The sequence below is a fragment of the Chromobacterium alkanivorans genome (assembly GCF_016937655.1).
Taxonomy (GTDB): domain Bacteria; phylum Pseudomonadota; class Gammaproteobacteria; order Burkholderiales; family Chromobacteriaceae; genus Chromobacterium; species Chromobacterium alkanivorans.
Genome location: NZ_JAFHKL010000005.1, coordinates 1 through 57,671, shown reverse-complemented (window position 1 = coordinate 57,671; position 57,671 = coordinate 1). Strand labels below are relative to the sequence as shown.

35 protein-coding genes and 1 pseudogene (1 of these 36 running past the window's edge) are annotated in these 57,671 nt (G+C 66.0%); 14 read left to right on the top strand and 22 right to left on the bottom strand.

Translation table 11 applies throughout. From position 1 onward, the window contains the following. Positions 1-598: the 3' portion of a LysR family transcriptional regulator gene (locus JW897_RS10290; protein WP_240352161.1), read on the top strand. 335 nt of this gene lie to the left of the window's left edge; the window shows 598 of its 933 coding nt (coding positions 336-933); its start codon lies off the left edge, out of view; its stop codon occupies positions 596-598. Positions 599-600: 2 nt separating this feature from the next. Here the strand turns inward: JW897_RS10290 and JW897_RS10285 are convergent, their stop codons facing one another. The 10 genes from JW897_RS10285 to JW897_RS10240 all read right to left on the bottom strand — a co-directional run bounded on the left by JW897_RS10285 (position 601) and on the right by JW897_RS10240 (position 23,518). Then, positions 601-2,766, bottom strand: a complete 2,166-nt coding sequence (locus JW897_RS10285) for a penicillin acylase family protein (protein ID WP_205466013.1) — start codon at positions 2,764-2,766, stop codon at positions 601-603. Between the two features lie 445 nt (positions 2,767-3,211). Continuing rightward, positions 3,212-4,321: an ABC transporter permease gene (locus tag JW897_RS10280; protein WP_205466012.1), complete on the bottom strand. Its 1,110-nt coding sequence runs from the start codon at positions 4,319-4,321 to the stop codon at positions 3,212-3,214. Next, the gene (locus JW897_RS10275) at positions 4,314-5,261 is read right to left on the bottom strand and encodes an ABC transporter ATP-binding protein (RefSeq protein ID WP_019102765.1); all 948 of its coding nucleotides are present in this window, start codon (positions 5,259-5,261) and stop codon (positions 4,314-4,316) included. The genes JW897_RS10280 and JW897_RS10275 overlap by 8 nt, the downstream gene beginning before the upstream one ends. Before the next feature lie 94 nt (positions 5,262-5,355). Then, positions 5,356-6,135: an amidohydrolase gene (locus JW897_RS10270; protein WP_205466011.1), complete on the bottom strand. Its 780-nt coding sequence runs from the start codon at positions 6,133-6,135 to the stop codon at positions 5,356-5,358. Beyond that, positions 6,117-6,749: a hypothetical protein gene (locus JW897_RS10265; protein ID WP_048412078.1), complete on the bottom strand. Its 633-nt coding sequence runs from the start codon at positions 6,747-6,749 to the stop codon at positions 6,117-6,119. The genes JW897_RS10270 and JW897_RS10265 overlap by 19 nt, the downstream gene beginning before the upstream one ends. 211 nt (positions 6,750-6,960) lie before the next feature. Then, positions 6,961-8,217, bottom strand: coding sequence for an SDR family oxidoreductase (locus tag JW897_RS10260; RefSeq protein WP_048412079.1), 1,257 nt, complete (start codon positions 8,215-8,217; stop codon positions 6,961-6,963). Between the two features lie 163 nt (positions 8,218-8,380). Then, positions 8,381-9,145 carry an SDR family NAD(P)-dependent oxidoreductase gene (locus JW897_RS10255; protein WP_048412080.1) on the bottom strand — a complete coding sequence of 255 codons (765 nt, stop codon included), beginning with the start codon at positions 9,143-9,145 and terminating at the stop codon, positions 8,381-8,383. After that, complete coding sequence (locus JW897_RS10250) at positions 9,142-12,234, bottom strand: PfaD family polyunsaturated fatty acid/polyketide biosynthesis protein (protein ID WP_205466010.1); 3,093 nt, start codon at positions 12,232-12,234, stop codon at positions 9,142-9,144. Before JW897_RS10250 ends, JW897_RS10255 begins: the two co-directional genes overlap by 4 nt. Continuing rightward, complete coding sequence (locus tag JW897_RS10245; RefSeq protein WP_205466009.1) at positions 12,235-16,563, bottom strand: hotdog fold thioesterase; 4,329 nt, start codon at positions 16,561-16,563, stop codon at positions 12,235-12,237. 241 nt (positions 16,564-16,804) lie between these two features. Further along, positions 16,805-23,518, bottom strand: a complete 6,714-nt coding sequence (locus JW897_RS10240; protein WP_205466008.1) for a type I polyketide synthase — start codon at positions 23,516-23,518, stop codon at positions 16,805-16,807. Between the two features lie 829 nt (positions 23,519-24,347). Here JW897_RS10240 and JW897_RS10235 point away from each other — a divergent pair. The 4 genes and pseudogenes from JW897_RS10235 to JW897_RS10220 all read left to right on the top strand — a co-directional run bounded on the left by JW897_RS10235 (position 24,348) and on the right by JW897_RS10220 (position 28,528). Then, positions 24,348-25,475: an ABC transporter permease gene (locus JW897_RS10235; RefSeq protein WP_048412083.1), complete on the top strand. Its 1,128-nt coding sequence runs from the start codon at positions 24,348-24,350 to the stop codon at positions 25,473-25,475. Between the two features lie 97 nt (positions 25,476-25,572). Continuing rightward, a pseudogene (locus JW897_RS10230) lies at positions 25,573-26,205 on the top strand (ABC transporter ATP-binding protein); the annotation flags it as partial. Then, on the top strand, positions 26,202-27,122 hold the full coding sequence (locus JW897_RS10225; protein WP_205466007.1) for an HlyD family secretion protein: 921 nt from the start codon (positions 26,202-26,204) through the stop codon (positions 27,120-27,122). The pseudogene JW897_RS10230 and the gene JW897_RS10225, both read left to right, overlap by 4 nt. An 8-nt stretch (positions 27,123-27,130) precedes the next feature. Further along, complete coding sequence (locus tag JW897_RS10220; RefSeq protein WP_205466006.1) at positions 27,131-28,528, top strand: efflux transporter outer membrane subunit; 1,398 nt, start codon at positions 27,131-27,133, stop codon at positions 28,526-28,528. 83 nt (positions 28,529-28,611) lie between these two features. Here the strand turns inward: JW897_RS10220 and JW897_RS10215 are convergent, their stop codons facing one another. From JW897_RS10215 to JW897_RS10185, 7 genes are all read right to left on the bottom strand, one after another. Next, positions 28,612-30,018: an ATP-binding protein gene (locus JW897_RS10215; protein ID WP_048412087.1), complete on the bottom strand. Its 1,407-nt coding sequence runs from the start codon at positions 30,016-30,018 to the stop codon at positions 28,612-28,614. Beyond that, entirely contained in the window at positions 30,015-30,665 is a 651-nt protein-coding gene (locus tag JW897_RS10210; RefSeq protein ID WP_205466005.1) for a response regulator, read from the bottom strand. Before JW897_RS10210 ends, JW897_RS10215 begins: the two co-directional genes overlap by 4 nt. A gap of 71 nt (positions 30,666-30,736) precedes the next feature. Beyond that, positions 30,737-31,165, bottom strand: a complete 429-nt coding sequence (locus JW897_RS10205; RefSeq protein WP_205466004.1) for a MarR family transcriptional regulator — start codon at positions 31,163-31,165, stop codon at positions 30,737-30,739. 19 nt (positions 31,166-31,184) lie between these two features. Then, the gene (locus JW897_RS10200) at positions 31,185-31,607 is read right to left on the bottom strand and encodes a DUF488 domain-containing protein (RefSeq protein WP_053077148.1); all 423 of its coding nucleotides are present in this window, start codon (positions 31,605-31,607) and stop codon (positions 31,185-31,187) included. Positions 31,608-31,744: 137 nt separating this feature from the next. Further along, a complete protein-coding gene (gene yiaY / locus JW897_RS10195; protein WP_048412090.1) occupies positions 31,745-32,875 on the bottom strand; it encodes an L-threonine dehydrogenase in 1,131 nt (376 codons plus the stop codon). A 98-nt stretch (positions 32,876-32,973) separates the two neighbouring features. Beyond that, a complete protein-coding gene (locus JW897_RS10190) occupies positions 32,974-33,675 on the bottom strand; it encodes a MarC family protein (RefSeq protein ID WP_043641629.1) in 702 nt (233 codons plus the stop codon). 258 nt (positions 33,676-33,933) lie between these two features. Next, positions 33,934-35,460 carry an amino acid permease gene (locus tag JW897_RS10185; RefSeq protein ID WP_048412091.1) on the bottom strand — a complete coding sequence of 509 codons (1,527 nt, stop codon included), beginning with the start codon at positions 35,458-35,460 and terminating at the stop codon, positions 33,934-33,936. An 802-nt stretch (positions 35,461-36,262) separates the two neighbouring features. On the opposite strand from JW897_RS10185, the gene JW897_RS10180 reads away from it, so the two are divergent. From JW897_RS10180 to JW897_RS10150, 7 genes are all read left to right on the top strand, one after another. Continuing rightward, complete coding sequence (locus JW897_RS10180) at positions 36,263-37,243, top strand: isocyanide synthase family protein (protein WP_048412092.1); 981 nt, start codon at positions 36,263-36,265, stop codon at positions 37,241-37,243. Between the two features lie 35 nt (positions 37,244-37,278). Next, a complete protein-coding gene (locus JW897_RS10175) occupies positions 37,279-39,015 on the top strand; it encodes an L-tyrosine/L-tryptophan isonitrile synthase family protein (protein ID WP_205466003.1) in 1,737 nt (578 codons plus the stop codon). Positions 39,016-39,222: 207 nt separating this feature from the next. Further along, the gene (locus JW897_RS10170) at positions 39,223-40,476 is read left to right on the top strand and encodes a glycosyltransferase (RefSeq protein WP_205466002.1); all 1,254 of its coding nucleotides are present in this window, start codon (positions 39,223-39,225) and stop codon (positions 40,474-40,476) included. A 115-nt stretch (positions 40,477-40,591) separates the two neighbouring features. Continuing rightward, on the top strand, positions 40,592-41,845 hold the full coding sequence (locus JW897_RS10165; protein WP_338030564.1) for an MdtA/MuxA family multidrug efflux RND transporter periplasmic adaptor subunit: 1,254 nt from the start codon (positions 40,592-40,594) through the stop codon (positions 41,843-41,845). Between the two features lie 15 nt (positions 41,846-41,860). Beyond that, complete coding sequence (locus JW897_RS10160; protein WP_205466000.1) at positions 41,861-44,962, top strand: MdtB/MuxB family multidrug efflux RND transporter permease subunit; 3,102 nt, start codon at positions 41,861-41,863, stop codon at positions 44,960-44,962. Next, on the top strand, positions 44,959-48,057 hold the full coding sequence (locus JW897_RS10155) for a multidrug efflux RND transporter permease subunit (RefSeq protein WP_205465999.1): 3,099 nt from the start codon (positions 44,959-44,961) through the stop codon (positions 48,055-48,057). Before JW897_RS10160 ends, JW897_RS10155 begins: the two co-directional genes overlap by 4 nt. A gap of 5 nt (positions 48,058-48,062) precedes the next feature. Further along, positions 48,063-49,454, top strand: a complete 1,392-nt coding sequence (locus JW897_RS10150) for an efflux transporter outer membrane subunit (RefSeq protein WP_240352160.1) — start codon at positions 48,063-48,065, stop codon at positions 49,452-49,454. Between the two features lie 577 nt (positions 49,455-50,031). Here JW897_RS10150 and JW897_RS10145 read toward each other — a convergent pair. The 3 genes from JW897_RS10145 to JW897_RS10135 all read right to left on the bottom strand — a co-directional run bounded on the left by JW897_RS10145 (position 50,032) and on the right by JW897_RS10135 (position 52,527). Then, the gene (locus JW897_RS10145; protein WP_048412098.1) at positions 50,032-50,292 is read right to left on the bottom strand and encodes a hypothetical protein; all 261 of its coding nucleotides are present in this window, start codon (positions 50,290-50,292) and stop codon (positions 50,032-50,034) included. A 791-nt stretch (positions 50,293-51,083) separates the two neighbouring features. Further along, positions 51,084-52,091: a protein kinase family protein gene (locus JW897_RS10140; RefSeq protein WP_205465997.1), complete on the bottom strand. Its 1,008-nt coding sequence runs from the start codon at positions 52,089-52,091 to the stop codon at positions 51,084-51,086. A gap of 28 nt (positions 52,092-52,119) precedes the next feature. Further along, a complete protein-coding gene (locus JW897_RS10135) occupies positions 52,120-52,527 on the bottom strand; it encodes a CesT family type III secretion system chaperone (RefSeq protein WP_205465996.1) in 408 nt (135 codons plus the stop codon). Between the two features lie 273 nt (positions 52,528-52,800). On the opposite strand from JW897_RS10135, the gene blaCRH reads away from it, so the two are divergent. Continuing rightward, positions 52,801-53,673 carry a CRH family carbapenem-hydrolyzing class A beta-lactamase gene (gene blaCRH, locus JW897_RS10130; protein WP_205465995.1) on the top strand — a complete coding sequence of 291 codons (873 nt, stop codon included), beginning with the start codon at positions 52,801-52,803 and terminating at the stop codon, positions 53,671-53,673. Positions 53,674-53,952: 279 nt separating this feature from the next. On the opposite strand, the gene JW897_RS10125 is transcribed toward blaCRH, so the two are convergent. Beyond that, complete coding sequence (locus JW897_RS10125) at positions 53,953-54,426, bottom strand: hypothetical protein (RefSeq protein ID WP_205465994.1); 474 nt, start codon at positions 54,424-54,426, stop codon at positions 53,953-53,955. 23 nt (positions 54,427-54,449) lie between these two features. Between JW897_RS10125 and JW897_RS10120 the strand changes: the two genes are divergently transcribed. Beyond that, complete coding sequence (locus JW897_RS10120) at positions 54,450-54,674, top strand: hypothetical protein (RefSeq protein ID WP_205465993.1); 225 nt, start codon at positions 54,450-54,452, stop codon at positions 54,672-54,674. A 456-nt stretch (positions 54,675-55,130) separates the two neighbouring features. Here JW897_RS10120 and JW897_RS10115 read toward each other — a convergent pair. Next, positions 55,131-57,671: LysM peptidoglycan-binding domain-containing protein (locus JW897_RS10115; RefSeq protein WP_205465992.1), on the bottom strand; the 2,541-nt coding region annotated here is incomplete at its 5' end.

The window sequence follows — 57,671 nt, the reverse complement described above, 5'->3', positions numbered from 1 at the left end:
GGTGCTGAGCGCCTTTCTGCTCAGTCACCCGGACGTGAACACCGATCTGCGCGAGCGGCTGAGCCACGACATCGTGCGCGCGGTCAACGAAGGCACCGCCGACATCGGCATCGTCGCCGACAGCGTGGACACCGCCGGCCTGCAGGCCATGCCCTACCGTCAGGACCGGCTGGTGCTGGCGGCTTCGGCGCGCCATCCGCTGGCGCGCAAGCGCGCGCTGGATTTCGCCGCCACGCTGGACTACGACTACGTCGCGCTGCACGAGGGCAGCGCGATCCACTCCTTCCTGGCGCAGGCGGCCGCCCGGCTGCGCCGGCCGCTGAAAATCCGCACCCAGGTCAGCAGCTTCGAGGCGGTGTGCCGGATGATAGCCGCCGACGTAGGCATCGGCATCCTGCCGGAGTCCGCCGCGCGGCGGCACGCGGCCAGCCTGGACATCCGCCTGGTGCGGCTGAGCAATGACTGGGCCGCCCGCAATCTGCTGATCTGCGTGCGCGAGCTGGACAGCCTGCCGCTATTCGCCCGCCACCTGATCGCGATGCTGGAGGCGGACGGCCACGGCGAGGCTTCGCCGCCTCGAGCGCGGCCGCAACGCTAGCGCTAGTAACGGAACCACTCGCGCTTGGCCAGCGCCGCCTCCACCTGCTCGCGCTTGAGCAAGGCGTCGCGCATCTCGTTCCGCGACGCCAGCGCCATCTGGTCGCCGTAGTAAGGCGATTGCGGCTGGCTGCTGTTGCCGTAGGTGTTGATCACCTTGGCGCTCAGCGGCCGGCCGAACTCCACCAGGGCGGTGAAGGTGTCGCCGAAGATGGCGCGCTGGCGGCCGTCGCCGTCGCCGATATAGCTGAAGGTGCGGAAGGCGCCCAGGCCCTCGGCGCCGCCGCTGGCCGGCTGATCCAAGCGCGCCGCGCCGCCGGCGGGGCCGCGCCGCAGCCGGTAGACCTCGCCGAAGGCGACGTCCAGCGGCACGCCGGCCTGTTGCAGCCCCTGGGCCGCCGCGCCCAGCTTGCTCAGCGCGAAGCCGGCGTCGCGCAGGCCGGCCGGCGTGCTGTAGGGCTGCGCCGCGTCCGCTTCCCGGCGATAAGGCAAGGCCTCTTCGCCGCCGGAGGCCGCCACCCAGGCGGCGAACAGCACCGCGCCCTTGCTGGCGGCGTCGCTGCGCCGGTCCCATTGGGCCAGCACTTGCGCCGCGGCGATCAGGCCGGCGTCGCCGGAGGCGCGCGCATAGGCGATCAAATCGTCCAGCACTCGGTCCGCCAGCAGCAGCCGGGTGTCGTGCTTGGCGCGCAGCAGCGTGTCCAGGGTGAAGGCCGGCGTCTGCTCGATCAGCTCGATGCCGCGCTGTTCGCGCAGCAGCGGCGACGCCCGCGGCGACAGATAAGCGGCGTAGGCGGCCGGGTCCAGCGCCGGCTTGCTCATATACCAGGGCACGCTGTTGGAGTTCTGCACCCAGCCGCTGGCCGGGTTGGTCGCCTGCGGCAATTCGTCCAGCCGCAGCGCCTGGCGCCAGATCAGATCGCTGCGGCTGCCGTCCACCGGCTGCGCCCAGAAGGCGGCGTCGCCGCCGGCGCGGCGCGGGGTTAGGCCGCCGAAGGCCGCCCAGATATTGCGCTGGGCGTCGGCGTAGATGATGTTGTGGTAGGGGTTGCGCAAGCGCGCCACGGTGTTGCGGAAGGCCTGGAAATTGGGCGCCTGCGCCATGTCCCACCATTGCTCCAGCACGCCGGGAGTCTGCAGCTGGTCGACGCCGACGATGCGCAGCGCGTAGCTCTGGCCGCCCTTGTCGAACACCGGGCCCTGCTCGGCGCGGCGCAGCGTCAGCTGTTCGGCTTGCAGGCTGCCGTCCGGCTGGCGGATGTACATGGTTTCGCGCCTGGTTTCGAAATCGCGCGCCACGCCGTCCAGCAGGTATTGCTTGCCGCTGAGCTTGAGTTGGTACAGGTCGCAGCCGTCCTGGGTGTTGACGGTGTGCACCCAGCCCAGCCGCTGGTTGAAGCCGATGCGCATCACCGGCAGGCCCACCAGGGTGGCGCCGTAAATATCGTATTCCGGGCTCTTGAACTGGGCTTCGAACCAGGTGTGGCTGCCGCCCCACAACAGATGCGGGTTGGCCAGCAGCATGGCGTTGCCGGAGCGGCTCTTGGCCGGCCCCAGCGCCCAGCCGTTGGAGCCGCCGATCAGATTGATGGGCGTGGTCACCGCGTCCGGGTAGATCAGCGAGCAATTGGCCGCGCCGGTGGCGGTGGAGCCGCTCAGATAACCGAAGAAGATGCGCAGGGTGTGGCCCAGCACGTCCTCGCTGCGCACCGGCAACACCTCGCGCGCCGCCGGGCTCAGGCTTCCGCTGGCGGCGGCCTGGTCGTTGATCCCGGCGACGAAGGCGTCCAGGTAGGCGCGCATGCGCGGGCTTTGCTGTTGCAGCCATTGTTTGGAGCGTTCGGGGAAGCCCATCGCGCGCACCAGGCGGTCCACTTCCGCCATATTGCTGGGAAAGGGTTCGCCGGCCTCGAACACCGCGCCGTAGTATTCGGCCCCGCGGCCGCGGCCCTGGGCGTACAGCCGCAGCAGCAGCTCCGGATGCGCCTGCATCTGGGCGCGGCCGAAGGCGTAGGCCAGGCTGTCGGCGCGCGCAGCGTAGATGTGCGGCACGCCGCTGCGGTCCCACAGCACCTGGCTGCCGCGCGGCTTGCCGTCTTCGTCCAGTTCGCAGGCCGTCAGCAAGGACAGCATGGCGATGCCCAATAGGGCGAGGATCAAGCGTTTCACTACCCTTTCTCCTTTCGCGCCGCTCACGGCCACTGTTGCGCATGGTTTCCCTGCGTCAACCGGCGGGTGAACGGCTTGCTAATGCATCGCAAACCGGTGCGCTTAACGCTTGCGCCCGATCTGGTGTTGAATCCGCTGCGCGGATTGATGATTTACATTGCCGGGGCTGCCCGGCGGGCAGGAAGGGGAATTTGCGCGGCCAAATTCCCCTTCACCCCAAAGGCCGCCCTGCAAGCCTGGCCTACGGCTTCCCGCCGGTTCCCGTCAGGCCCGAGGCGCGGCTGAACTCGCGATTTGCTAGCGTCAAATCGCTCAAACAGGGCAGCCGCTTAAGACCTCGGGCCTGCCACCCGTCGGCAGGCTTGAAGGGACCAGGGGCGCATCGGAAACGCGCTTCTCGCCCCACCAGCTTGGCTAAACTCCAACGTCAGTACCCTACTCCCCCCTAGTACCAGCGGAACACCCGCGCGCCGCTGACGAAGCCGGCGATGCCGATCAACGTGAGCACCGCCGCCGAGCGCGCGATTTCCAACACCCCGGCGCCCTCGACGAAAATCATGCGCATGCCGTCGGCCAGTATCGTCAGCGGCAACACCTCGATCACCGCCACCATCCAGTCCGGGAAGTGCTTGTAGCTGAAGAAGATGCCGGAGAAGATCACCAGGAACAGAATGGTCATTTCCAGCAGGCCGTTGGCGGTCTGCGCCTTGGTGGCGCGCGAGGCGGCCAGGATGGCGATGCCGGCGAAGCAGACATTGCCGGCCAGCAGCAGCACGATGAAGGGCAGCGCCCCGCCCTGGGCGTGCACGTCGAAATAACTGCTGGCGAACAGGTATAGCACCAGGGTCTCCAGCAGGCTGAACACCAGGCAGGCCAGCACGTGGGCCAGCAGGAAGTCGGTCTTGCGCATCGGGGTGATGCGCATCTGCCGGGTGACGCGGGTGGCGCGTTTTTCGATCAGCGACCAGCCGACGGCGATCAGGCAGGTCTCCATCACCGCCATCGCCACCAGGCCGGGCACGAGGAAGTCGATATAGCGCAGGCCGGGGCTGTCCAGCACCGACATATTCTTGTCCACCGCCCGGCTCAGCGCCTCCGGATCGTCGCCGAGGAAGAAGTAAGTCAGCAGCGCCTCGTTGTTTTGCGGGTCCAGGTAGTAGATGCGCTTGCCGCTGTCGGCGCTGGGCTCCATGAACACTTGCACGTCGCCGCGCTTGAGGCCGCGCAGCACCGATTCGCGGTCCGGGTAGTACTGAAAGCGGTATTTCATCCGGATCAGGTGGTCGCGCTTGATTTCGTCGGCGTTGATGACGCTGGACAGCGGCTGGTTGCGGGCCTCCACCTTGCTGATCCAGGCCTTGACCGCGGCCTGTTCCTGCAGGCTGGGCGGCAGCACCACGCCTATGGTCCGTTCCTTGATTTCACCGCCGGAGAAGGACACGCCCAGCAGCCACACCAGCAGCAGCGGGAAGCCGAAGGACCAGAACAGGATTTGCGGCTCGCGCAGGTATTGGCGGAATTGAGTGATGATCAGATTGAGCAGGGCGTTATTCATGGAAACCTCGGCCGGCCAGTGACAGGAATAAATCGTCCAGCGTTTTCTTGCGCACGATGATTTCGTCGATGTCGATTTGTTGTTCGCGGATGAACTCGGACAGGCGGAACAGGAAGGCCGAGCCGTTGCGCACCAGCAGCCGCGCCTTGGCGGACGCTTGGTCGTAGCTGTAGCTGATGATGTTGTCCTTGTGTTTGGGCTCGGCGCCGCCGGCGCCGCTCTTGACCCGGTATTCCACCACTTCGCCCGGCTCGTGCGCCGCCAGCAGTTCGTCCAGCGTGCCCTGGGTCAGGATGCGGCCCTGGTGCATGATGCAGATGCGGTCGCACAGGTATTCGGCTTCTTCCATGTAGTGGGTGGTCAGCAACATGGTGGAGCCCAGCTCCTTGTTGAGCTTGCGCAGGATGTCCCAGGTGCCGCGCCGCACTTGCGGGTCCAGGCCGGTGGTGGGTTCGTCCAGGATCAGGATTTCCGGCTGGTTGAGGATGGAGATGGCCAGGGCCAGCCGCTGGCGCTGGCCGCCGGACAGCCCTTCCACCATCACCTTGCGCTTGGGGATCAGTTCCACCAGCTCCAGCACCTCGTCGGCGCGGCTGCGCGGCCTGCCGTAGAAGCTGGCGAACAGGTTGACGGTTTCGTCCACCCGCAGCTTGTTGATGAACAGCGACTCCTGCAACACCCCGGCCAGCCGGTGGCGCAGATAGCTTTCGTCTTTCTGCCAGCTGCGCCCCAGGATGCGTATCGTGCCGGCCTCCGGCTGTTTCAGTCCCTCCAGCATTTCCACCAGCGTGGTCTTGCCGGCGCCGTTGGGCCCCAGCAGGGCGACGAATTCGCCGCGGTGGATGTCCAGCGAAACGTCGTTGACCGCGGTGTAGTCGTTGAAGCGCTTGGTCACCGACTGGAATTCGATGACTTTTTCTCTTGTTGTGGCTTGGTGCATTTCACTTTCCGTAGAAGCCGAAGGAGAACCGAAACAGCGGAAAACTCCGCGCAGCCGCAGGAGTCGTCCGCCTCTTTCCATTGCCGTGGCGCTGTCAAACGAGTTGATAACGGTCCGCGTCCTTCAGGAAAGGAAACTGGGCGCGCACATCGTCCAGCTGCGCGCGCGACAGCCGGGCCTGATACACGCTTTCCAGCTGGCGGCCGTGGTACAGGGTGTCGCCCAGCGGGTCTATCAGCATGGAGTCGCCGCTGTAGCGGATGTCGTTGCCGTCCACGCCCACGCGGTTGACGCCGATGACGAAGGCCTGGTTTTCGATCGCCCGCGCCGGCAGCAGCGTCTGCCAGTGCTTGGCGCGGCGCTCCGGCCAACTGGCGATGTAGAGCGCCAGGTCGTACTGGCTGTTGTTGTTGCGCGACCAGACCGGGAAACGCAGGTCGTAGCAGACGAAGGCGGCCACCGACCAGCCGTCCACCTTGACGATCAGCGGCGCGTCGCCGGCGGTGTAGTGCTCGTGCTCGCCGGCGAAGCTGAACAGATGCTTCTTGTCGTAGCTGAACAGGCTGCCGTCGGCCTTGGCCCACAACAGGCGGTTGTAGTAGCGGCCCTGGTCTTCTATCGCCACGCTGCCCACCAGATCGGCGCGCTTGGCGCGCGCGGTGTCGCGCAGCCATTGCACCGCCTTGCCGTCCATGGTTTCGGCGATTTTTTCCGGCCGCATGCTGAAGCCGGTGGTGAACATTTCCGGCAGCACGATCAGCTGGCTGTCGTTCACCGCGCTCAGGTGGCGCTCCATCCGCTGCAGGTTCTGATCCACCGATTCCCAGGCGATGTCGCTTTGCACCAGGGTGACGGCTAAGTCTTGATTTGGCATGGTTTGCTTTCCCAATCGGTCAATATCACTTCGTTGTGGTCGCCGCGCTCGCGGCTGCTCTGGCGCACCAGCACTTCGCCGCCGTCGTCGGACAGATACCAGCCGGTGCCGCTGATCTTGCGCCGCTTTGATTGATAGGCCACCACCCTCGTCTGCCGCGGCTGGCCCAATAGGTCCAGCGTTTCATCCGGCAGCCGCTGGTAGCGGACTTCGTCGATGTCGAAGTGCTCAAGGTCCAGCACCCGCAGCGTGGCCTCGGCCTGGCCGCCGGCGAGGAAGCGTTCGGCGGCGTCTTCGCTGCTGGCGTCGAAATCCCCCAGCTTGAAGCGGCGCACTTCCAGCTGGCCGTCGTGCAGACGCAGGGTCAGCACGCCCTGGCGCAGCCGGCCCTTGATCACGGTCTTGTCGCCGTCCTCGTCGGAGACGCCGGCGTAGCGGCACAGGCCGTCGGCGCCGAAGTCCATGCTCTCGTCCGATTGCAGCGAGTAGTCGAACCACAGGCCGCTGCAGCGCAGGTCCATCCGGTTGCTGACCTGCAGCACCGGCAGGTCGTCCAGCCAGCCGCGGCGGCGCTCGGTGCGCAGCCGGCCTATCGGCTCGCCGTTGCTCAGCACCTGGTAGTCCAGCAGCAGTTCCGCGACCGGTGGGGACCTCGAAAAACCTGCTGCGCCGTCCGATAGCTGCGTTGCTCCGTGCTCGCTCCCTCGCTGTACTCCTTGTACTATCTCGGTCGCTGCGCGCGGTGCGTCTTGCTCTCGAACCGCTCGCGACGGTTTTTCGAGCTCCCCCGGCGCTTCGATCAGCGCTTCCTCGTCGGCCAGCATCTCAGCGCACCGCCGCCGCGTCGCTCAGGTCGGCGTCGTACAGGCTCTCCATATAGCCGCCGGCCATGCTGGTGTGACGCTTGATTTCCGCCAGCGGGGACTGCGCCGCCGGGGCGTTCAGGAAGCCGACCTTGCACGCGTAGTCCAGATAGCGGCCGAACAGCGCCTGGTCGGAATCCGGGCAGCGGATGTCGGTGTTGGCCAGCAGCTCCTGGATTTCGCTGGTGTCGTACTTGGCGTGTTCCTTGCAATCGCTGCCGTCGTAGAAGATGGCCATCAGATCGGTGAAGGTGGAGCGGTAGCCGGCGCCGCCGCGGTGCATGCGGCCTTCCTGCAGCGCTTCGAAGTAGTCCTTGGACGGCACGTCGCGCAGGGTGTAGCCGTAGCCGCGCAGGCGGGCGACGATGCCGTCGTAGTTGATTGGGCGCGGATTGGTCAGGTTGTAGGTGCGGCGATTGCTGGATTGCAGATTCATCGCCGCGAACAGCGTGGCCTGGGCCACATAGTCCACCGGCGAGATGTCGAAGGCTTCGTCCGAGGCGAAGGTGAGCCCGGTTTCCACCAGCGACTTGATCATTTCGTAGTAGATGCCCTTGACCTTGGTCTGCTTCAGCGGGTAGCAGCCGGTCTGGCTGTCGCCCCAGATATTGCCCGGGCGCACGATGACCCAGTCCAGGCCGCGCTCGCCGGCCTCGTGCACCATGCGCTCGGCGGTGAACTTGGAGCGTTCGTAGTCCATGTTGACGAAGCCCTGGCCCACGTCCAGATCGGTCTCGCGCAGCACGAAGTCCGGCTGGTACAGCTTGTCGCCCACCATGCTGAAGCTGGAGGTGAACAGCAGCGGTGCCTTGCCGGCCAGGCACAGTTCGATCAGATTGGCGGTGCCGCCCACGTTGACCGGGGCGATCTTGTTGTAGGAAGCCACCAGGCTGACGTTGGCCGCGCAGTGCAGCACCAGGTCCGCCAAGTGAGCCAGGTCGCGGTAGGCGCTGGCGTCCAGGCCCAGCATCGGCTGGCTGATGTCGCCCAGCACCGGGATGATGCGCCAGGTTTCGGTGGCCAGCTTGCGGCCCTCGTCGTAGCAATACAGCACGTCCTCGATGCGGGCGCGCGCGGCGTCCTTGTTCTCGGCCCGCACCACGCAATAGACGTTGGCGTCGGTGGTGGCCAGTATTTCCTGCAGCAAACGGCCGCCCAGCACGCCGGTGGGACCGGTCAGCACGATGTTCTTGACGCTGGTCTTGGCTCGGTAATCCATGACTTCACCTTATGATTTGGGTTGATTCCAGTCGGGGGCCGGCGCGGCCGGCCCCCGATTCTGCGTCTCGCGATATTGCAGAACCTGATCCAAGTCTCTCGAGCTAGAGCGAAACCGGTTTCAACTCCGTGTCGCCGAAGCGCAGCAGGCCTTGGACAGGTTCTTACAGGGTGCCTACCCTCATGCCTCCATCCAGCGGAATCACGGTGGCGTTCAGATAGTTGGTCTTGCAGGTGGCCAGGAAGGTGACCACTTCGGCGATGTCCTCCGGCAGCCCCCAGCGCCCCACCGGCACGATGGACTTGACGATGGCGTCGTCGGACTGCTCCACCATCTGGCGGTCGACGAACTGGTTGAGCATCTTGGTCTTGCAGATGCCCGGCGCGATCGCGGTGACGCTGATGTTCAGCGGCCCCAGCTCCCGCGCCCAGGACTCCGACGCCTTGATCAAGCCGGCCTTGGACGCCGCATACGCCGACCCGCCGGCCGCGCCCCAGATCCCGGCCACCGAGGCGATGTTGATGATGCGGCCGTACTTCAGCCGCGCCATGTGGCGGGAGAACACCGCGGTGGCGTTGAAGGCGCCGTTGAGGTTGACGTCGAACACCCGCCGCGCCAGCTCGCCGCTTTTCTCCGCCATGCAGTAGCCGCGGCCGATGACGCCGGCGTTGTTGACCAGCACCGTGATGCTGGCCCCCATCCGTTCGACGATGGCGGCGCTGGCGGCGTCCACGCTGTCGGGGTCGGTCACGTCCATCACGAAGCCGCGCAGGCTGTCCGGGCAATCCAGCTCCCGGCCCAGCTGCTCCAGCGCGGCGGCGTCCAGATCGGTGGCCGCCACCGCGTAGCCCACTTCCAGCAGCGACTTGACGATGGCGCTGCCGAAGCCGCCGGCCGCGCCGGTGACGACGGCGACTTGCCGGGTCACGCCACCTCTCCTTCCTTGAAGGCGATGTCGATCACTTTGCGGGCGTTGGCCATGGCGTCGAAGATGCGTTCTTCGAAGAAGCGCACGTCGTCCTGGTTCATCAGCAGGTTGGAGTAGATCCGCGACAGCGGCGAGAACTGAATGCCGTAGCGCTTGGAGATCTCGCGGATGATGATGTCGCAGAACTTGACCTTGTCGCTGTAGCCCTCGGAGCGGTCCACCATGGTGTCCTGCGAGTGGTAGACCAGCGCGGTGGGCATGCCCTGCACCACCAGCGGCAGATCATTGGCGTGAGCGGCCTTGATGAAGGTGTCGGAGATCTGCTCGGTGAAGCGGCCCATGCGCTCGTAGCAGCCCGGGTCCTGTTCGATCAGCTCGAAAGTGCTCTTGATCGCAGCCAGGCCCAGCGGGTAGCCGTTGAAGGTGCCGGCGTGGATCACCTTGCCGCGGGTATAGAGATCCATGATGTCGCGACGACCGGCGATGGCGGAGATCGGCATGGAACCGCCGCCCAGCGCCTTGCCGAAGGTGGACAAGTGCGGGGTGACGCCGAGGATGCCCTGGGCGCCGGACAGGCCCAGACGCACGCCGGTGATGATCTCGTCGAAGATCAGCACGATGTTGTACTTCTCGCAGATCTCCTTGGCGCGCTCCAGATAGCCTTCGCGCGGGAAGATGCCGCCGCCGTTGACGCAGATCGGCTCCATCAGCACCGCGGCGATTTCATTGTGGTAGCGCTCGATGGTGGCTTCCAGCACCTGGATGTCGTTCCACGGCAGCATGAAGGACTGGTCTTCCAGCGCGCCGTCGGCGCGGCCCAGGGTGTCCAGCAGGTCGCCCTTGAAGGTTTCCGGCACCGGGAAGCTCAGGTCCTGGCGCTTGCGGCCGCCCATGATGTTGTCGGCGTTGCCGTGGTAGTGGCCGTGGAAGCGGATGAAGCGCTGCTTGCCGGTGAAGCCGCGCGCCAGGCGCAGCGCGTTCTGCACCGCCTCGGTGCCGCTCAGGCAGAAGCGGATCATCTCGGCGCAAGGGATGTGCTTGACCATCAGTTCGCAGACTTCGACCTCCAGGTCGCAAGTGTCCACCGAGGTCACTTTCTGCATGTAGCGGATCAGCGCTTCGTTATAGGCCTCGTTGTGGTGGCCGACGAAGAGCGCGCCGAATTTGCAGAACAGGTCCAGGTGCTCGTTGCCGTCCAGGTCCCAGACCCGGGAATTGCGGCCGCGATTGAACGGCACCACCAGCGGCCGCTCCGGGTCGCCGAAGTTGTAATGGGTGCCGCCCGGCAGCAGCTCCCAGCATTGCTTGTAAAAATCCTTGGACTTGATCAGCGACAGCTTGGTATTGCCTTCCATATTCCTGCTCTCCTCTTGCTTGCCCTGTGATGCTGCGGTTGGTGCTACGGTTGATGACGGGATGTCATTCAATTCGGGTTCGGGTCCGATGTCGTCTTCGTCCAGCGCCGCCATGCGGGCGCTGAGCGGGCGGTAACGCTCCAGCCGCTGCGGCGTCAACACGCCCAGCTGGCGCAAAGCCGCCACGCGGCTCAGATAGGCGGCGCCGGCCATCAGCTCCACCGCGATGTCGGCCACCTTGCGCTTGGCCACCGGCGCCAGCTCGCTGCCTTGCAGCCACTCGTTGGCCGCGCCCATCGCCGCGCCGCACCAGATCTGGTAATCGACGGCGCGCTCGGCCGCGCCGGAAATCGCCCAGCGCGAGGACTGGCCCAGATACCACTGGAACAGCAGCGCCATCTTTTTCTTGGGGTTGGCGTTGGCGGCGTCTATCAGCGCCTGATTGCCGCGGCCGGCGAAGAAGGCCTCGGTGTCGGCCCATACCTGGGCCAGCGGCTGGCGGAACACCTGCTGTTCCAGGCTGGCCACCTCGGCGGCCGGGATCTGCTCCAGGCCGGGGTACTGCTTGTACAGGCCGTGCAGCTTCTGCGCGCGCACCGCGTACATGCTGCCGCCCTTGAGCACTTGCACCTTGGCGCCCAGCTCGAACATGTCGGCCGACGGCGCCATCGCCATGTCGGCGATCTTGGCCTTGCCCAGCAGCTGCTTGACCGGGTCCGAGGTGCCGGCTTCGACGCAGGCCTGGTTGATGGAGCCGGTGACCACGTAGGCGGCGCCCAGCGAGAACGCCGCCAGCGTGGCGTGCGGGCTGCCGATGCCGCCGGCGGCGCCGACGCGCACGGTGAACGGGTAGTTCTGGCTGGCGGCGATGTCGTCGCGCAGCTCCGCGATGGAGCGGAAGATGCAGCTGAGCAGGCCGTTGTCGGTGTGGCCGCCGGAATCCGCTTCCACGGTGATGTCGTCGGCCATCGGCACTTTCTTGGCCAGCTCCGCCTGGCGCTCGCTGATCAGGCCGTCGGCCAGCAGCTTGCGCACGATCTTCTCCGGCGCCGGGCTGAGGAAGTGCTGCGCCACTTCGCGGCGCGACACCTTGGCGATCACGCGGTTGCGGCGGATCACCGCGCCCTTGTCGCCGGCTTCCAGGCCCTTGACCCGGTAGTAGACGATGGCGGCGGACAGGTTGACGTAGGCCGAGGCCTCCACCACCTTGACGTCCTGTTCGATGAACAGCTTGACGCAGTTCATTTCCCAGTCCGGCTGGCTGGGGTTGTGCAGCAGATTGATCGCGTACGGCCCGTTGGGCAGCGCCTGCTTGATGCGGCGGATGGCGCTGCCGATACGCTCCAGCGTCAGGCCGCCGGCGCCGAAGGCGCTGAGGATGCGGCGCGAACCCAGCGCGATCACCATCTCCTCGGAGTTGATGCCGCCGGCCATGGCCCCGGCGTAATAGGCGAAGCGCACGCCGTAATCACGCAGGAAGGACGGATCGCCGAAGTATTCCGGCAACATCGCCGGCACCATGCCCAGGCAATCCACCTGGCCGTTGCCGGCCAGGCCGCCGGCCGGCTCCAGCAGCACCGCGTCCTGCTGGCGCAGCACGTGCAGCGGCCGCGCCAGCTCCAGCAGCTGGGCCTGAGCCTGTTCCGGCGTCTGCTGGAATTTGCCGGCATGGCCCTGCCATTTGTACACCGGGGCCGCGAAACGCGGCGCCACGCAAAGCTTGTCTTGGTTCATTCATGCCTCTATCGCTGTCAGCGCCGGCGCCGAAGCGTCCGCCGCTGCCGGCGCGCGGCTGAAGCCGGCGCCTAGGTTGTCGCACATGCCGATGACGTTGCCGCGGTAAATGATCTCCGCGAGGAAGACCAGCGCCATCCGCTCCAGCTGGCCGTCGGCCTGGTAGTCGCAGTGGATGGACTTGCAAGTGAGCCGGTAACTCAGGGTGTCGGCCTCGCACTTCACTTCGCCGCGGAACTTGGCGCTGTAGCTGTGCGGGCTGAGCGCGTGCGGCACCATGCCCGGCAGCGAATACAGCCCCAGGTAGCACAGGTAGAACTTGACCAGTTGCTCGCAGCCTTCCACCAGGAAGGTGCCGGGCATCACCGGGTCGTTCTTGAAGTGGGCGCGGAACACCCAGTGGCTGGGGTCGATGTCGCGTTCGGCCACCGCCTCGCCCAGGCCGAAGGCGCCGCCGTCGGCGGAGATGGACACCACCCGGTCCAGCATCTTGGCCGCCGGCGCGTACAAGCGCGGCGCGCGCGGCGCGGCGTAGGCGGCGTCGCCGAAGCAGGCGGTGAAATCGCCGCGCTGCAAGGCCTCGATATGGCTGTTGTCGAAGGACTTGCGCTCGCAGCGCAGCGGCGGCTGGAACGGCTCCGCCGGCTGGCCGGCCTTCAGATAGGGCGCGGTGTTGACCCCCTTGGATTTCTCGATGTCCTTGGGCAGGAAGAAGCCGGAATTGGCCTCCAGCTTGAAGCTCAGCCTATCGCCGACGTAGCACAGGTACTCGTAGGCGATCAGCACGTTCTTGCCCACCTTGAGGAAGGACTTGATGTTGACGCGGCCGCGCAACACCTCGCCGGCCTTGGGCAACGGGCCGTAGACCGTGGTCTGGCTGTCCACCGCCCGGTAGCGCAACTGGCCCTTGAACAACTGGTCGCAGCCGATGTAGGTGAAGGCCACGATCATCGCGTGCGAGGCTTCCAGCGACACGAAGGCCGGCACCAGGCCGTCGGACACGTACCAGGCGTCGGGGTGCAGATCGTATTCCCACTCGATGAAGCACGGCTCCAGCTTGCCCGGCTGCGCCGACAGCGCGGTGATGCGCGAGGCGAACATATACGGCGGCGACGGCATGCGGGTGCGGATCGGGTAGCTGTCGGCCTCGGCGTAATCCGGGCCCAGCACCTTGGCGATGGAGCCGTCGGTCAGCTCCACCAGCTGCGCCTCGTCGAACAAGGGGCGCGGACGCGCCGGCGCCGCGGCCTTGGGCTTGGCCGCGCGGCGCGGACCGGCCGGCGCGCCTGCGCCCAGCAATTGCGCGATGCGCTGGTAGAAGCGCTGCTCGGCCTGCAGATAGCTGAGCTGGGTCTGCGCCTGACGGCTGTGCTGCCTTTGCAAGACCGGCGCTTCGCTGTCGACCGGCGCCGCGGCGGTCGGCTGCGGCTGCGCTGGTGCCGCCGCCGGCTGCGGACGCCGCCAGGGTTTGACGCCGGCGAACAGCGCGCGGTTGGCCTCGTTGACTATCATCTCGGCGATGGTGTGTTCGCGGCCGGTGTGCACGGTGGCGACCAGGGCCGGACCGCCCGTCTGCGGCAGCGCCGGCGTTCTGGCTTCCAGACGGTTGGCCTCGCCGGGCTCTTGCAGAATCATGTGGGCGTAGCCGCGGTCCAGGCCCAGGCTGTTGACCGCCGCCAGCCGCAGGCCGCCGGTCGGCGTCGGCCAGTCCTCGCCGGTTTCGCCGGCGCGGAACACGGCGCGCAGCGCGTCCTGCGGATAGGCGGCCAGCGCCGCCGCGCCGGGCAGTTGCCGGCGATGCAGGCACAGCGCGGCCTTGATCACGCTGACGATGCCCTGGGCCGAGGCCAGCTGGCCGTAGTTGGCGGCCACCGAGCCGGCGATCACGCCGCTGTCGCGGTACACCCGGGACAGGCCATCGATCTCCACCTGATTGTCGCTGGCCAGCGCGCCGCCGCTCAGTTCCAGATAGCCCACCGCCGCCGGGTCCGCGCCGGCCTGGCGCAAGGCCGCCGCCGCCGAACGCGCCACCGCGTCGGCCACCGGCTGGAACTCGGTGCTGTCGCCGCAGGCGTGGCCGATGGCCAGGCCGCGCATCACCGCGTAGACGCGGTCCTTGGCTTCCAGCGCCGCCTGCTCGCGCTTGAGCACCACCACGCCGCCGCCCTCGCCCACCGGCGCGTCGACATGGCCGGCGCCGCGGCGCGGCGCCCACAACACGTTTTCCAGGCCGCCGGCGAAGCTGCCGCCGGCGACGATCACCGCGTCCACCAATTGCTCGGACAACATGAATTGCGCCAGCTCTATCGCCTTGAAGGCGGCGTTTTCATGCGCGCACAGCGAGAAGGCCGGGCCGTCCAGCTTCAGGTGAGCGGCGATGCGGCTGGCCACCACATTGCCGATGCCGCCGGTGATGCCTTCCGGATACGGTTCCGGGAACAGGCTGTCCTTGACTATGGTTTCCAGCGCCGCGGTCTGCGCCTCGCTCAGCGCGATGCCGCTGTGCGCCAGGCTGTCGCGCACTTGCCAGGCCATCTCGTTGCGCGCCTGGTAGCGCGAGCAGCTGTAGTCCACGTCGCCGGCGACGATGACGGCGATATTGCGCTTGTGGCCGTCCAGCTGGTAGCCGGCGTCGTAGAAGGCGCGTTCGGCGATGGGCATCAGGAATAAGTGCGACAGCAGATGGCTGCCCACCACCTTGGGCGGCAGCTTGAAGCGCTTGCAGTCGAAGTCGAACTGCTCGATATAGGCGCCGGCCGGCGCCTGGCGGTAGCCGCGCGCGCCCAGCACGTCGGCGCGCCGCTCCAGGCCCAGCCAGCGGGTGCGCGGCAGCGGGCGGAAATGGCGGCGGCCCTCGGCCACCGTTTGCAGCAGAGCGTCCGGGGTTTCGGTGTCCGCCAGCGCCACGCCGACGCCGACGATGGCCAGGCTTTGTTGTTCGGCCGGCAGTTGCGGCCAGGCGGTCACCGGCGCGTCGGCGCGGTGTTCGCGCAGCACCATGTGGCCGTTGACGCCGCCGAAGCCGAAGGCGTTGATGCCGGCGCGCTTGGCCTGGCCGCGCTGCGGCCACGGCGTGGTGTCGCGCACCACGTGGCGGATGTCCAGCTGGCCGCCCGGAGTGCTGACCATGTCTTCCACGTTCAGCGTCGGCGGGATCACGCCGCTGCGCATCGCCAACAGCACCTTGAGGATGCTGGCCATGCCGGAGGCGGTCAGCATGTGGCCGATATTGCCCTTGTTGGCGCCGATCAGCGGCCGTTGCGCCTGGTCGGCGAAGAAGGTCTCCACCGAGCCCAGCTCCACCTGGTCGCCCACCGGGGTGCCGGTGGCGTGGCATTCCAGATAATCGATGTTCTTGTCCACGCCGTCGTAGGCGCGTTTCAGCGACAGCAGCTGGCCGTTGAGGTCCGGCACCAGGATGTGCTTGGCGCCGCCGTCGTTGGACAGGCCGATGGATTCGATCACCCCGTAGATGCGGTCCTTGTCGCGCACCGCGTCGGCGTAGCGCTTGAGCGCGATCACGCTGGCGCCCTCGCCGGCCTTCAGGCCCTGGGAGTTGCGGTCGAACGGCACCGACTGGCCGTCGGCCGGGAAGGCCTGCAGCACGTTGAAGCCGTGATCGATGTAGATGTGGTCGGCGTGGCAGACCGCGCCGGCCAGCATCAGGTCGGCCTTGCCGCTTTGCAGGTAGTAGCTGGCCACGCGGATGGCGTACAGCGCCGAGGCGCAGGCCGCGTCCAGCGCGAAGCTGGGGCCGGACAGGCCCAGCGCCTGGGCCGCCAGCGTGGCGTTGTGGCTGCCGGTCATCAGATTGAGATCGGACAAGCCTTCCGCCTGCCAGGGCTGGCGGAAATGGAAATCGTCGCGTTGCAGCAGTTCCTGGACGTAGGGCTCCAGGATGCCTTGGTAGAAGCCGTTGAGCAGCTTCTTGCCGGCATGCGTGGGCATGCCGATATTGCCGATGATCAGGCCGCAGCGCTCCAGCGCCTCGGCGCTGTGGGCCGCGCCCTGGCCGGCGTCGTTCAACGCCTGTTCCGCCGCGTAGAGCGTCCATTGGAACAAGGGGTCCAGCGCCTCCAGCTGCGCAGCCGGCAGCCGGTAGCGGCCGGCGTCCAGCTTGAAGCCGCGCACATGGCCGTTCTTGTTGTAGGCGATCTTGTCCGCGGTGCCCGGCACCGGGTGGCGATACAGCGCCGGGTCCACGCCCAGCTCTTCCCGGCTCAATTCCGAGGTGCAATCCCGCCGCTCCAGCAGGTTGCGCCAGTACTGTTCTGGCGTTTCGGCGCCTGGAAACAGGCAGCCTAATCCGATAATGGCGATTTCTTCCATAGTGCATTCATGCCTAAAGTAGAGCCAACATTCCCAAACCTTGGGCGCAACCGTCCCCCTCCGCCGCCGGCCGCTGTTGAAGCGGCGGGCGGCGGCGCGGGATCTGGATTGAACCGGCGCGGGCCGATTTCGAGTGCGGCGGCGGTCAGGCGAACGCTCCGCCGCCGCGCCTCGGCTGTATGGCCGGAACGCGTCGCCGCGCTCCGGACCGGCCGCGCCCGCGGGCGCGGCCTTGCTCGCGTCACACCGCCACGCTGGCCTCCGGGTCGCACATCAGCTGCCGCAGCTTCTTCGACACGGTGAACTGCAAGCCGGAAAGCTTGCTGTACACCTTGCCGTCGGCGCCGTGGACGATGACGTCGGCCAGCAGAGTGGTCGCGGTTTGCGCCGTGACCGCCATGCTCAGATAGAAGGCCTGGTCGAAAGCCAGCGGCGCGTACTGCCGCCACTCGGCGATCTGCAGCGGCAGCCCGGCCTTGTCGGACTGCGACATCAGCCAGACCAGCGGCGTTTGCAACGCCACGTCCGCCAGGTAGGGGTTGAAGGAGTTCACCGGGAACTGCCCCTGTCCGGCCGCGGCGGCCAGCCGCCCGCCGGCTTGCAGGCCCTGGCCGTCGAGACGGAACAAGGTCTGCACGCCGCGGAAGGCCGGGCCGTGGAACAGCCAGGCGCCGTCGCGCATGTCGCCGTACAGCGGCGGATGCTCCAGCGGCGCGCCGGTCGGCGCTTGCGGTCCGTCCGCCGGCTGCTCCGCCGCCAGCCGGCTCATGGTCACCCGCGCCTGGTAGCGGTTCAGCGCGGCGCCGTCCACCTGGTTGAAGATGCTCACCTCCAGCGTGTGGCGGTCGCCGTTGCCGCCGGCTTCGGCCACCGGCCGCAGTTCGGCGATGAAGCGCTTTTGCTCGCCGGCGTCGAACACCACGCCCTTGAGCACGCGGAAGTCCGTCAGCGTCTCCAGCCGGTAGCCGGGCAGCAGGTCTTCGCACAGCTGCACCATCCAGCCTGCCGCGGCCGTGGCCGGCAGCACCGGCTGCCCGCCCACCACGTGGTCGGCCAGGAAGCCGTTGACGGCCGGGTCCAGCTCGCGCTCCACCCGGGTCAGCGCCGGCAGGGTCTTCTGCTTGCGCCCCACCTTGTAGCTGCCGCCGCCCACGATCACCTGAGGCACCAGGCCGGCGGCGAACTCGTCGACGAAGAACTGCGCGCCGACCGAGGTGGGGATGATGGCCAGGCCGCGGTCGGCGTAGGCCTTCTTCAACACGTCGTTGACCATGCCGCTGTCCCACGGACCCCAGTTGATGCTGCGCACCTGCTGTTTCGGATACAGGGTCTGGTACAGGTAGGCGAACTTGTTCAGCGCGTCGTTGGCCATCGCGTAATCGGTCTGGCCGGCGTTGCCGAAGAAGCCCGACACCGAGGAGAACAGCACCAGATGGCGCAGACCGTCCGGCTTGACCGCCGCCAGTAGGTTCTCCAGCCCTTTGACCTTGGTGTGGAACACCGAGCGGAAATCGGCCGGGGTCTTTTTCTCGATGCGCTTGTCCGCCAGATTGCCGGCGCCGTGGATGATGCCGCGGATCGGGCCCAGCTGCCGCTGCGCCTCCGCCGCCGCCCGGGCCACGTCCTTGGCGTCGCCGATGTCGCAAGCCAGATAGATGGCCTGGCCGCCGGCCTGCTCGATGCCGGCGATGGTGGCGCGCACCTCGGCCAGCTGCAGCACTTCCTTGAGCAAGGCGTCCACCTTGACCGGGGTCACCGTCTCGCCCTGCTGTTGCAGGTGGCGGATGGCGCGCGCCTTGAGCTCGGCCAGCTCGCCGCCGCCCTCCGCCCATTCCGGCGGCGGCGCGTCGATGCGAGTGCGGCCCAGCAGCGCGAAGCGAGCCGGATAACGCTTGGCCAGCGCGATCACGCACTCGGCGGTGATGCCGCGCGCGCCGCCGGTGACCAGGAACACGGTCTTGGCGTCGATGCTGGCCACGGCCTGAGGGTCGGTCGGCGCCGCTTCGAAGCCCAGCGTCATCCGCTCGCCCTTGACGCCGCGGCCCACTTCGGCCACGTCGGACTGCACGTCGCGCAGCTCTTCCAGCAGCATCGCCGCGATGGCGCCCTTGCCGCATTTGGGATCGAAATCCACGGTGCGGCAGAACACGTCTTCCCACTCGATGTTCAGCGCCTTGCTCAGGCCGCTGACGCCGGCGGCGGCCACCGGGAAGGCGGCGCGCCGGGCGGTGCCCAGCTCGCCGTCCAGCTGGCTGGCCACGAAGAAGCACGCGCGGCCCGGGCCTGGCTGCGTCAGCGAGGGCTGCAGCAGCTTGGCCAGCAGGAACAAGGCCTGAGCGGTGTCGTACTCGGCCGCGGCGAAGGCGTTGGCCAGCGATTTGACGTTGCCGGCCGGCACTTGCAGATGGATGAAGCCGCCCACCTGGCCTTCGGCCACCGCGATGCGCGACAGCACGTCTTCCAGCGCCAGCTCGTCGGCGCGTTCCAGCACGTAGTCGTTGACGTGCTTGATCGCCTTGCGCTGGCCCTTGGCCTGCTGCCACTTGAACACCAGCCGCGCCACCTGCTGGCCGTGGGCCAGCAGCTGTTTGGCCACTTCTTCGCTTAAACCCTTGCCGTCGTCGGTCAGCAGCCAGAGCCGGCCGGCGGCCAGCTCCAGCAGGTCCGGCTTGGGCAAGGCCTGTTTCCGCGCCTGGAAACGATGGATGGACGCGGTTACCGTATGGGCATCACTTACAGGGGATTGCTGAGCGAGGGCAGATGCCGTCTCCCGGGGCTCAGCTAGGGATTTTTTTGCTGCGGTGTCCTCCACGGCTACGTCTGCGACCAGTTTCTTGGTCGACGACACCACGCCCAGCTGACGCAGGGGCTTGGCCTCCGCCGCCGGGGTTTCGTGCAAGGCCGGTTCGCTGGAGACCGGGGCCGGCGCGGCGGCCGGAACCGGAGCGGCTTCGGCGGCCGGCGCGGCGGCGCCGCCCTGCTTCAGCTCGGTCAGCAGTTCGGAGATGGTCTGCTTGAAGAAGCCGCCCATCTTGCGGATGTTGCTGAAGGCGTCGATGTCGAAGGTTTCCATGTCCTTCTGCTTTTCCATGTCCTGGAAGTGCGGCACTTCGGCGGACAGCTGGTCGAACATGGCGCCGAAGATTTCCAGGCGCTTGATCGAATCGATGCCCAGGTCGGCCTCCAGATCCATTTCCTCATTGATCATGTCGGCCGGGTAGCCGGTGCGATCGCTGACGATGGCGATCAGCTGCTTGATCAGGTCGGCCTCGGTCAGGGCTTCGAAGCGCTGGATCAGCGCCTGGTCTTCGGCGCTGATCGCGGCGGCGGCAGGCGCGGCGGCTACAGCGGCGGGGGCGGCGACCGGGGCGGCCGGCGCGGCTGCCGGAGCCACGGCTTGCGGGATTTCCTGCAGCGTCGGCTTGGGCGCTTGCACCTCAGCCGCTTGCGCCGCCGGAGCGGCGACGACGACGGGCTGCGCCAGAGGCGCGGCCGCCGGCAGTTCCACCGCGGCGCGCGGCGTCGGCAGGCTCACTTCCAGCGGGGCGCGCTGTTGCAGGCGGGCCGTCACCTGGCCGCCGCGAGCGGCGACGTCGCCGCCCAGCAGGGCTTGCTGGTTGTCGAAGTAATGCTCGTGGTTGACGTGGTAGAGCTCCTGGTTCTTGTCCAGCAGCTGCAGGCTCTGGCCCAGGCTGGCCACCACTTCGGTCAGTTGCTGGCTGCCCTGGAATTTCTCCAGCAAGGTGTATTGCTTGGTCATCAGCGAGTCCAGCAGCTGAATGTAGTCCTTCTGATTCAGCTGGAACTGCTGGTGCACCTGGCTGAGCATGTTCTGCGCCTGGATCTGCGCGTCCAACACGCTCAATACTTCGTTGTCCGAGCTACTGCGTTGCATGATTCCCTCTCCGCTTATGACATGAACGGGCGCCAGCCACATCATGTCGTCCCTGTTGTCGACCAAAGTTTCCACCACTACCGTACTATCCCGCTCCGTCTCCGGCGCCCGCGGCGGCGAGCTGGCGGCGAGCCGCTCGTCGATGAAGGCGTCGATGACGCGCGTATCCTTGCGCATGGCGTGCGCGCGGCGCTGCTTGGCTTTCTCCGAGTAGAAGAAACCGCCGCTCATTGTGTAAGTCAGCGCCTTTTTCTTAGGCTCGGCCGCCAGCGGCAGGGCCGCCTGCGGATCGGTGGAGCTCAGCTCCACGCCCTCCACCGCCAGCCTCGCCAGCGCGCGCTTGAATTGCAGCGCTTCCTCGCCGTTGGCGCTGGGGTTCAGCGACACCACCGCGTGCGGCTTGTCCTTGAGGATGTCCGCCACCAGCTTGCCCAGAATGCCCTTGGGGCCGATCTCGACGAACAGGTAGCCGCCCTGCTGATGAATGCGTTCTATGGTTTGCTGGAAGCGCACCGGGCTGACCAGTTGGCCGATCAGCGATTGCTTGATCTTGGCCGGGTCGTCGGCGTGACGCTCGCCGCTGGCGGTGGAGTACACCGCGGCCTGCGGCGCCAGGAACGGGATGCCGGCCAGGCTGGCCTCGAAGGGCGCGCAGGCGTGGCGCACGAAGTCGGTGTGGAAGGCCGCCGACACCGCCAGCACCTGGCTGCGCACCTTGCGCTCGTTCAGGAATTCATGGGCCTGGCGGATGATGTCGCTCGCGCCGCCGAACACCAGCTGCTGCTGCGAGTTGTAATTGGCCACCACCAGCTCCGGGAAGCGCTCCAGCACCGCGCTGGCCTCGCTCTCCGGCAGCGAGGCCGCCAGCATCGCGCCCGGCTCGCCGCCCGGCACCGGGCTGGCCACCGCCGCGCCGCGCGCCAGCGAGGTCCGGTAGAAGTCCTCGTCGCTCAACACGCCGGCGGCCCACAAGGCGGTCACTTCGCCGTAGCTGTGGCCGGCCAGGAAGTCCGCACGCAGGCCCAGGCCGCGCAAGAGCTTGTAGTAGCCGGCGCTGATCGCGCCTATCGCCGGTTGCGCGGTGCGGGTCTGGGTCAGTTCCGCCATCTGGCGGTCCGCCGTCTCCGCGTCGAAGGCCGGCGGCGGGAAAATGGCCGCGGACGGCAGCGGCAGGCCGTCGGCGTGCGCCTCCGCGTCCAGGCCTTCCAGGGTTTCGCGCATCGCCGGGTAATCGTTGGCGATGTCGCGGCCCATGTTCACGTATTGCGCGCCCTGGCCGGGGAACAAGGCCACCACGCGGCCGGCCAGCGGCGCCGCCTCGCGCTTGTAGTAAATGCCCAGCGGATGTTCCCAGTCCTGATCCGGACGCGCGCGCAACAGCTTGATCGCCTCGTCCAGCAGGCCGGCCGCCTGTTCGGCGGAGGCGGCGACGAAGGCCAGCCGCGCGGAGGCGGCCGGCGCGCGCGCCGCGGCGCCCTGATGCAGGCGGAATTGATAGCCGGCGTCTTCGGCGCGGAAAGCGGCCAGCTTGTGCTCGGCCAGCGCCAGCAGCTGTTCCGGGCCGTCAGCGTACAGCAGCACCACTTCCGGGCGCAGATTCAGGCGGAAATCGCCCTGCGGCCGCGCCTGGTGCTCTTCCATGATGGCGTGGTAGTTGGTGCCGCCGAAGCCGTAGGCGCTTAAGGCCGCGCGGCGCGGCGCGCCGCCCACCGGGCTCAGCCACGGCCGGCTGTCGATGTTGACGTAGAAGGGACTGGCGCTGTCCGCCAGTTCGCGGCTGGGCTGGCTGACGTTGATGGTGGGCGGCAACACCTTGTGATACAGGCTGAGCGCGGCCTTCATCATCGCCGCCGCGCCGGCGGCGCAGCGGGTATGGCCGATCTGCGACTTGACGCTGCCTATGGCCACCGAGCCGGGCTGAGCGCCGCCGGCTTCGAACACCGCGCGCAAGCTCTTGATCTCGGTCTCGTCGCCGGACTGGGTGCCGGTGCCGTGCGCCTCCACCAGCTGGATCTCGGCCGGCGAGATGCCGGCGCGCTCGTAGGCGCGGCGCATCGCCTTGACCTGGCCTTCGTGACGCGGCGCGAAAATGCTCTTGGCGCGGCCGTCGCTGGACGCCTGCAGCGATTTGATCACCGCGTAGACGCGGTCGCCGTCGCGCTCGGCGTCTTCCAGGCGCTTGAGCACCAGGAAGCCGACGCCGTCGCCCAGCATCATGCCGTCCGAGGATTCGTCGAAGGGGCGCGACAGATTGCTCTTGGACAGGGCCGGAGTCTTGCTGAAGCACAGGAAGGAGAAGATGGAGTTTTCCAGGTTGACGCCGCCGGTCAGCACCACGTCGCAGCTGCCGTCCACCAGTTCGCCCACCGCCGCCTTGATCGCGGCCAGGCTGCTGGCGCAGGCGGCGTCCACCATGTAAGAGGTGCCGCCCAGATCGAAATAGCTGGCGATGCGGCCGCAGGCGACATTGCCGAGGAAGCCGGGGAAGCTGTCCTCGTTCCATTCCAGATATAAATGGTTGACGCGGTCTATCACCTCGTCGGCCACCGCGCCGGGCAGGCCGGCGTGGTTCAGCACCTTGCGCAGATACGGTTCCTGCTGGCGGAAAGCCAGCGAAAAGGAGGTGTTGCCGTTGCCGGCGCCGCCCAGGATCACCCCCACCCGGTCCTTGTCCACCGGCAGCGCGTCGTCGCCCACCAGCCTGGCGTCCAGCATCGCCTGCTTGGCCACGTGCAGCGCGAAAATCTGCGCGGTGCTGATGGACTCCAGCATCAGCGGCGGCAGTTTGAATTCCACCGGATCGAAATCGATGGCCGGCACGAAGCCGGCGCGGTGGCCGTAAGTCTTGTCCGCGGCGCTCGGGTCCGCGCTGTAATAATCTTCCTTGCGCCAGTACTCATCGCCGTTCTTCTGGTCGATGTCGGTCAGGGAATCCTTCTTGTCGACGATATTGGTCCAGAAATCGTACAAGGTGGCCGCATCGGGAAAGTGGCTGGCCATGCCCACAATCGCGATATCCACCGTGCCCGGTCCTATCCTGCTCGATACGGTCTTGCTCATTGCTCCTCCCGCGGTGAACCTGCTGTTTCGCATCATTCGCTTGCCGCCGCGCACCAACCGGGAAGCGCAATCGCCGGCCGCACGGCCAGGGTCGACTGCCTTTCTTTAAATCCGGTCCCGCACGCAAAGCCTGGATCGAATTCGCGTCCGGCCAAACCGCCGCACGCGCCTGCTGCCTATTACCCAAACCACATCAAAAACCGCGCTTTAAAGTTGACAAAATCTTTACAACTCAAACTGTCAAATCCGGTTTTGGAAAATTATGACGTTGAAATCTTAGTGTTTCCTTAGGGCTTTCTTGCAGTTGACTGATTTACCTCCACAGTTCTGGAGAAAAATATATACAGAACAAATTAAGTCATTGATTTTCAATGTGTATCCTTATTGACACACCAATGCCAAAGTCATTATTTTTTAGTAAATCCATTACTGAAAAATAAAATTTCCGCGCTGAAAAAAGAAAACTGAGGGGAATCTGAGCAGACAATAAGAACAGTGCCTTATCGGCGCGGCATTCAAATTCAACGCCCAGACTAATACCAGTGGTATTAATACTAGGGAAAACCCCTACCTCGCCGTCGCCTTAAAAGCGGCTGAAAAAATCAGTTTCACGGCCGAGACAAGGCGCGCCGACGCTGGCGGCACTTGAGTACGGCAAGTCGGCGCAACGCAGCATCAAGGGTTTGTCGGCCGCTGTTATCACCGCTTCCCCGCGCTCAGAAAACCCTAAGCAGGAATAGGCATACTGCCCCCATTTCATCCCGGAGACAGTCATGCCCCAGTCCACCCACCCCCCCCGCCGCCCCGGCGCCGACGCGGAGGCCTGACCATGGTCTCCCTCGCCCGCGCCTCGCTGATTTACGAGTGGCGCCGCTTCTTGCCCGCGGTGCTGGCGGTGGCCTTCGCCGGCCTGCTGGTTCAGGTGCAGCTGAGCCTGCTCTTGGGCATGTTCAGTTCGGTAGGCGTCTACATCGACCGCTCCAGCGCCGATCTCTGGGTCGGCTATCCGGCCACCCAGAGCGTGGACCTGGCGCGGCCCATTCCCGGCAAGACCGAGAACAATCTGTGGGCGCACCCGGAAGTCACCTCGGTGGAGCGCTTCACCTGGACCATGGCGGACTGGCAACGGCCCGGCGGCGGCAAGCTCAGCGCGGTGCTGATCGGCATCGACCCGCGGCCGCAGGCGATGACCTTCGCCACCCTGCTGACCCCGGCGCTGCGCCAGGAGCTGACGGTGCCCAGCACCGTGCTGGTGGATGAGAGCGACCTGGAAAAGCTGGGCGTCAAGATAGGCGACTACGCCGAGCTCAGCGGCAAGCGGGTGCGCATCGGCGGCACCGTCAACGGCATGCGCGCGATGGGCGGCGCCAATATCCTGACTTCGCTGAACACCGCGCGCCGCATCGACCCCAATCTGCGCAACGACGCCACCGACTACTTCCTGGCGCGTCTGCGCGATCCCAGCCGCGCCGAGCTGGTGCGCGACCAGCTGCAGCCGGCGGGCAGCTTCAAGCCCTTCCAGGTGTGGACCGCCGAGGAATTCTCCATCCAGTCCCAGGTGTACTGGCTGTTCGAGTCCGGCGCCGGCTCCGGCTTCCTGTTTTCCTCCGCGCTGGGCCTGCTGGTCGGCATCGTCATCACCAGCCAGACGCTGATGGCCGCCATCGTCGCCGCGCTGCGCGAATACGCCACCCTGCGGGCGCTGGGAGTGTCTTCCTCCTCCTTGCGCGCCGTGATCCTGGAGCAATCGTTCTGGGTCGGCCTGGCCGGCCTGGTGATCACCGCCGTGGTCGGCGCGTTGCTGGTGGTCGCCGCCCGTCACGCCCACATCGCGCTGGAAGTGCCGGTGTGGGGCTGCATGGCCACCGGCACCCTGGTGCTGGGCATCGCTCTGCTGTCCGGCCTGTCCGCGCTGCGCGCGCTGAACCAGGCCGAGCCCTCTACCCTATTGCGATAAGGAGACTTTCATGTCCGCCTCCCCCGCCATCGTCGGCGAAAACCTGAACCGCTCGTTCAGCAACGGCAAGACCGAGCAAACCGTGCTCACCGATATCTCGCTGTCCATCCTGCCCGGCGAGCTGACCCTGATCATCGGTCCGTCCGGCTCCGGCAAGAGCACCTTGCTGTCCGTGCTCTCCGGCCTGCTGCCGCCCAGCTCCGGCCGCGTCACCGCGCTGGGCATGGAACTGACCCGGCGCTCCATCGAGGAGTTGAGCCGCTTCCGCCTGGAGCATTGCGGCTTCGTGTTCCAGGGCTTCAATCTGTTCGCCTCGCTGACCGCGCTGGAAAACGTGCTGCTGCCCTTGAACTACGGCCCCAAGATCGCCAAGCCCGAAGCCGAAAAACGCGCGCAGGAAGCCCTGGAGCTAGTGGGCCTGGGCCCGCGCGCCAAACTGCGGCCGATGGAGCTGTCCGGCGGCGAAAAACAGCGGGTCGCCATCGCCCGCGCTCTGGTCAAGCGGCCCAAGCTGATGTTCGCCGACGAGCCCACCAGCGCGCTTGACAGCCACAACGGCCAGGTGGTGATCGATCTCTTGCACCAGATCGCCCAGGAACAAGGCACCACGGTGCTGGGCGTGTCGCACGACAACCGCCTGATCAAGCACGCCGACCGCGTCATCACCCTCGAAGACGGCCAGGTGGTCAAAGACCTGCGCGTGCACAACACCCCGATGGAGGTAGCATGAGCAGCCCTATTCCCAAGACCCCGCTGCGCCTGGGCCCGCTGCTGGCCTTGAGCCTGTTGCTGGCCGGCTGCTCCGAGCCGCCGCCTCCGGCGCCGGTCCAGCAATCGCCGTGGGCCGCCATCGCCAAGGGCCGCGTCAGCATAGAAGGCGGGGTGATCAATATCGCCGCGCCGCGCGCCGGCATCATCCGCGAGGTGTCGGTGGAGGAAGGCGCCGAGGTCAAGCCCGGCGCGGTGCTGGCCCGCATCGACGACCGCGAGGCCAATCTGGCGATGAAGGTGCGCGAGCAGGAGCGCGACGAGGCGCGGCAGGAGTTGACGCTGACGCAGGTCAAGCACGCCATCGCCCAGCGCGAACTGCAGCGCGTGTCCGCGCTGAGCGGCGACGAGGTGGTGTCCAAGCAGGAAAAGGACAATGCCCGCGACCAGGTCAAACTCAGCGCGTCCGAGCTGGCCCGCCAGCAGGCGGCGGTGGCCACCGCCGACGCGCAAGTGGCGGCCAGCAAGCTGGAAGTGGACCAGCACGTGGTGCGCGCGCCGCTGGCCGGCCGCATCATCCGCCGCCAGGCCCGCCCCGGCGACGGCACTTCCACGCTGAACGTGACGCCGCTGTTCATGTTCGCCCCCAACGGGCCTCGCATCGTCCGCGCGGATCTGGAAGAACGCTACGTCGGCTCGGTGACGCCGGGACAGGCGGCCGAGGTGACGCTGGAGGCGGACGAAACCAAGGTCTACAAGGCCAAGGTGCTGCGGCTGGGCCAGGTGTTCGGCAACCGTCCGGACAACGACGACCCCAATGAGAAACAGGATGTGCGGGTGATCGAATGCGTGCTGGCGCTGGTGGACGCGCCGGAAATCCGCATCGGCCAGCGGGTGCTGGTGCGCATCGCCCGACAAGACAAGGCGGGCAAGCCATGATGCGCGCGATGCGACCGATCGCCCTGCTGCTGACCCTGGCGCTCGGCGGCTGCGCCGGGCTGGAACCCTCGCGCCCGGCGCCAGCGCTGCCGGAGCGCTACGGCCAGACCCTGCCCGGCCCCGGCCCGGACGCCCAGGCCTGGGACGGCTTCGGCGACCCCGGCCTCGGCCAGTGGATAGCCGCGGTGCGCGAGGGCAACACCGATCTCGCCGCCAGCCTGGCGCGGCTGGACGCCGCGCGCGCCGAACTGGGCGTGCTCAACGCCGACCGTTATCCCAAGCTGGACTTCGAACAATCGGTGGAACGGCGCAAGCTGTCCAAGTTCGACCTGGGCGAAGTCGGCGAAGACACCGCCAACCCCAGCACCCGCTACAACACGCGGCTGGCGCTGGGCTATGAAGTGGACTTGCGCGGCCGGGTCAGCGCCGCGGTGCGCGCCGGGCGCGCCGATCTCAAGGCCAGCGGCGGCGACCGCGACGCGCTGGGCCTGAGCCTGGCGCGGCAAACCGCCGAGCTGTGGCTGACGCGGGCGGAGCTGACCGCTGACATCGAACTGCTCCGGGAAGCCGCGCGGCTGCGCCAGCGCCTGCTGGCCGGCGTCGCCGCCAAGCGCCGCGTCGGCCTCGCCAGCGGCAAGCAGCTGCTGGAGCCGGACAGCGAGGCCAGCGAAGCCGCTCGCCTGGTCGCCCAGCAAGGCGACGCGCTGAAGCGGGTGGAGCGCAGCCTGTGCCAGCTGGCCGCCAGGATGCCGGACGCCTGCGGGCTGCCGCCGGCGCGGCCGCTGCGCGAGCTCAGGCTGCCGGAAGTGGGCGGCGAGCTGCCGGCCCGGCTGCTGCAGCGCAGGCCGGACCTGGGCGCGGCCCAGGCGCGCTACGACGCCGCGCGCGCGCGCATCGACGAGGCCGAGGCCGCCCGCTGGCCGTCGCTGACCCTGAGCGGCGGCCTGGGCATCAGCGCCGGCAGCTGGTCCGGCTTGCGCGGCAACAAGGTGCTGCACTGGTCGCTGCTGCCGCAGCTGGACATTCCGCTGTTCGACGCCGGCAAGCGCCAGGCCGAGGCCCAGCGCGCGCGCTCCGCCGCCGCCGAGCAATACGCGGCCTGGCGCGGCGCCGTCACCCGCGCCGTGTACGAAGTGGAAGACGCGGCGGCCGCCGCTCATTTCGCCAAAACGGATCAGGAGGCCAGGCAGCGCCAGTACCTGGACGCCAGCCGCCGCCTGCGCGCCGAGCGCGACGCGCGCGGCGTGGGCCTCAGCGACGGCCAGGCGGAATGGCGTGCGCAACTGGCAGAGCTGCAGGCGGAACAAGGCGTGCAAGGCGCGCGCCGCCAACAGCTGCTGGCGGCGGCCAATCTGATCGCCGCGCTGGGCGGCGGCTGGGAGGGCGCGGACCAAGCCGCGCCTTGAACGTCCGCTTGCGATGCGCCGCGCTTGACGCGGCCGGATCGCAAGCGGGCTCCGCGCATCGGCAAGGCAGAAGCCCGGCCGGCTCAGGCCGGCCGCGCCCCGCGCTCCGCCAGCGGCGCGGCGCAGCGCGGCAGCCGGATTTCCACGCCCAGGCCGTTGCCGTGCAAGCCGTCGGTCAGCAACAGGCTGCCGCCGTGCAACTCCACCACCCGCTTGACGATGGCCAGCCCCAGGCCGCTGCCGGTGACGGTATTGTCCGGCAGGCGCACGAAGCGTTTCAGCACCTGCTCGCGCCATTGCGGCGCGATGCCCGGCCCGTCGTCCAGCACCGCCAGCCTCAGGTTGGAGAAACTCTCGCTCACCTCCACATTGATGGACGCGCCGTCCGGGCAGTAGCGGATGGCGTTGTCCAGCAGATTGTCCAGCAAGCTGTCCATCGCGCTGGCGTCGCCGCAGCAGGCCGCCGTCTGCGCGCCGTCGTAGGCCAGGGTGATGTCGCGCTCCATCGCGCGCGGCACCTGCCGCGCCAGGGCCGCGCGCGCCAGCGCCGCCAGGTCGAAGGCCAAAGGCAGCACCCGCGCCGACTCCGCGTCCAGCCGCGACAAGGTCAGCAGCTTGCCCACCAGTTCGCCGCTGCGGCCTATGCTGACGTCAAGCATCGCCGCCAGCGCCGCCCTCTCCTGTTCGGATTCCGCGCGCGCCAGCAGGTGCACTTGCGCGCCTATCGCCGCCAGCGGCGTGCGCAGCTCGTGCGCCGCGTCGGCGAAGAAGCGTTGCTCGCCTTCGCGGAAGGTCGCCAGCCGCGACAGCAGCTCGTTGACGGAATTGAACACCGGCCGCAATTCCTGGTATTCGGGATCGGCGCAGGCCAGCGGCGCCGTCGACTGCACGTCGCGCGAGGTGATGGTGGTGGCCAGCGTCGCCAAGGGCTGCAGGGCGCGGCCGTAGCCGACCCGCAGCAGCAACATGATGATGGGCACCGCGGCGATCAGCGGCAGCAAGAAGAAGATCAGGATTTCGGCCTGCACCCGCTGCACGAAGCTGCGCGCGATCGCCAACTGCACCCGGACCTCGTCCCCGCTCGCCGTCAGCATGCGCCAGCGGCCCTGGTTGGCCGGCGCGCCGCCGCTGGGCGGCTGCTCCAGTTCCGGCCAGGCGCCGGACACCGCCAGCAGGCGCTGCCGCTTGTCGACGATGCGATAGGCCAGCTCGTTCTTGGCCGGCGGCCTTTCGCTGTAGCCGTGGCCGAACTGGCCGATCAGCTGATCGACGACGCGGGCGCGCTCGCTCTCCTTGATGTCGGCGCTGTAGACGGTGGCCAGCGTGCGCGCCAGCCCGCGCAGATCCCCGTCCAGATAACCGGAGCCCACCCGGGTCACTTCCCAGTAAAACCAGGCGAACAGGACCAGCCATACCGCCAGTATGGTGCTCAGGCTGGTCCATAACAGCCGCCGGTAGAGCGAGCGCCGCGCCAGCGAGGGAATGATCATGCCGGCTTGGGCAATAGATAGCCGACGCCGCGTATGGTGCGGATCCAGTCCGAACCCAGCTTGCGCCGCAGATTGTGGACATGCACTTCCAGCGCGTTGTCGGACTCGCAGCACAGGTGCTCGACCAGATGCTCGCGACTGACCACCTTGCCGGCCTTGCGCACCAGTTCAAACATCAGCGCGAACTCGGACGGCGACAAGGCCACCGCCGCGCCGCTCATCGACAGCTCGCGGGTGTCGGCGTTGATGCACAAATCGCCGATCTGCCAATTGGCCGACACGAAGCCGCTGCTGCGCCGGGTCACCGCCTGCAGCCGGGCCAGCAGTTCTGGGATGGCGAAGGGTTTGACCAGGTAGTCGTCGGCGCCGTTGTGCAAGCCGGCCAGCCGGCTCTCCAGCGCGTCGCGCGCGGTCAGGATGATCACCGGCAGCGTCGATCCGTTGCCGCGCAGCTCCTGCAGCAAGTGCAGGCCCTCGCCGTCCGGCAAGCCCAGATCCAGCAGCAGCGCGTCCTGCGGCTCCTCGGCCAGAAAGGTGCGCGCCTCCTTCAGCCGCCGCACCCAGACGGTGCGAAAACCGGCCTGGCGCAGAGCCTGTCCCAGCGCCTCGCCCAGCGCCAGATCGTCTTCCACCAACAGTATGTTCACGACATTTACCCGCCGCAGATATGATGTCGAAATCATGCCAGAGCGACCTGGCAAAAGCTACCGCGCCGGCCTCAGTCCTGAGCCTGCAACAGATGGTCCAGCGACAGCACGTCGCCCAGCCGCCGCAGGGCCTGCAACTCATCGCGATGCTCGCGCGCCAGCTGCTCCGCCAGCGCCTCGCCCTTGGGCTGCAGCCGCACTTCCACGCAGCGGCGGTCTTCCCGCCCCGGGCTGCGCGCCACCAATTGCTGCTGCTCGCAGCGGCTGATCAGGCCCACCACGCTGTGGTGGTGGGATTGCAGCCGCTCGGCCAGCTCGGCCACCGTGGCCCAGTCGCGGCCGGGGAAGCCCTTGATCTGCAACAACAGCAGATACTGCAGCATGGTGATGCCGTGGCGCTGCGCCGCCTCCTCGCTGAAACGCTGGAAGCGGCGCAAGCGGTAGCGGAAATCCGCCAGCCGTTCAAAATCCTGCTTGGAAAAACTCGGGGGCTCGGACACGCGGCTCTCCTCGTCCGGCTCAGCCGTCCAGCAAGGCGCGGTAGCATACCGGCGAAGCCAGCTCCCCCGCCTCGATACGTTCTATCTCGTCCAGCTTGTCGCCCAGGAACTGCGCCAGGGCCTGCGCCGGCTGGCGCTCGCCCTCCTGCGGCACATACAGCAAGGCCAGGCCGCCGCGCCGGCTGGCTTTCCACAGCGGCCACCAGCGCTGCGGGTTCGCCGCCAGGTCCGCCCAGTACACCTCGCAGAACGTGGACCAATGCCGCTCGTCCTGGCGCAGCCATTTCAGCAGGCCGGGCGCAGGCGCCACGCCCTTCAGCCAGTGGGCGGCGTCCAGCCCCTGGCGCGGCAGGCCCTTGGGCCAGTTTTCTTCGATCAAAAATGCGTTGTCCAGGCCCGGCCGGTATTCGTTCACCGGCAACAGGCGAATTTTTGCGTCCATTGCGTCACTCCTGGTTTCATCTGGCGGCGGAGGCGGTGCGGCGTCGTCAGAAATATCGCATTACGATATTTAATGGTCAAAAAAAGGCGGCCGGGCCGCCAGTTTGGCCGCGGTGACTTCACCGCGGCCGCGTGCCGCTACAACGCGGCCTTGAAGATCGCGCAAATCTCTTCGTGGCTGGCCTGGATCGGATTGGTCAGGCCGCAGGCGTCCTTCAGGGCGTTGGCGGCCAGCTCCGGGATATCCTCTTCCTTGACCCCCAGCTGGGTCAATCCGGCCGGAATGCCTACGTCGGCCGCCAATTGGCGTATGGCGGCGATCGCCGCTTCCGCGTTGGCGGCCACGCCCAGCGCCGCGCCGACGTCGGCCAGCCGCTGGCCGGCGGCCTTGGCGTTGAAGACCTGCACATGCGGCAGCAGCACCGCGTTGCACACCCCGTGCGGCAGATCGTAGAAGCCGCCCAACTGGTGCGCCATCGCGTGCACATAGCCGAGAGAAGCGTTGTTGAAGGCCATGCCGGCCAGGAACTGCGCGTAAGCCATCTGCTCGCGCGCCTCCATGTCCAGGCCGTTGCGCACCGCGCGGCGCAGATGGCCGGCGATCAGCGTCACCGCCTTCAAGGCGCAGGCGTCGGTGATGGGCGTGGCGATGGTGGAGACATAGGCCTCCACCGCGTGGGTCAGCGCGTCCATGCCGGTGGCCGCGGTCAGCCCCGCCGGCATGCCGGCCATGGTTTCCGGATCGTTGACCGACAACACCGGCGTGGTGTGCTTGTCGACGATGGCCATTTTGATGTGGCGGGACTCGTCGGTGATGATGCAGAAGCGGGTCATTTCCGAGGCGGTGCCGGCGGTGGTGTTGATCGCCACCAAGGGCAGCTGCGGCTTGGCGGACTTGTCCACGCCCTCGTAGTCCTGGATCTTGCCGCCGTTGGCGGCCACCAGGGCGATGCCCTTGGCGCAGTCGTGCGGCGAGCCGCCGCCCAGCGACACCACGGCGTCGCAGCCGTGCTCGCGCAGCAGCGCCAGGCCGGCGCCGACGTTGGCGGTGGTGGGATTGGGGTGCACGCCGTCGAACAGCACGCTGGCGATGCCCGCGTCGCCCAGCAGCTCGGTAACGCGGCCGGCCAGCCCGGTTTTCACCAGGCCGGTGTCGGTCACCATCAAGACCTTGCGGTAGCCGTAGCCGCGCATGGTTTCAACGGCTTGTTGCAGACAGCCCGCGCCCATCAGGTTGACGGAGGGGATGAAGAAAGCGCTGGTGGCCATGGCAACTCCTGTTCTTAAGACATTTGTCATAAGCGCAGTATGCGCAATTTGGCCGATGCGGCATTTGCCTCACATCAAAAGATGTCCAATCGCGCCGCTCACTTGTGCGGCAACACGTCCTGCGCCAATTGGACGATCAAGGCGCCGAAGCCGTCCCACATGATCTGCACCCCCAGGCACAGCAGGATGAAGGCGGACAGCCGCAGGAACACCACCGAACCGGTCTGGCCCAGGTAGCGCAGCAGCTTGTCGGCGTGGCGGTAGCACAGATAGACCAGCACGCTGCACACCAGCACCGCGCAGCCGCCGGCCAGCGGCGAGATCGCGTATTTGACGATGCCCTTGCCGGTGTCGGTCAGCGAAGCGCCCATGGTGATGGCCACCGAGATCGAACCCGGCCCCACCGTCAGCGGAAAGGTCAGCGGGTAGAAGGCGCGCTGCTTCAGCGCATCGTGGTTCTCCGCCTGGATGGGCTGATCGGTGGAGGTGGGGCTGCTTTCCGGCGGCGCGTCGTTGAGCATGCGCCAGGCGGCGAAGGTGATCAGCAGGCCGCCGGACAATTGCACCACCGGCAGCGACACGCCGAAGAAAGACAGCACATAGCCGCCGGTGAACATGCTGCCCAGCAGCAGCAAGGCGCAATACATGGCGATGCGGCGCGCCAGATAGCGGCGCTGCTGCGGCGTATTGCGCGCCGTCATCGAGATGAAGATGGGCACCAGTCCCGGAGGGTTCATGATAGGCAGCAGGGCAGCCATCACAAACAGAAACTTTGTTATGAATATTGTCAGCAACTGCATGAGTGACTCCGAAACCATCGAATTCAGATCGGGAACGGCGGCGGGCTGCGCCGCGCCAGCCGCCATATTACACAATTCATCAGTATTGCAAGCCGGCTCTCGCTCGGACTGCGGCGCCCCGCCTCGGTTCCGGCGCGCCGCGCGCGCGGCCCTCGCCGCCGCCGCGCCCAAAACAATCAAGCCCTTACGCAAAAACAGCCCGGCAAAGCCGGGCTGTCAGCGGACGGCCAGCCCAAGGCTGGCAGAATTCACAGAGGGTCAGCGCGTGGCGGCGGCCAGCTTGCTGCCCTGGTTCTCTTGGCGCAAGGCGCGGGCCTTGACCAGGGCCTCGCTGAAATCAATCTCTTCCAGCGCCACCATCCGGGTCTTGTGCTTGAACTTGTAGCCCAGCCACAGCGCCAGGAACAGCGGGATGCCCAGATAGGTGGCGATCACCGCGCTCCAGTCGATATGGCCGCCGATGAAGGCCTCGTAGTTCTGGCCCAGCATGATCAGCAGGCACAGCGCGAAGGCGAACAGCGGCCCCAGCGGGAACCACTTGGCCTGGTAGGGCAAGTCCGCCAGATCGTGGCCCTGCTTGACGTAGCCGCGGCGGAAGCGGTAGTGGCTGATGGCCACGCCCAGCCAGGCGATGAAGCCGGTCATGCCGGAGGAGTTCAGCAGCCACAGATAGACCGCGTTGGTTTCAAACAAGGAGGTCAAAAAGCACAGCGCGGCGATCACGCTGGTGGCGTACAAGGCGTTGCGCGGCACGCCGTTGCTGGACAGCTCGGCGAAGCGCTTGGGCGCCATCTTGTTGCGCGCCATGGTGTAGAGCATGCGGGTGGACGCGTACATGCCGGAGTTGCCGGCGGACAGGATGGCGGACAGGATCACCGCGTTCATCAGGCTGGCGGCCATGGCGAAGCCGGCGCGGTTGAACACCAGGGTGAACGGGCTGGCGCCCACGTCCTTCATGTCGTTCTTCAGCAGCAGCGGATCGTTGTACGGCAGGATCAGGCCGATGATCAGGATGGACAGCATGTAGAACATCAGGATGCGCCAGAAGATCTGCCGCACCGCGCGCGGAATGGTCTTGCCCGGATTGGCGGACTCGCCGGCGGCGACGCCGATCAGCTCGGTGCCCTGGAAGGAGAAGCCCACGATCATGGCCACGCCGACGAAGGCGGCCAGGCCGCCGACAAACGGCCCCTGCCCCTGCTGCATCACCGACAAGCCCGGCGCGATGCGCTGCGGGTTGGGGTCGGTCATGATGCCGAAGATCATCAAAAAGCCGATGACGATGAAGGCGACGATGGTGGCCACCTTGAGCATGGAGCACCAGAACTCCGCCTCGCCGAAGCCCTTCACCGAGAAATAGTTGAGCACGAAGATGATCAGCAGGAAGCCGGCGCTCCATACGATGCCGGGCACCGCCGGATACCAGTAATGCATGATGATGGCGGCCGCGGCCAGTTCCACCGCCACGGTGATGGCCCAGTTGTACCAGTAGTTCCAGCCCTGGGCGAAGCCGAAGGCCGGATCGACGAAGCGCGAACCGTATACCTGGAAGGAACCGGACTCCGGCATGAAGGCGGCCATTTCGCCCAGGCTGGTCATCAGGAAGTAGACCATCAGGCCGATCAGGGCGTAGGCGATCAAGGCCCCGCCGGCGCCGGCCGACGCCACGGTGGCGCCGGAAGCCAGGAACAGGCCGGTGCCGATAGAGCCGCCGATGGCGATCATCGACAGGTGGCGCGCCTGCAAGGTGCGCCTAAGCTCTTGGCTTTCTTGCTTTTTTTCCATCTCTTTGTCTCAAGTGCGCCTGCTCGGCGACATGGCCTTCGGCTCGCTGCGGCCAGCCGGCGGCCTGTTGTCGCTACGACAGGCAGTCGTAATCGAAACGCAAAAGAATGACAGCAACCACGACTGTTGACTAGTCAAACATGGCTTTGAAGCTTAAAAAACGAAAATGTCATGTTCGCAAAGGAATATCGCACCCGGTTGGACTGCGTCCATGGCCCCGCTCAAGGTCTAGCGAGCGCCGCGCGGCGGAACTGTCGCGGGAATCATACAGTTTTCGCCTGCTCCGCCGGCCGCGGCCCGCCTCGGCGCTGCCGGCGCGACCGCGTCGCCGCACCGTGGTTGCATGGGAAAACTCACAGTCGACGACGGTCTTCCTTTATTTACAAATAAGAATGAATCTCATTTGCAAAAATGACAAATAAGACCTTGTCATATAAAGAGAAATTTAAATTTAATCCAAATTAAAACAAATAAGACATCACAAACCGTCACAATCGCATTTACAATTTTCACACCTCCCCATTGAATAAAAATCCACTCCAATCGAATAAAAACCTCTCGCCGCTTATTCAATAAACCCGTTCGCCATATCAATATAACGATTGCTCATAACTCTATAGCGGCTAATTTATTCGCCCCTGTCCAACATCTGCCATAAAATGGCCTCGCTTGCTGAAGCGAATCGTGTTTTTCCATTATTTACATTTTGGTCATCACATAACGATAAGCGAACCGCCCGCGCAGGAACGCGGGCAAGCCGCAATTCCATCGCTTTTGATTACACAACTCAATGAGATAAACCATGAACGCTATTGTCGATCCTGTTTTTCACCCTTTTGGAGTTTCCGATACGGATCTGGCCAAACAAATACTGGAGCGGGTTTTCAAACTGCGCCGCGTCCACCCGGAAGACCTCGCCGCGCCGGAAGACCTCGCCGCGGAGATGGCTCCGCACCTGCCCAGGATTCAAGCCGCCGTCGCCCGCCGCCAGCCGCTGCAAATGATTCTGCCGGCCTTCCCCGGCAAATCGCCCAATCGCAATAAAACCCTGGGCGCGATGCCCGATTTGGCGGAACGCCACGCGCTGGACAATCTGCACCAACTCTGCCGAGACATTCAAAGCCTCTACCCGCCGGGCGCTCAAGTCGCCATTTGCTCGGACGGTTACTGCTTTTCCGACGTGGTGTATATCCCGGACGCCGAAGTCGCCGCCTATATGGACGACTTGATTCGCTACGCGCGGCAACGCCACGGCGACAGCTTCAGCTTTTACGACTTGAAAGACCACTTCAGCTATATCGGCGACCTGGATTCGCAACGCGAAGAACTGCTGATTCTTTACAGCGACTCCATCGAACAAATCAAACGCCAATGCCAGGACGAGCCGGCGATGCGCGCGATGTACCAGGGCATTACCCGTTTCCTGTTCGAGGACGCGCAAGGCATGGAGCGCTTCGCCGGCCACAGCAAGACCAGCTTGCAGAAAATGGCGCGCGCCAACGCCTACCGGGTGATCCAGCGCAGCAACGCCTGGAGCCGGCTGCTGGAGCGCGCGTTTCCGGACAGCCTGCGCCTGTCCATCCATCCGCAATTCCGCGTATCCGCCAAGATAGGCGTGCGGCTGGTGGACAGCGCCGACGCCTGGCTGACCCCCTGGCACGCGGCCGCGATCAAGCACGAACACGGCGTGATGCTGAAAAAACGCAGCGACATCGACGAAAACCAATCCGCGCTGGTCTTTGTCGACGGCCGCCCCAGCCACTTCATCGCCACCGCCGCCTGACCCCCCGCCTTTCATCGTTCATTTCGAGTATCGCCATGCAAAACGAACCTCTTGTCGCTTCCATCGTCTCCATTCTGCTCGACGCCTTCCAGGGCGAAGCCGACCACCCGCAGCGCGAACCGCACCGCCAGGCGCTGAGCGCCCAAGTGGAGAGCTTCGTGCGCCGGCAACAGCCGCTGCAGCTGCTGCTGCCCGGCTTTCCGCTGAAATCGCCCAATACCCGGGACAAGACCGCGTCGGACCGGCCCGACTACGCCGAATACGCGGCGCTGCAGCGGCTGGACGAGCTGTGCCGCGCCATTGGCCGCGTCTACCCGGCCGGCTGCGGGCTGGAACTGTTCAGCGACGGCCTGAGCTTCCACGATCTGCTGGACATCCCGCGCGACACCGCCAACGACTACCATCGCCGCCTGCGCGCGCTCTACTCCAGCCCGGCGCTGCGCTGGCATGACTACGCCAGCGTCCAGCCCGGCTTCGACCGCCAGCGCGACCGCGCCGAAAGCGTGCTGCGCCGCTACCTGCCCGCCGCGGCCGCCGACTTCGCCCAAGCGCTGCCGGAAAACCAGGCCGGCCGCCAGCCGCAATGGCTGAGCCTGCTGCGCGAGGACAACGCGGCGCGCGGCATCGCGGAGGCCGAAGACTGGCCGCGGCGCGCGCTGCGCCTGGCCTGGCGCGGCATCGCGCTGGACGCGATGCTGGCCGAACATTTCCCGGACGCCATCCGGTTGACCATCCACCAGTCCGGCGCGCCCGGCGGCAAATTCCCCATCCGGCTGTCGCCGGCCCAGGCCGAGGCGGCGCTGCCCTGGCACCGCGTCTACCTGCTGAACCTGGCCGGCCGCGGCGAACTGGTCTCCAGGCGCCAGGCGCTGGACGCGCGCCGCGCCAAGGCGGTGAGCTTCGACGGCCAGCCCTGGCTTTATCTGGAGCAGGCCGGCGACGAATGGGAGGCTTGCGAGCTGTCGGTGATGCTGGCCGGCCGCTTCGGCCTGCTGATCGAGAACCGCCGCCCCGGCGCCAACTGCCTGTCGCTGCCGCGTCCGGCCCTGGCCCGCCTGGCCCAGCTGTTCGGCTTTGTCGCGCTGCGCGGCTTCGCCGTGGCCGACGAGGACAATCTGGTCGACTTCAGCGCCCAGTTCGGCACGCCCTACATCTGGCAGTTCGGCGCGGTGCACAAGGTCAAGCCGGAAGAGGACGCCGACGGCTTCGTCCACTCCTTCGAGGAATTGCCGCTGCACTGGGACCTGAGCATGCTGCCGGCCGACAATGAGTTCGTGCGCAAGAACCCGCGCTTCAGCGCCAGCCTGTTCGCGCTGTATTGCAAGACCGCGCCGCAGCGCGGCGAAGGCCAGACCACCCTGGTGGACGCGCGCAACATCCTGCGCCAGGTGCCGGCGGCCACGCTGGCCGAATGGGAAAAACTGGAAATCCGCTACCACACCAAGTTCACCTATTTCGGCGGCGACGCCCGCGTCTATCCGCTGGTGGAAACCCACCCGGACACCGGCGAATCCGTGCTGCGCTTCCAGGAAAACAGCAACTCCGAACTGCAGAAGTTCTTCGTCGACGTGGAAGAGCGCGCCGACGACTACCCCAATCTGGTGCAGGAACTGCTGGAGCGGGCTTACGCGCCGGAAAACCTGATCGAGCACGACTGGCACGACGGCGACCTGGTGTTGATAGACAACTACAACAGCCTGCACGGCCGCCGCGCGATGACGCGCGCCTCGCATGGACGCGAGCTGTGGCGCGTCCAGGTCCACCAAGGCTAAGAACCTGTTTACGATCTGCTGCGCTGCGGCGATACGGCGTTGAAAACATCTTCGAAATGCTCATGTACCGTATGTACATTCCGCTTTCTCAGCCGCAACGCCTTGTCTCGCCCTTGCTCGCGAGATCGTAAACACGTTCTAAGACCGCTCCACACCGTCCGGCCCCGCCGGACGGCGTCATCCCCACCTCTCGTCCCCTGAGCCGCCATGAACCCACGCAAGCAGAAAATCCTCTTCGTCGGCGAGGCCGTCACCCTGGCCCACGTCGCCCGCCCCTACACCCTGGCCGCCGCGCTGCCCGCCGCGGACTACGACATCCACCTGGCCGCCGCGCCGCGCTTCGACTATCTCTACCAGCGCCAGGACATCCATTACCATCCGCTGATCACCAAGAGCTGCGAAGACTTCCTCCACGCGGTGGACAACGGCAAGGCGCTGTACCGCCGCGAAGAAATCATCGCCTATGTCGAAGAGGAACTGCGCCTGATCGAACGCCTGGACCCGGACGTCATCGTCGGCGACTTCCGCCACTCGCTGGGCATCAGCGCCGCGCTCGCCGGCAAGCCGCTGGTCAATCTGATCAACGCCTACTGGAGCCCCCACCGCCATCCGGCGCCGCTGCCGGTGCCGGAACTGGCCAAGATCAATCTGCACCGCCTGCCCGTCATGCCCTCGCTGATGCGCTGGATCACCCCGCTGGCCACCCGGCTACTGGCCCGCTCGCTCAACCGCGCCCGCGCCCATTACGGCCTGGCGCCGTTCGCCAACTGCTTCGAGGCATGGAGCCACGGCGATCAAGTGCTGTACTACGACTCGCCGGAACTGGTGCCGCTGGGCCCGCTGCCCGCCCACCACCGCTACCTGGGCCCGGTCACCTGGTCGCCGGGCGGCGCGCTGCCGGACTGGTGGCCGCAGCTGCAAAACCGCCCCACCGTCTATCTGTCGCTGGGTTCCTCCGGCAATCTGGCGCTGCTGCCCACGCTGATTGACCAGCTGCTGGGCGAAGGGCTGCAAGTGATCGCCAGCACCGGCAGCCGCCAGCGGCTGCCGCAGCGCTCCGGCCTGTTCAGCGCCGACTTCCTGCCCGGCGAGGCCGCCGCCGCCCGCGCGGACCTGGTCATTTGCAACGGCGGCAGCCCCACCAGCTACCAGGCGCTGCAACAAGGCCGGCCGGTGATAGGCATCCCGTCCAATATGGATCAGCTGCTGGCGATGCGGCATATCGAAGCCTACGGCGCCGGCGTCGCGCTGCGCCGCCACCACATCGAAACCGGGCGGCTGCCGCCCTTGCTGCGGCGCATGCTGGCCACGCCGTCCTACCGCCAGCGCGCGCAGCAACTGGCTTGGCACTTCGCCGCCGCCCGGCCGGACCTTACCTTCCGTCAAGTCTTGCAACAATTCGACATACAATCGCCGGCGCAAGTAAAACCCGGTTCAAACAAGGAGCGCATAATGCCGTAAGCATCGACCATCGGCCTGCTGCGGCGCCCCCAACCGCCCATCCATGCCGGCGGTCGCCTTCGAACGATCCGGAGCGGCCCGCGCCGCTCCAACGCCGCATTCCTGGAGCCCCGCCGTGACCCAATCCGCCGCGCCTCGCCGCCCGTTTTACCGTTCCCCGCTGTGCTGGGGCCTTGTCGTCGCGCTCGCTCTGGGCGGCGGCTGGTGGTGGCGACAGCACGCGGCCGCGGACGCCGCGGGCCAACGCCGCGCCGCGCCGCCGGCGGCCGTGGGCGTGGCCGCCGCTCAGCTGCAAAACGTGCCCTTGCAGATCAGCGCGCTGGGCACCGTCAACTCCACCTACACCGTCACCGTGCGCAGCCGCGTGGACGGCCAGCTGGACAAACTGCACTTCGAAGAAGGCCAGCCAGTCAAACAGGGACAGTTGCTGGCGGAGCTGGACCCGCGCCCGTTCCAGGCCGCGCTGGCCCAGGCCGAAGGCCAATTGCTGCGCGACCAGGCCTTGCTGCAAAACGCCCAGCTGGACCTGGCCCGCTACCGCCAGCTGCTGGAGCAGAACTCCATCGCCAAACAACAGGTGGACACCCAGGCGGCGCTGGTGCGCCAGTATCAGGGCACGGTCAAGCTGGACCAGGGCGCGGTGGACAACGCCAAACTGCAGCTCAGCTACAGCCGCGTCAGCGCGCCGGTGTCCGGCCGCGCCGGCCTGCGCCAGGTGGACCCGGGCAACATCGTCCACGCCAGCGACGCCAACGGCCTGGTGGTGATCACCCAGACCCAGCCCATCAACGTGCTGTTCTCGGTGCCGGAAGTCAGCCTGGGGCAGGTGCTGCGGGCCAGCCGCGCCCAGCCCGGCCTCGCGGTGGAAGCCTGGGACCGCGACAACCGCAACAAGCTGGCCGACGGCAAGCTGCTGGCCATAGACAACCAGCTCAACACCAGCACCGGCACCGTCAATCTCAAGGCCCGCTTCGCCAACGCCGACGAGGCCCTGTTCCCCAATCAATTCGTCAATGTGCGCCTGAGCCTGGGCGAGCAGGAAAACGCCGTCACCGTGCCGGCCACCGCCGTGCAGCTGGGCAAGACGGGCAGCTATGTCTACACCGTCAACGCCGACAGCAGCGTCAGCCTGAACCCAGTGAGCGCCGGCGCGCGCGTCGGCGACATCGTCATCGTCGAGCAAGGCCTGAAGCCCGGCCAACGCGTGGTGGTGGACGGTCTGGACAAGCTGCGCGACGGAGCCAAGGTCACCGTGGTGGACCGCGCCGCGCAGAGCCGCCAGGCCGCCCAAGGCGCGGGCAAGACCGGACGCCACAAGCGCGACGGCAGCGGCCCTGCCGGCAAACGCCGCGCCTCGGCGGCGCAGTAAGCGCGGAGAGACGGCATGAATCCCTCGCGCCTGTTCATCCTGCGCCCGGTGGCCACCACCTTGCTGATGGTGGCCATCCTGCTGACCGGCCTCGCCGCCTGGCGCATGCTGGCGGTGTCCGCGCTGCCGGAAGTGGACTACCCCACCATCCAGGTGGTCACCCAATACCCGGGCGCCAGCCCGGAAGTGATCACCTCCTCCATCACCGCGCCCTTGGAGCGCCAGTTCGGCCAGATGCCCGGCCTGTCGCAGATGTCGTCCACCAGCTCCGGCGGCGCCTCGGTGATCACCCTGCAGTTCGGCCTGGAATTGAGCCTGGACGTGGCCGAGCAGGAAGTGCAGGCGGCGATCAACGCCGCCGGCAACCTGCTGCCGTCCGATCTGCCCAATCCGCCGGTGTACAGCAAGGTCAACCCGGCTGACACCCCGATCATGACCATCGCCGTCACCTCGCCCACCTTGCCGCTGACCAAGCTGGAAGACCTGGTCGACACCCGGCTGGCGCAGAAACTGTCGCAAGTGCCCGGCGTCGGCCTGGTCAGCATCAGCGGCGGCCAGCGCCCGGCGGTGCGCATCCAGACCAATCCGCGCCAGCTGGCCGCGCTGGGCCTGACCCTGGAAGACGTGCGCACCGCCATCGCCAGCGCCAACGTCAACCAGGCCAAGGGCAGCTTCGACGGCCCGCACCAGGCCTCTACCATAGACGGCAACGACCAGCTCAAGTCCGCCGACGAATACCGCGGCGTCGTCATCGCCTACCGCAACGGCGCGCCCATCCGCCTGTCCGACGTCGCCCAGGTGGTGGATTCGGCGGAAAACACCCGCCTGGCCGCCTGGGCCGGCGCCACGCCGGCCATCATCCTCAATGTGCAGCGCCAGCCCGGCGCCAACGTGATCCAGGTGGCGGACCGCATCAAATCCCTGCTGCCGCAGCTGCGCGACACCCTGCCCGGCGCGGTGGACGTCAAGGTGCTGAGCGACCGCACCGTGACCATACGCGCCTCGGTGGCGGACGTGGAGTTCGAACTGATGCTGGCCATCGCCCTGGTGGTGATGGTGATCTTCGTCTTCCTGCGCAATGTGCCGGCCACCGTCATCCCCGCGGTGGCGGTGCCGCTGTCCCTGGTGGGCACCTTCGGCGTGATGTACCTGGCCGGCTTCTCCATCAACAACCTCACCTTGATGGCGCTGACCATCGCCACCGGCTTCGTCGTCGACGACGCCATCGTGATGATAGAAAACATCGCGCGCTACATCGAAGACGGCGAAACGCCGATGGCCGCGGCGCTCAAGGGCTCCAAGCAGATCGGCTTCACCATCATCTCGCTGACCATCTCGCTGATCGCGGTGCTGATTCCGCTCTTGTTCATGGGCGACGTGGTGGGCCGGCTGTTCCGCGAATTCGCCGTCACCCTGGCGGTGCCCATCCTGATCTCCGCCTTCATCTCGCTGACGCTGACGCCGATGATGTGCGCGCGCCTGCTCAAGCATGTGCCGGAAGACAGGCAAGGCCGCTTCTATCACGCCAGCGGCCGCTTTTTCGATCGGGTGATCGCCCGCTACGGCCGCATGCTGAGCTGGGTGCTGGAACGGCAGACGCTGACCCTGCTGGTGGCGCTGGCCACCGTGGCGCTGACCGCCGCGCTCTACCTGGCCATGCCCAAGGGCTTTTTCCCGCTGCAGGACACCGGCGCCATCCAGGGCGTCAGCGAAGCCTCGCAGTCCATCTCCTTCGGCGCCATGGCGCGCAAACAGGAGGCGCTGGCGCAGCAGCTGCTCAAGGACCCGGCGGTGGACAGCCTGTCCTCCTTCATCGGCGTGGACGGCAACAACGCCGCGCTCAACAACGGCCGGCTGCTGATCAACCTCAAGCCCAAGGACCAGCGCGACGACATCCGCACCGTGCTGGCCAGGCTGCAAAGCCAGGCCGACGCGGTGCCGGGCATGGCGCTCTACCTGCAACCCGTGCAGGACCTGACCATAGATTCCCGTGTCAGCCGCACCCAGTACCAGTTCACGCTGCAGGCCACCAGCGCCGAGGACCTGTCCGCCTGGACGCCCAAACTGGTGGAAAAGCTGCGCCGGCTGCCGCAGCTGGCCGACGTGGCCGGCGACTTGCAGGACCAGGGCCTGCAAGCCTACGTCAACATCAACCGCGACGCCGCCGCGCGGCTGGGCGTCAGCACCGCCGCCATCGATAACGCGCTCTACGACGCCTTCGGCCAACGGCTGATCTCCACCATCTTCACCCAGACTAACCAGTACCGCGTGGTGCTGGAAGTGGACCCGCAGCACCAGCAGGACCCGCTGTCGCTGAAGAGCCTGTACGTGCCCACCGCCAACGGCGGCCCGGTGCCGCTGGACGCGGTGGCCAGCATAGAAGAGCGCCCCACCGCGCTCGCCATCAACCACCTGGGGCAATTCCCCACCGCCACCGTGTCCTTCAACCTGGCCCCGGGCGCCTCGCTGGGCGCGGCGGTGGACGCCATCCGCCAGGCCGAGGCCGAACTGGGCCTGCCGGCCAGCATAGACACCAAGTTCCAGGGCGCCGCGCTGGCCTTCCAGGCCTCGCTGTCCAACACCCTGTGGCTGATCCTGGCCGCCATCGTCACCATGTACATCGTCTTGGGCGTGCTCTACGAAAGCTATATCCATCCCATTACGATCTTATCCACCCTGCCCTCCGCCGGCATCGGCGCGCTGCTGGCCCTGCTCCTGTCCGGCAACGATCTGTCGGTGATCGCCATCATCGGCATCATCCTGCTGATCGGCATCGTCAAGAAAAACGCCATCATGATGATAGATTTCGCGCTGGAGGCCGAGCGCGAACGCGGCATGAGCCCGCGCGACGCCATCTACCAGGCCTGCCTGCTGCGCTTCCGCCCCATCCTGATGACCACCATGGCCGCGCTGCTGGGCGCGCTGCCGCTGATGCTGGGCGGCGGCATGGGTTCCGAGCTGCGCCAACCGCTGGGCGTGGCCATGGTGGGCGGCCTGCTACTCAGCCAGGTGCTGACCCTGTTCACCACCCCGGTGATCTACCTGGCCTTTGACCGGCTGGCGCGCCGCCTCGGCCGCAAGGCCAAGCCGGAACTGAGCGCCGAGGGCGAAGCATGATCCCGTCCGCCCCCTTCATCCGCCGGCCGGTGGCCACCACCCTGTTGACCCTGGCCATCCTGTTGGCCGGCATGCTGGCCTTCAAGCTGCTGCCGGTGTCGCCGCTGCCGCAGGTGGACTTCCCCACCATCTCCGTCAGCGCGCGCCTGCCCGGCGCCAGCCCGGAAACCATGGCCGCCACCGTGGCCACCCCGCTGGAACGCGCGCTGGGCCGCATCGCCGGCGTCACCGAAATGACCTCGTCCAGCTCGCTGGGCTCCACCCGCGTCACCCTGCAGTTTGAGCTGGACCGCGACATAGACGGCGCCGCGCGCGACGTGCAGGCGGCCATCAACGCCGCGCGCTCCCTGCTACCCACCGGCATGCCGTCCAACCCCACCTACCGCAAGGTCAACCCCGCCGACGCGCCCATCATGATCATCGCGCTGACCTCGGACAGCCTGAGCCGCGGCCAGATGTACGACGCCGCCGACACCATACTCGGCCAGAAGCTGGCCCAGGTGGAAGGCATAGGCGACGTCAACGTGGGCGGCGGCGCGCAGCCGGCGGTGCGGGTGGAACTGAACCCGCGCCAGCTCAACCACTACGGCATAGGCATGGAAACCGTGCGCGGCGCCATCGCCGGCACCAACGCCAACCGGCCCAAGGGCTTCCTGGAAAACGACGAACGCCACTGGCAGGTGCAGGCCAACGACCAGGCCAACAAGGCCAGCGACTACCTGCCGCTGATCGTCAGCTACAAAGACGGCGCCGCGGTGCGCATCGCCGACGTGGCCGAGGTCAAGGACTCGGTGGTGGACCTGCGCAATGCCGGCCTCTTGGGCCGGCAGCCGGCGGTGATGCTGATGCTGTTCCGCCAGCCCGGCGCCAACATCATCGAAACCATAGACCGGGTCAAGACGCTGCTGCCGCAGCTGCAGGCCTCCATCCCCGCCGCCATCAACATGCAGGTGGTGATGGACCGCAGCCCCACCATCCGCGCCTCGCTGCAGGAAGTGGAGCGCTCGCTGCTGATCTCGGTGGCTCTGGTCATCCTGGTGGTCTTCCTGTTCCTGCGCAACGGCCGCGCCACCGCCATTCCCGCCATCACCGTGCCGGTGTCCCTGGTGGGCGCCTTCGCCGTGATGTACCTGGCCGGCTTCTCGCTCAACAACCTCAGCCTGATGGCGCTGACCATCGCCACCGGCTTCGTCGTCGACGACACCATCGTGGTGCTGGAGAACATCTCCCGTCACATCGAGGACGGCATGAAGCCGATGCAGGCCGCCTTGCGCGGCGCGCGCGAAGTGGGCTTCACCGTGCTGTCCATGAGCGTCTCGCTGATCGCCGTCTTCATTCCCATCCTGCTGATGGGCGGCGTCATCGGCCGGCTGTTCCGCGAATTCGCCGTCACCCTGTCCGTGGCCATCCTGGTGTCGCTGCTGGTCTCGCTGACCACCACGCCCATGCTGTGCGCGCGCTGGCTCAAGCCGCGCGAAGAACGGCCGCCCGGCCGGCTGTTTCAATGGAGCGAGCGCGTCTTCGACGCCATGCTGGACGGCTACCGCCGCAGCCTGGACTGGGCCTTGCGCCACGGCCCGCTGATGATGCTGATCCTGGCCGCCACCATAGGCCTCAACGTCTACCTCTACCTGGCGGTGCCCAAAGGCTTCTTCCCGCAGCAAGACACCGGCCGGCTCAACGGCATGATACGCGCGGACCAAAACATCTCCTTCCAGGCCATGCAGCAAAAGCTGCAGCGCTTCATCACCGTGGTCAGCCAGGACCCGGCGGTGGACAAAGTCTTGGGCTTCACCGGCGGCGGCCAGCGCAACAGCGCCAATATGTTCGTCAGCCTCAAGCCGCTGGGCCAACGCCAGGAAAGCTTGGACCAGGTCATCGCCCGGCTGCGCAAGACCCTGGCGCGCGAACCCGGCGCCCAGCTCTTCCTGCAAGCGGTGCAGGACATCCGCATCGGCGGCCGCTCCAGCAACGCCCAGTACCAGTACACTCTGCAAGGCGACGACCTGGCGGAACTGCGCGAATGGACGCCCAAGGTGCAGCAAGCGCTGATGAAGCTGCCGATGCTGGCCGACGTCAACACCGACCAGGAAGTCAAAGGCCTGCAAACCACCCTGGTGTTCGACCGCGACGCCATGGCTCGGCTGGGTCTGACCCAGGCCCAGGTGGACGCCGCGCTCAACGACGCCTTCGGCCAGCGCCAGGTGTCCACCATCTACAACGCGCTCAACCAATACCGCGTGGTGATGGAAGTGGCGCCGCAATACTGGCAAGGCCCGGACGGGCTGGACAGCATCTTCCTGCAGACGCCGGGCGGCCAGCCCACGCCGCTGTCCGCCGTCGCGCGCTGGGCGCCCGGCAACACCGCGCTGTCGGTCAACCACCAAAGCCAGTTCGCCGCCGCCACCGTCTCCTTCAACCTGCCGCCGGGCGCCGCGCTGTCCGACGCCACCGACGCCATCAATCAGGCGCTGGACGGCGTAGGCCTGCCCAGCAGCATCCACGGCAGCTTCCAGGGCAGCGCCAAGACCTTCCAGGCCTCGCTGGACAGCCAGCCGCTGCTGATTCTGGCCGCGCTGATCGCCGTCTACATCGTGCTGGGCATGCTGTACGAAAGCGTGGTGCACCCGGTCACCATACTCTCCACCCTGCCCTCGGCCGGCGTCGGCGCCTTGCTCGCCATCATCGCCACCGGCGGCGAATTCAACGTCATCGCGCTGATAGGCGTGCTGCTCTTGATCGGCATCGTCAAAAAGAACGCCATCATGATGATAGACTTCGCGCTCAACGCCGAGCGCGAACAGCAGATGACGCCGGAACATGCGATACGCCAGGCCTGCCTGCTGCGCTTCCGCCCCATCATGATGACCACGCTGGCCGCGCTGTTCGGCGCGCTGCCGCTGGCGCTGGGCCGCGGCGACGGCGCCGAACTGCGCACCCCGCTGGGCATCTCCATCGTCGGCGGCCTGCTGCTCAGCCAGCTGCTGACCCTGTACACCACCCCCGTCGTTTACCTGTATCTGGACCGCTTCCGGCTGTGGTGCCGCCGCTGGCGGCCCGCGCGCGCCGCGCTGAACCGCGGAGCCGAGGAATGAAACCCATGAAAACACAACGCCTTACGCTGGCCTGCGCGCTCTTGCTGGCCGGCTGCGCGCTGGGCCCGGACTACACCAAACCCAAGCTGGACGTGCCGGCCGCCTATAAGGAAGACGGCCGCTGGAAAAGCGCTCAACCTCAAGACGCCCTTTCGCGCGGCGACTGGTGGCGCATCTACCAAGACCCGCGGCTGGACCAACTGATGGACACCCTGAACCGGCAAAGCCCCGGCATCGCCCAGGCCGAAGCGCAATACCGCCAGGCCCAGGCGCTGCTGAAACAGGCCGAAGCCGGGCTCTTCCCCAGCCTGGGCCTCAGCGCCGGCCAAAGCCGCGGCGTCAGTTCCCCCGGCCAAGCCGCTTCCACCAGCTACAACCTGAGCGCCAACGCCAGCTGGGAACTGGACCTGTGGGGCGGGCTGCGCCGCTCGGTGGAAGCCGGCTCCGCCAAGGCCCAAGCCAGCGCCGCGCAACTGGCGGCGATACGCCTCAGCACTCAGGCGCAGCTGGCCACCGCCTATCTGCAAATCAGCGTCGCCGACCTGCAACTGCGGCAACTGCAGGCCAATGAACAAGCGCTGGCGGAAACACTGAAGCTGACCCGCAATCAATACCAGGCCGGCATCGTCTCAGACGCCAACGTGGCCCAGGCCGAAAGCCAATGGCAAAGCGCCCAGGCGCAACGGGCGGACAAGCAGCTGACCCGCGCCCAGCTGGAACACGCCATCGCCGCCGCGCTGGGGCAGACGCCGGCCAGCTTCAGCCTGCCGGCGGCCGGCGCCGAGCCGCGGCTGCCCGCCATCCCCGCCGGCCTGCCCTCGCAACTGCTGGAACGCCGCCCGGACATCGCCGCCGCCGAGCGCGCGGTGGCGCAGGCCAACGCCGAAATCGGCGTCGCCCAGGCCGCCTTCTTCCCCACCCTCACCCTGTCCGCCAGCGGCGGCTACCGCGGCGCCAGCTTCGCCGACTGGGTCAGCCTGCCCAACCGTGTCTGGTCGCTGGGCCCGGCGCTGGCGCTCAGCCTATTCGACGCCGGCCTGCGCAGCGCCCAGAAAGAACAAGCCATCGCCGCCTACGACGCCAGCGTCGCCGGCTACCGCCTGGCCGTGCTGTCCGCCTTCCAGGGCGTGGAAGACAACCTGGCCGCGCAGCGGCTGCTGGGCGAAGAAGCCGCCTCGCAACAAGCCGCGCTGGACGCCGCCCGGCGCGCGGAAACCATCACCCAGAACCAATACCGCGCCGGCACCGTCAGCTACCTCAATCTGCTGACCGCGCAAAGCAGCCGCATCAACGCGGAAACCACCTTGTGGAACGTGAAGAACCGGCAATACGCCGCCAGCGTGGCGCTGATCGCCGCGCTGGGCGGCGGCTGGCAGGAGGCGACACCCGCCCCGTGACGAACGACCGCGCTTAGGGAGGGAGGAGCCGTAGGCGATACCCGCCAGCGGTCTCGGTGCTTCGCCTGATCCGGCAACGCCTTCTTTCACCCTGAGCCGCGAGGCGGCTGACGGGAGACGCGCGCGGTTTGCGATTATCTGACCGCTGCCAACAAGCCCCGCATCCAAGACGCCCCAGCCCCCTGCAAACAACCTCCGCGTGGGTATCGCTGCGCCCCTCCCACCCGACCCATGACCGGCGGCCACACGTAGGGTGGGAGGAGCCGTAGGCGATACCCACCAGCGATCCCTATGCTTCGCCCGCTCCAGCACCGCCGTTTCGCTCTGGGCCGTGGAGCGGCTGACAGGAGACGCGCGCGGTTTGCGATTATCTGGCCGCTGCCAACAAACCCCGCATCCAAAACGCTCCACCCACCTGCAAACAACCTCCGCGTGGGTATCGCCGCGCTCCTCCCACCCTACCCATGACCGGCGGCCGCGCGTAGGGTGGGAGGAGCCGTAGGCGATACCCACCAGCGGTCTCGGTGCTTCGCGCCTTGTTTCGCTCTGGGTCGCGAGATCGCAAGCGCAGCCTCTGTCAAACCGCATGGTTCAAGGCCGTGGCCGCTTCCTCACGAACATTGTCCAGCATGCCGTGATAGTCCTCCATCGCCCAGCGCACCAAGCGGCACAAACCGGCAATGGGCTCGCCGTCCTCGGAGCCCAGGCTCAGGCACAAGCGCTCCGCCGCCTCCACCGCGGGGATCACCAAATCCAAAGCCTCCAGCCCCAGCTGGCTGGCGTCCAGCACCTCGCCCAGCAAGCGCCGCCGCTCGTTCACATCGCACAAGGAAGTCATCGCCAAGCCTCCTGTAGCCAGGACAGCGGATCAAGGGACAGAGAAAGGAAAAAAAGGAAGAATCGCATCGCGGCCTCCAAGTCGTTTCCGGAGAGAAGGCCCGCTCGTGCAGCAGGTTTGAGCAGGCACGTGACAAGGGTAGAAGACCGGCTTACTAGACCAACGACCGGCAGCCACAAGGGCTCCTCGCCACGGCCCGCCCCAAATGGGCATGCGTAGCGCGCAGACATAACGGTGTCCAGACGGACACTGCTGGTCTGCGGTCTAGTAATTACAAATGGGCTTCTACTCCCGGCGCGGCGTGATTTGGCGCAGCGCGAGCCACAGGGTACTGAGCCGGGCAAGCAGCGTCAAGGCGCCGGCGTCGCGGGCGGAAAGAAAGCCAAACGGCGTGCTTCCCATGCAGGAGCACGCCGTTTCCACAGCCATCCGTCAGACGGATGAGCAGTGGCTAACAAAACTCAGTTTTACGACCTAGGCAAGTCGGCGCAACGCAGGATCAGGGGTTTTCTCAGCCGTTCTTAGAACCTGTTTACGATCTTGCGAGCTAAGGCGAGACAAGGCGAAAACAAGCGAAAAAGCGGAGTGTACATGCGGTACATGAGCATTTTGAGTTTGTTTTTAACGCAGTATCGCCGACGCGCAGCAGATCGTGAACAGGTTCTTAGAGCCGCTAACAAAACCGAGCAGCGTACCTGAGCCAAGGCGCGCCGACGCAGAAAACGAAGTTTCTGCGAAGCTACAGTACCCGTAGTACGACAAGGAGGCGCAACGCAGGATCAGGGGTTTTGTTAGCGGGTCTTATTGAACCAGCCCGCCATCTGCAGCTTTTTGACGTTGACATTGCGCGCCGGGCTGTCCTTGCCCAGCACCTGATCGAACTCGCGCATCGCCGCCAGATAATCGCCCTTCAACGGCTCCGGCACAAAGCGATAGCCGCCCTTGACGTAGTCATGCACGATCTCGCTCATCACGCTGCGGCACACCTCGCCGCGTCCGTCCGCCTTGAACATCAGGCCGAAATCCACCGGCACCACCTCGCCGCCTTCGGTTTTGACGAAATTGGCCGAAGACGGGTCTCCCATCATGAAACCAAGACGGAACAACTCGCCCACCGCGCCCTTCACCTCCTCCGTGGAGGGCGTCGAGCCGGCGATAAAGGGCATCGCCAGCGTATCGCCCTGCATCCGCGCTTCCGGCAAGGCCCGCTGGCTGGCCTTGAGATGGCTATTGCACATCGCCAGCTCATGAGCGACGGCGCTCTTGTCCATCGCCTTGAAGGATTTGACCACCATATCGCCGTCCTGCTGCACCCGGCCGCGGGAGCCGGCGGCGCTGAAACCCTTGCCGGCGCCATCGGCCTCGACGCGCGGCGCGGACTGCGGCGCAATCGCCAACCTGGCCGGCGCGGTCTGAACCGGCCGTTTCTCGGCCACCACCGGAGCAGGCTCATCGGCAAAACGCAAACGGCGGGTGCGGCTAGCGGCAGCCGGCTCATCCGACTGCGGCTCGGCGCGACGGCCATTGGAGACGGTATTCAGGCTGGTCATCAGATCAACCAGGCGGAAACGACGCGATCCCGACTCCGCCTGCAGCGGGTCCAGCTGGCGCAAAAACTCACTGGCGCGCCGGGTCTGATCCGGATGCAGCAAGTAAGAACGGCCGGTGTACAACACCAGAGTGCCGTCCTTGCGCATGCCGATACGCGCCTTGTCCGCGTTGACATCGGCGCAGCTCTCGCGCAAAGCCTGGGCGGATTGCAGCCCGCGCATGGGGATATGGGTGGAAATGGTGGTCATGAAAGTCCTTTTCTTAGGAGATTGCCCATCAGGGCTTATAGACGGAACCGAGGTTTAACAACTCCTCAGCGCAGACAATCACCGCGTCCAGAGCGGCCGCCATCGACGGCAAATCGCAACCCTGGCACGGCAGCCGCAGCCAGCAACTCAGCCGCTCGTCCTGATCTAGGCTCACCACCGGCTGCCAGACTTGAAGCGCCAGCTGATTGCGGCGCAAAGCCTGCGCCAACACAGCGGGACCGGGCGACGGCAAGGCGTCGCCAAGGTCCGCCTGCATGAACCAGCTATCCTGATCGAGATAGACAAAATGGAGGGAAAAGCTCTGCTCCAGCTGCAGACTGAGCACCTCCTGATCCGCGGCCAGCTCCGGCGCGTCAAAACCCAGGTGTTGCAACAGCTCCGCGACGCAACGATGAAAGGCGATCAGGTCCGGCATGAGAATCCTGCAAACGAAATGGCGAATGCCGCTTTATACCCTCGCCCCTCCGCCGCGCACTTCCAGAATTCGCCCAAGCGCGCCGCCTGCGCCGATGTGAAACGGCCGCCTCTCAAGACGGCCGCGCGCCTGCTGACGCCAGGCGGCGGCCCCCTGTTTCAACGCCGCAGCCGGCACGAAAAGTTACAGACGTTACAGTTTCCGCGATTTACAGCCCAAGCCTTCGCCATCAGGATAGCGCCACACTCTCAACCAGGCAGAAGGAAGCAAACCATGTTCAAGCATCTGATTTTATTCGCATCGCTGGCTGCGCCGCTGACCCAGGCCGTGGCGGCCGATCCGCTCGCCGTCGCCGCCGACAAGCTGGCCAAACTGGAACGCGATTTTGGCGGCAGCATCGGCGTCTACGCCATCGACACCGGCTCCGGCGCCACCGTGGCCAACCGCCCCAACGAGCGCTTTCCTCTGTGCAGCTCCTTCAAAGGCTTTCTGGCGGCGGGGGTGCTGGCGCAAAGCCAACAAAAACCCGGCCTGCTGGACAAGCGCATCCGCTACAGCAAGACGGCTCTGCCTAATTGGTCCCCGGTTACCACCAAACAGCAAGCAAACGGCATGACCGTGGCCGAGCTCAACGCCGCCTCCGTGCAATACAGCGACAACGGCGCGGCCAACCTGCTGCTCAAGGAAATCAACGGCCCCGCCGCTCTGACCGCCTTCATGCGCTCCATCGGCGACGCCAGCTTCCGCCTGGACCGCCTGGAGCCGGAACTGAACTCCGCCATCCCCGGCGACCCGCGCGACACCTCCACCCCCAAGGCGGTGGCGGAAAGCATGCAAAAACTGGCGCTGGGCAAGGCGCTGGCCGAAACGCAACGCCAACAACTGGCGGACTGGCTGAAGGGCAACACCACCGGCAACGCCAGAATCCGCGCCGCGGTGCCGGCCGGCTGGGAAGTGGGAGACAAAACCGGCACTTGCGGCGTCTACGGCACCGCCAACGACTTCGCGGTGATCTGGCCGCCCAAGCGCGCGCCCATCGTGCTGGCGGTCTACACCAAGCACGCCAAGAAAGAAGCCAAGCACAGCGACGAAGTCATCGCCGCCGCGGCGCAGGCGGCGCTGCAAGCGTTCAATGTGAAGAAATAAGGCGGGATGAGGCGCGGCCGAGGGGCCGCGCTACTGGCAGCGGGCCATGACGTAGGTTCAGGCTCTGGTTTACTTGGTGAATACGCAATAAAAAATCGTTACAAGCAGCGGCTCTTTGATGAGGTTTTCAAGGACCATCAGCATACCGTGGGCAAGCCAACTGACTCCTACTGTAGTGGCTACCAATTCAGGCCATATAAGGAGCCGTGATAATAGCGACCCACCCTATTCAAAAACACATGGACTACACATATGAGACTAGACTCCTAGTCCATCACACTATATACCCTGAATAAGCCCGACCCCACTTGCTAAAAACAGTTGAGTTTGCTCATCATTAGCAGGTTCTAAGCCACCGAAAAAATTAGCCACCTCAAACAAATCAGCAACACTCTTGGCCCATTCATACATATCTTCGGAACGAACCATCCCTCCTTTTCTACAATCCTCAGAAGACAAAAAAACCACCAAGTCATTCAAATTACCATAATGAATAACCTGAAGGGTTGCTCCTCTTATCAATCTTGTTCCAATTTCCACTTCCTCCATATTTAGAAGTATGGCCACATCCTCCTCTTGCGAAGCAAGCCTCCGCCAAAATCCGGCATCAACAACGTCACTTATAGCCAACGGTTCATCACCATCGCGAATAACGTTTTTGACATTCCTCTCATGCCCAATCAAGCTTAAGACACAAGGAGCCACCTTTAAAGGTGGTACGTTTTCAAACACAAACTCTAACAATCCATTCATTCTTGCTGCTCCAACTGAAAAGCTTGCGTCAACAGGATGCCTCGCTGCACCCGATCGACCCGCTGCTGCATCAGCTCGACGAATCCTGCCAGCATTTCGATCACAGCCTCCATCTGCTCAGCCTGGAACTCAACCAAGTCAGCACCGCCTTGTCGGTGCTGACGGCGATGCTGGAACAATCCAAGCTGGACACGCTGGAGTGCGAGCAGGTGTATTGCCTGCTGGAGCCTTTCGCCCACCGCTTGTAGCAAACCACGATGCAGATGCAGGAACTGGCTTGAGCCTTATAACCGACCAAAGCCACGCGAGGGGCTTTTGGAGAGGCTTGGGCTTTAAGCTGTGGCGCGGCCAAAGCTTGTGTTGCTAAGGTGCTGCGTGGGCAAGCCTTTTGGCTTGCCCACCCTACTTGCTACTTGCTTATGACCACCTCATCACAAACTATGCTCCATGTACCACTCTGTGCATCTTCTAAAGTTAACGCGACACTATCTCGTGTTTCAACAGCTCGTTGGTTTATATGAGTAGTCTTCTTACTCATAACATACTCCCCCACAAGGGTGATTCTTTGTCGTGGCTCTCCATTCTGCATGAGCATCGCATTGCACCCATTGAATGAATCTGCCTCCCCACCTCCCTCGCATGCAAAAACAGTTACACCATTAGACAAGCGAAAGACATTTCTCACAATCAATTCTATTATCACACTACAATCCTTTATCTCTAAGCATTTGAAGAATTCGAATGTCTTCATTACTTAAACCAAGCATTTTTTGGTGCCTAATCATGAAATCTTTGACATGTGTTTCGGCACTGCCTAATCCACTAGGTCCCAATCTATCAACCACTCCAATGCGGGCTTGTGTTCCATGTAGAAACTCTTCCAAAACAGCAGCCTTACTTGGATTCTGACGCAAAAGAATGCTGGAGTTGTTGACACCTCCCACAGACGCCTCCGCTCCAAAGTAATCTAGCATACGGAGCTCGTCCGACCCCGGCTGAGCAATTATTAAAGAGCGTTTATTACCAACAGCTGTGAGCAACTCTTGGGATGCAGGCTCAACACCCATTAACTCACTAGGGCTACGCAAGGAGCCATACTGTATTTTGCTTGCTCCCACCTCACCATACCGTGCTACCACTCCCCGCTCAACCGTCCCGACCATACCTCCAACGGGTGCCCCAAACATCAAGAACGTCTGTGCCGCTTCACCCACCGCAGCCATCGTATAACCAGCCGCGCTGATATAGTTTCCCTTGGCGTACTGCGAACGCGCCAATTGCGTGCTGCTGTAGCCAGTCATGCTCTCGAAGAGGTTTTTAAAGCTATTGGTCGCCCGAGAACCGTATTCTCCTGCCCAGGACCACGGGTTATCTTCCATCACCCCCAAGCCGCCACCATTATAGCCGCGCTGGAACGCCGCCCACGCGCCTTCGTCGAGGTGGCGTGGTCTACCTATGGCTTCAACTCTAGATGGATCATAGTTAGCCTCGGCTAGAGAATTACCCCCATCAACCGTAGAGATCGCCATATCATCATCGTCACCAGCAGGTAGCACCAATCTTGAACCTGACTCCTGTGCCTTAGCCGCTGTCGCGCGTTGCGCCATCGGTTCGTCGTCCACCACGCCATAAGCAGCCTCGCTGCTCAATGAATCCAGGCTGAGCCAAGCCGGTTCCAGAACCTCCGCCCGGCCGCTAAAGCCCCAGTCGCGAACCTGCTTGGCAAAAGCCGCCTTCTGCTGTTGCCGCTTCAGATCTCGCTGTTGGATGCCATCCACCACCTGATCCCCCAGCGCGCTGCCAAACGATTCCGCCGCGATCGCGCTCCAGTTTGGACGTTGGCCGGTCAGTTGCGACTGAATGCCGCCCGACACCAGACCGCGCGCCGTGCCTTGCGCCAGGCTAGTGAAGGAATCGTTTAGTGTATCGAGAGTGGAGAGATCATTCTGTGTGCCGAAGGTGACCTGGCTACTGGCTAAAGCGCCGACACCGCTGGCCGACACCGCGGCCCAGTTGAATCGCTTCTGCAAACCGGTGGCCACCGCCACGCCCTGGGTGACGGCGTTGCCCGCCGCCGCCCGCAGCGCGATTGGCGCGTTTTTCAGCGGATCGCCCAGCAGCCCGGCCCCCATGCCGGCGCTCACCCCCGCGCCAAGCGCGTTCATGCCCACCTGGCTCCACGAGAACTGGTCTTGCATCCCCATCGCCATCGCCACGCCCTGGCCGGCCATTGAGGCCACCGCGCCCGCCGCCGCGTAGCCGGCGAAGGTGGCCGCGGCGCCGGCGGTTACGGTAGCCGCTGCCGCCGTGCCCGCCGCTACCGGCGCCGCGCCCAGTACCGGGATCAACGACTGGCTGAAGATCGGGCCCAGCGTCACCACCGCCACCACGGTGACAATGGCGACGAAGATGGAGCCGAAACCACCGCAGCCCCCTCCACCTCCGCGCTGTGGCGGCGGCGGCGGATCCGGCAGCGTCGGTGTCACATCCCCTATCGCCTCGCCCGGATTGTATACCCGGTAGGTGCCGCTGTTGTTGTGCACATTCGCAACTTTATTCGGCACTTTCAGCACTTGGCCGGCCATCAACGCCTCGCTACCGCTCAGGCTGTTGGCGTCCGCCAGCAGATACCACATCGCCTGGTCGCCCCACAGCGCCGCCGCCAGGCTTTGTAGGCTGTCCCCCGCCTTCACCGTGACGAAGTCCGGCGTCTGCCCCGGGTAATTGGGGGTAATCGGCTCGTAGTTCTGGTCGAAGTCGGCGCTGTTCACCGGCTGGCCTTCGCGGTACCGGTCTTTGCGGTTGCCGATCTGGCTTTGCGCCAAGGCTTGCGCGTAGTCGACCCGGCTGGCGCCGTCGTTGCCCACCGAGCCGATCTGCTTGCCGTCCAGAAAGTAATAGTCCTGCCGCTTGTAGGTGCTGCCCTTGGCGATTTCCTCGCGCTTGAGCACCAGGCCCTGGGCGTTGTTGACGTAGCGGAGGCTGCGGTTTTTGGTTTCGTCGCGCGCTTCAACGAGGTGGCCGTTGACGTTGTAGCGCAGACGGGAGTAGCCGCTCTGCCAGTTCGGCGCGTCCTTGTTGTACGGTTTGGAGGTGATGGTGCTTTGCTTGGCCTCATCCCACCATTCATAGCCGTAGTAACTGCTCACGGTGGTGCCGCTATCGGTCTGCACGCTACGGTCCAGCGTGCCATCGGCCAGGTAGTGGTAGGTGGTGCTGGCGCCGTCCCGGGTTTGCTGCAGCAG

What these genes read in the sequence shown, in the direction of transcription:
- JW897_RS10145 (WP_048412098.1), bottom strand. Translation starts at nt 50,292, where the DNA reads ATGACTTCCTTGTGCGATGTGAACGAGCGGCGGCGCTTGCTGGGCGAG.
- JW897_RS10270 (WP_205466011.1), bottom strand. Translation starts at nt 6,135, where the DNA reads ATGCCAAATCAAGACTTAGCCGTCACCCTGGTGCAAAGCGACATCGCC.
- JW897_RS10160 (WP_205466000.1), top strand. Translation starts at nt 41,861, where the DNA reads ATGAATCCCTCGCGCCTGTTCATCCTGCGCCCGGTGGCCACCACCTTG.
- blaCRH (WP_205465995.1), top strand. Translation starts at nt 52,801, where the DNA reads ATGTTCAAGCATCTGATTTTATTCGCATCGCTGGCTGCGCCGCTGACC.
- JW897_RS10250 (WP_205466010.1), bottom strand. Translation starts at nt 12,234, where the DNA reads ATGAACCAAGACAAGCTTTGCGTGGCGCCGCGTTTCGCGGCCCCGGTG.
- JW897_RS10215 (WP_048412087.1), bottom strand. Translation starts at nt 30,018, where the DNA reads ATGATCATTCCCTCGCTGGCGCGGCGCTCGCTCTACCGGCGGCTGTTA.
- JW897_RS10180 (WP_048412092.1), top strand. Translation starts at nt 36,263, where the DNA reads ATGAACGCTATTGTCGATCCTGTTTTTCACCCTTTTGGAGTTTCCGAT.
- JW897_RS10280 (WP_205466012.1), bottom strand. Translation starts at nt 4,321, where the DNA reads ATGAATAACGCCCTGCTCAATCTGATCATCACTCAATTCCGCCAATAC.
- JW897_RS10200 (WP_053077148.1), bottom strand. Translation starts at nt 31,607, where the DNA reads ATGGACGCAAAAATTCGCCTGTTGCCGGTGAACGAATACCGGCCGGGC.
- JW897_RS10245 (WP_205466009.1), bottom strand. Translation starts at nt 16,563, where the DNA reads ATGGAAGAAATCGCCATTATCGGATTAGGCTGCCTGTTTCCAGGCGCC.
- yiaY (WP_048412090.1), bottom strand. Translation starts at nt 32,875, where the DNA reads ATGGCCACCAGCGCTTTCTTCATCCCCTCCGTCAACCTGATGGGCGCG.
- JW897_RS10275 (WP_019102765.1), bottom strand. Translation starts at nt 5,261, where the DNA reads ATGCACCAAGCCACAACAAGAGAAAAAGTCATCGAATTCCAGTCGGTG.
- JW897_RS10155 (WP_205465999.1), top strand. Translation starts at nt 44,959, where the DNA reads ATGATCCCGTCCGCCCCCTTCATCCGCCGGCCGGTGGCCACCACCCTG.
- JW897_RS10235 (WP_048412083.1), top strand. Translation starts at nt 24,348, where the DNA reads ATGGTCTCCCTCGCCCGCGCCTCGCTGATTTACGAGTGGCGCCGCTTC.
- JW897_RS10240 (WP_205466008.1), bottom strand. Translation starts at nt 23,518, where the DNA reads ATGAGCAAGACCGTATCGAGCAGGATAGGACCGGGCACGGTGGATATC.
- JW897_RS10190 (WP_043641629.1), bottom strand. Translation starts at nt 33,675, where the DNA reads ATGCAGTTGCTGACAATATTCATAACAAAGTTTCTGTTTGTGATGGCT.
- JW897_RS10140 (WP_205465997.1), bottom strand. Translation starts at nt 52,091, where the DNA reads ATGACCACCATTTCCACCCATATCCCCATGCGCGGGCTGCAATCCGCC.
- JW897_RS10170 (WP_205466002.1), top strand. Translation starts at nt 39,223, where the DNA reads ATGAACCCACGCAAGCAGAAAATCCTCTTCGTCGGCGAGGCCGTCACC.
- JW897_RS10185 (WP_048412091.1), bottom strand. Translation starts at nt 35,460, where the DNA reads ATGGAAAAAAAGCAAGAAAGCCAAGAGCTTAGGCGCACCTTGCAGGCG.
- JW897_RS10225 (WP_205466007.1), top strand. Translation starts at nt 26,202, where the DNA reads ATGAGCAGCCCTATTCCCAAGACCCCGCTGCGCCTGGGCCCGCTGCTG.
- JW897_RS10150 (WP_240352160.1), top strand. Translation starts at nt 48,063, where the DNA reads ATGAAAACACAACGCCTTACGCTGGCCTGCGCGCTCTTGCTGGCCGGC.
- JW897_RS10125 (WP_205465994.1), bottom strand. Translation starts at nt 54,426, where the DNA reads ATGAATGGATTGTTAGAGTTTGTGTTTGAAAACGTACCACCTTTAAAG.
- JW897_RS10260 (WP_048412079.1), bottom strand. Translation starts at nt 8,217, where the DNA reads ATGGATTACCGAGCCAAGACCAGCGTCAAGAACATCGTGCTGACCGGT.
- JW897_RS10135 (WP_205465996.1), bottom strand. Translation starts at nt 52,527, where the DNA reads ATGCCGGACCTGATCGCCTTTCATCGTTGCGTCGCGGAGCTGTTGCAA.
- JW897_RS10175 (WP_205466003.1), top strand. Translation starts at nt 37,279, where the DNA reads ATGCAAAACGAACCTCTTGTCGCTTCCATCGTCTCCATTCTGCTCGAC.
- JW897_RS10220 (WP_205466006.1), top strand. Translation starts at nt 27,131, where the DNA reads ATGCGACCGATCGCCCTGCTGCTGACCCTGGCGCTCGGCGGCTGCGCC.